We start from the raw sequence: 57,671 nt of genomic DNA on the forward strand, positions 1-57,671 counted from the left end.
CACCGCACTCACCAACAGCCACGCACCCCACGCCCCGCCCCCCGGACATTGTTTCCGGCCCCCCGAGCAGCCGGGGCCCTCGACGCAGGAGCGCACCACCGCTCTGCCGCCTGGCCCGCCGGCATCTTTGGCGCAGCCGTCCCCGGCAGCGGATTCCACGTCTTCGCAGTCCGCGACCCTCATCGGATCCGTCCAGCGCGCGATGCGCCTGCTGGAGTGCGTCGCGCGGCACGCGTACGGAGCTCCCGCGAAGCAGCTGGCCCGCGAGACCGGCCTGGCGCTTCCCACCGCGTACCACCTGCTGCGCACCCTGGTCCACGAGGGCTATCTGAGCCGGGACAAGGGCCTGTTCTTCCTCGGCGACGCGGCCGAGCGGCTGAGCAGCAACGGAGCCCAGCAGAAACGTCGCAGCACGATCGTCGACGCGCTCGCGCGCTGGCGCGACGCCATCGGTGTGCCTGTGTACTACGCGGTCTACCGGGAGGGCGAGATCGAGGTCATGTGCGTCTCCGACACCCCGGGCAACCCGGCGGTCGAGGAGTGGGCCGACTTCCGCGAGACGGCGCACGCGCATGCGATCGGCCAGTGCCTGCTCGCACAGCTGGACGACGACGCCCGCCGTGACCATCTCGACCGCTATCCCGTGCAGTCCATCACCCCGTACACCGTCCGTGACAGTCAGACCCTGCTCAGACGGCTGGAGCGGACACGGCGGATGGAGCCGGTGACGGAGCGGCAGGAGTACGCCCTGGGGACGGTCTGCGCAGCCCTCCCGCTCACGGTGGGCACGACGGCCGCGACGCTGGCCATCTCCCTGCCCGCGCATCAGGCCGACCGGCTGGTGTCCGCGGTCGATCAACTGCAGCGTGAGATCGGGCGGCTGATGGGGACGCTGGCGCTCTCTATCAGTATCTGAAAACTCACTCCTTGTGATCTGCCGTGTACTTTCAGCAAGATGCCATCAGTGTCAGGGGATCATTCCCAGCCGATCGGCTTCATATGACGGGGTAGGCGATGCGCGAGTCCGTGCAGGCAGAGGTCATGATGAGCTTTCTCGTCTCAGAGGAGCTCTCGTTCCGCATCCCGGTGGAACTGCGCTACGAGACCTGCGATCCGTATGCCGTACGACTGACCTTCCACCTGCCCGGTGATGCGCCGGTGACCTGGGCGTTCGGCCGTGAATTGCTGGTCGACGGAGTGGGCGGGCCGTGCGGGGAGGGCGATGTGCGTGTCTCTCCGGCCGAACCGGACTCGCTGACCGAGGTGCTGATCCGGCTTCAGGTCGGCCGCGACCAGGCGCTGTTCCGCTCGTCCACCGCGCCCCTCATCGCCTTTCTCGACCGCACCGACAAGCTGGTGCCACTCGGCCAGGAGGGCGCCCTCGACGACTTCGACGCCCACCTCGACGAGGCACTGGACCGCATCCTCGCGGAGGAACAGAGCGCGGGCTGAGCGGGGATCCGATCAGATAGTGGGCGTAACGCTTCTGCCCGGGGCCGGGGGTGCTGTGACGCTTCTGCCCGGGGCCGGGGGTGCTGTGACGCCATTTCCTGTACGGGCAGCGAGAGGGCGCCCGTCTCCGGAGGCGCCGTGTGCCGCGGCGCCCGCCCGGCTCAGCGCTTGCGGCGTCGGCCCCGGCCCGGGCGCGCCGGAGCAGGTACGGCACCTGCGGTCCCTGCCGCCGCCACCGTGCCCGCTGTCGCCGTGTGCGGACCCGGACGGTCGGCGGCGACCACCAGCGCCGCGAGCAGCGTCGTGACCGGTACCGAAGCGACCAGGCCGATCGAGCCCACCAGCGTGCGCACGATCTCCTCCGCCACCAGCTCGCTGTTGGCGACCGTCCCCACGCCGCTCTGCGCGATGGAGAACAGCAGCAGCAACGGCAGCGCGGCGCCCGCGTAGGCGAGGACGAGGGTGTTGACGACGGACGCGATGTGGTCGCGGCCGATGCGGATGCCCGCCCGGTACAGCTGCCGCCAGCCCATCGAGGGATTGGCCTCGTGCAGCTCCCAGACGGCCGAGGTCTGGGTGACCGTCACGTCGTCGAGGACACCGAGCGAGCCGATGATGACGCCCGCGAGCAGCAGACCGCTCATGTCGATCGACGGATACAGACCGTGGATGAGGCCGGTGTTGTCGTCCGTGTTGCCGGTCAGCGCGGCCCAGCCGATGAACCCGGAGCCGAGCAGGCCGATCAGTACGAGCGAGAGCAGAGTGCCGAGGACCGCCACGGAGGTACGGGCCGACAGGCCGTGGCACAGGTAGAGGGCGATCAGCATGATGGCGCTCGACCCGACCACCGCCACCAGCAGCGGGTTCGAACCCTGCAGGATCGCCGGCAGGATGAAGAAGGTCAGCACCAGGAAGCTGACGGCCAGCGCGACCAGCGCCATGATGCCGCGCAGCCGGCCCACCACCACGACGGCGAGCGCGAAGATGCCGGCGAGCAGGGCCATGGGGAACCTGCGGTTCACGTCGGTGACCGAGTACTGCAGGTCCTTGGGCGCGGAGGGCTCGTAGGCGGCCACGACCTTCTCGCCCTCGTGCAGCTGCCGCGACTGGTCGGGCTGGACGATCTCGGTGAAGGTACGGCCCTTGTCGCTGCCCGTGTCGACGCGGATCGTCGCCTTCTTGCAGGTGCCCTTCGCCTGCTGCTGGGCCGAGGAGCCCTCGGCGGTGGAGGTGTCACCGGTCGGGGTCCCGCCCGAGGCGTTGACGGACTTGCAGCTCACGCTCACGACTTCGGTGACCGTCGCCTGTTGGGTCTGCCGGTCGAAGCCCACACCGGTGCGCTCGTGCGGCGGGGCACCGCCGGGCCACAGCACCACGAGCCCGACGACCACGGCGGCGGTGAACGGGATGAGGATCGCGGCGATGACCTTGCGCAGATGCCGGGAGACAGGGGCGGCCGGGCCGTGGCTGTGCGTATGGCCGTGCCCGGAACCGTGGCCGTGCCCCGGGTCGGGACCGTGGCCGTGACCGCCCTCAGGGCCGTGGCCATGACCGTTCTCGGAGCCGTGTCCGCGCGGCGGCTCCGGCGGCGGGTACGGGTACTGCTCTGTCGTGGTCACCGCCAGATCATCGCAAGAACACCAAGGCCCCCTGTTCAGCTCGCCCGAATTGACGCTAGCGTGGAGGCACCTTTGCACACGCGGGAGCTCGGAGCACCGGGCTGAGAGGGCGCTGACCTCCGTCAGAGCGATGTTTCACGTGGAACATCACCGAACTCGGGTGATGTTCCCCACGAGACGTCGACAGACGGATACCGCTGCGTCGACCGCCGAACCTGTTACCGGGTAATGCCGGCGTAGGGAGTAGGTCTCATGACCAACAAGGACGCACGCACGCCTGCCTCCAGCCAGGGTGAACAGCGCCAGGAGGCCGGGAAGTCCATCGGCTGGCACAAGGCATACATCGCGGGCTCACGCCCCGATCTGCAGGTGCCGGTCCGTCAGGTGCACCTCACCAACGGGCAGTCGGTCACGCTGTACGACACCTCCGGCCCGTACACCGATCCGCTCACCGACACCGATGTCCGACGGGGGCTCGCCCCGCTCCGCGAGAACTGGATCATCGCCCGCGGTGACACCGAGGAGTACGCGGGGCGCCCCGTCCGTCCGGAGGACGACGGCATCAAGCACACCTCGCCGCGTGGAGGGCTGCGCAATCTCGACGCGGTCTTCCCCGGGCGTCCGCGTCAGCCACGTCGCGGACGTGCCGGTCAGGCCGTCACACAACTCGCGTATGCGCGCCGGGGTGAGGTCACGCCCGAGATGGAGTTCGTGGCCCTGCGGGAGAACGTCTCGCCCGAGGTGGTCCGCGAGGAGATCGCGGCGGGCCGCGCGGTGCTGCCCGCGAACGTCAACCACCCCGAGATCGAGCCGATGATCATCGGTAAGCGGTTCCTGGTGAAGGTCAACGCCAACATCGGGAACTCCGCGGTGACGTCCTCCATCGAGGAGGAGGTCGAGAAGATGACCTGGGCGACCCGCTGGGGCGCCGACACGGTCATGGACCTGTCCACCGGCCGCAATATCCACACGACCCGTGAATGGGTGCTGCGCAACTCCCCCGTGCCCATCGGCACGGTGCCGCTCTATCAGGCGCTGGAGAAGGTCGACGGCCGCGCCGAGGAGCTGACCTGGGAGATCTACAAGGACACGGTCATCGAACAGGCCGAGCAGGGCGTGGACTACATGACGGTGCACGCGGGCGTGCGCCTGCCGTTCGTCCCGCTGACCGCGAACCGCAAGACCGGGATCGTCTCGCGCGGCGGCTCGATCATGGCCGCCTGGTGCCTCGCGCACCACAAGGAGTCGTTCCTCTACGAGAACTTCGAGGAGCTCTGCGAGATCCTCGCGGCGTACGACGTCACGTACTCGCTGGGCGACGGCCTGCGGCCCGGTTCGATCGCGGACGCCAACGACGAGGCGCAGTTCGCCGAACTGCGGACTCTCGGGGAACTCAACCAGATCGCCAAGCGTTTGAACGTACAGACCATGATCGAGGGCCCGGGACACGTCCCGATGCACAAGATCAAGGAGAACATCGACCTTCAGCAGGAGATCTGCGATGAAGCTCCGTTCTATACGCTCGGCCCGCTGACGACGGACGTCGCGCCGGCGTACGACCACATCACCTCCGGCATCGGTGCCGCGATGATCGCCTGGTGGGGCACGGCCATGCTCTGCTATGTCACGCCCAAGGAACACCTGGGCCTGCCCAACCGTGACGACGTCAAGACCGGCGTCATCACCTACAAGATCGCCGCCCACGCAGCCGACCTCGCCAAGGGGCACCCCGGTGCGCAGGAATGGGACGACGCGCTGTCCGACGCCCGCTTCGAGTTCCGGTGGGAGGACCAGTTCAACCTCGCCCTGGACCCCGACACGGCACGGGAGTTCCACGACGAGACCCTCCCGGCGGAGCCGGCCAAGACGGCTCACTTCTGCTCGATGTGCGGGCCGAAGTTCTGCTCCATGAAAATCTCCCAGGACATCCGCCGCGAACACGGCGGCAGCCGGGTCGAGATCGAGGAGGGCATGGCCCAGAAGTCGAAGGAGTTCGCGGCGAGCGGGAACAGGGTGTACCTGCCGCTGGCTGAGTGATCCGTCCCTCTACGGAACGGCCCGCGACTCATGGAGCATTCGCGGGCCGTCCTGTTCCATTCCAGTTAGTCGTCGGCCTTGAAGTAGAGCCTTGCCAGCCGGGGCAACCGCCGATGCATCTCAGCCGCGTCGTCGAAGTCGAAGTCCTCGCCCATGTCTGCTTCGCCGTCCTGTTCGTCAGCTGACCGGTACTCGGCCCAAGCCTTGTAGAAGGCATCGGGATCTCCTGTAAGGCGTTCAAAAGCGCCACTGGCCGCGTAGTTCACGTCCTCGTAGAACAGTGCCTCGTCGCGGTGGGCGCCTGCTGCTTCGATGACCGCGGGGCGTTCGGCGAGGCTGTCCGGATCCAGAACTGTTCGGTCGTACCAGTCCCGCCCCAGTGCGATCACTCCCGCTCGGAAGTCCATGAAGCTGTCGTCGGAGCAGCCGCCGCCTATGAGGTATGCCGCCGCCCAGACATCCCACCGGTACAGAGCGTCGTGTACCTCATCGAACCGCTCGGCGTATTCAAGGATCTCCTGCGGGGGACGACCAGCGAGAAGGTCCAGCAGTGCCTCGTCGAAGAGCACTCCGGAGTCGGCGGCCGAAGAGCTCGCGCGTTCGATGATGTTCCAGAACCGATCAATGTCCACGGTGCTGCACTGTGCCATCCCGCTGTGACAGTCGACCGGGCTCGGCACGGATCCATCACTGAAGCGGACCGACGCGGACCGAAGGCGACGTGACTGCATGGCTTGCGCTCCCCCGGTCGGTCCCCTAGGGCCGCTGCGGAGGGCGCAAGCCGGGGGTTACTCCGGCTGGTGTTCCGGGCCTCCGAAGTCCGGGCTGGTGTAGTCCGGGCTGCTGAAGCTCGGCCGTGGGCCGGAGGCCTGGCCGTCGTCGGGGCTGCTGAATCCCGGGCGGCCGTATCCGAGGTGCGGCATACGGCTGGTGGACGTCCGCGGTGTGTTGCTGTGCAGGGCCGCCGCGGTGCCGGGGTCGGCGAGCGCCTCCTTGAGGAAGGGCATGATGCCGTTCTCGAGGAGAGCTTCGCGCCAGGCTTCCCTGGCGCGGGCCACTTCCGCGCTCAGTTCGCCGTACGGTCCGGACTCCAGGGACGGCCTGTTGCGCAGGGCGGTGAGCAGCAGGCCGATGCCGGCGACCAGGATCGCGGCCGCGGTCAGGGCACCGAACACCCATCCCGCGGTCAGCATGGTCTGGGCGAACGCCGGTTCGGGGTCGAGCATCTTGAGGATGTAGCCGACGAGCAGGAAGAGGATCGCTGCCGTTCCGGCGAGGACAGGGGCGAGGACCGCGGCGACGGCGACGGCGCCCGCACCGGCTGTCTCGCTGAGGGTGGTGGCGAGCCCCATCGTGGCCGCGCCCGGCTCCGCGGAGCCGGCTTCACGGGTGGACGAGGGGGTCGACGGCGCCGGTTGGCGCAGTTCCTCGCGAACCTTCACGTAGTGCTGGTACTCGGTCGCGGCGGCCGCCGTGATGAGAGCGGAGGCGTTGAGCGCCATGGTGCGCAGCTGTTCGGCGTTGAGCCGCTGTCCGACAGCGGTCAGTTCCGGGCGGTTTGGGGCGGAGCGCAGCGCCTCGTCGAGGACCCGCTCGTACTCCTGGCGGTCCTCACTCAGCAGGTGCTGCGGAACGCTGTTCATGTGCATCCCCCGATGCTCCGTAGGGCTTGGGGCTCGCATGCCAACGAGCCGTCGGGCAGAAACGGAGGGGAGCCTGCTACGGATAAGCCGATGGTAGAGCGGTCACGGCACGTGGTGACAGGGGGTTTCCAGAAATTGGGCCCTGGCCTGCGCCGTTGAACGCCGTTCGTGCGTGGGGGCGCCTGCCCGGTGAACGTTCAGATATCCAGTGGAAGTTGCTGGACCAGTAGCTTTCCGGCCATGGTCACTCCGCCGTCCATCGCGATGGCCAGGCCGTCCGCGTAGACGTGCGGTCCCTCGACCACGGGCCCCGCGCTGTCGTCGCCCTCCTCGGACCCGACCTCGCCGAGCAGATACGGAATGGGGCTGTGACCGTGAACGATCCGTGTGCCGCCGTACGTATCCAGCAGGGAGCGTACGGCGTCTGCACCGCCCTCGTCGCGGAAGGAGAACCGCTTGGTGAACTTGCGGAACAGGTCCCAGCACTCGTCGGCGTCGTTGCGCGTGAGCGTTTCGCGGACGGTGTCGTTGACCGCCTCGATCGAGTCGCCGTAGTCGAGATAGGCGGTGGTGTCGGAGTGGACGAGCAGATAGCCGTCGACCTCCTCGACGGCGTCGAGGCGGGCCATCCACTGCAGATGGTGGTCCTGGAGGCGGTCCATGTCGGTCTTCTGGCCGCCGTTGAGCAGCCAGGCCGCCTGGAAGGTGGCGGTGCCCGCGCCGGAGTTGACGGGGGTGTCGCCGAACCGCTTGGCGCCGAGCAGCAGCAGTTCGTGGTTGCCCATGAGCGCCTTGCAGTAGCCGCCGGCCGCGGCCGCCTCCGCCGACAGCCGCATCACGAGGTCGATGACGCCGATGCCGTCGGGGCCGCGGTCGGTGAAGTCGCCGAGGAACCACAGCCGGGAGGTGCCCGCGCACCACTGTCCGGCGGCGTCGACGAGGCCCTGTGCCTGGAGGGCCGACACCAGTTCGTCGAGGTAACCGTGCACGTCGCCGACGACGTAGAGCGCGCCGGTGCCGTCCGTCTCGCGCGGGGCGGCGAGGGACTCGGGGGCGACGGGCACCTGGACCGTGTCGCCGCGGTTGATGACGGGCAGGTCGCGCTTGGTCGGTGTGTACCCGTCCGGATGGGTGGCCTCGTCGGGCGGGACGACGTCACCGGGGTGTGTGCTGTGGCCGTACGGGCCGGTCTCGTGCACATACGCCGGTACCCGGAAGTCGCGCAACGTCGCCGTCCGCTCCGTCTCGGGTCCTTGACCGGCCCCCTGAGTCATCAGACCCCTCCACCATCGCGCCGCATCTGCACCGCTTCGGACTGCCTGGTCGCAGCGGCCCGCGGTGTCGTGGGCCCATCATAGGAATGCCGATCGCGCCATGTGATGACCCAGGGGTGGTGAATCGGAGTAAGAGTCCAGTTCACCGCGGCTTTCGCCCCGATTGGGCAGGGCTTCGACCGCTCGCTGACGGCCTCTGTTCTACTCCTCCTCGGGCGATCGCGGCGCACTGACCGTCGTGCGCGGCGGGCGCCGCTGCGAGGAGGTGCGCACGATCAGCTCCGTCGGTATCACCTGCTCGACCGGTTGGTCCGATTCGACCCCCTCGATCGCGTCGATGAGGAGCTGCACGACCGCCGTGCCGATGCGCCGCGGTTTCAGCGAGAGCGTGGTGATCGGCGGCTCGGTGTTGGCGTAGACGGTGGATTCGCTGCAGCAGACCAGAAGCAGGTCGTCCGGTACGCGCAGGCCGTAGCGGCGCGCCGCGGCGAGCAGGTCGGTGCCGTTGGGGTCGAACAGGCCGTAGACGGCGTCGGGCCGGTCGGGGCGGGCGAGCAGCCGGTCGGCGGCGACGGCGCCCGCGCACGGGTCGTGGGCCGGGTAGGCCTCGTACACCGGGTCCTGGCCGACGCGTTCGCACCAGCGCAGATAGGCCGTCGTCGACAGATGGGTGTACGTGTCCGTCGACGTCCCCGTCAGCAGGCCGATGCGGCGGGCGCCGGCGTCGGCCAGATGGTCGAGGATGCCCATCACGGCGGCCTCGTGGTCGTTGTCGACCCACGCGGTGACCGGCAGCGAGCCGGCCGGGCGGCCGTCGGAGACGACGGGTAAACCCTGCCGGACCAGCTCGCTGACCACCGGGTCCTGGTCGGAGGGGTCGATGACGACCGTCCCGTCCAGGGCGACGTTCGACCACACGTCGTGGCGCGAGGTCGCGGGCAGGATCACCAGCGCGTAGCCGCGGGCCAGTGCGGCCGAGGTGGCGGCCCGCGCCATCTCGGCGAAGTAGGCGAACTCGGTGAAGGTGAAAGGTTCATCCCCGTAGGTCGTCACGGTCAGGCCGATGAGGCCCGACTTGCCGGTACGGAGGGTTCTGGCGGCTGCCGACGGGCGGTAGCCCAGTCGGTCGGCGACCTCGCGGACATGGCGGCGGGTGGCGTCCGGGAGCCGCCCCTTGCCGTTGAGGGCGTCGGAGACGGTCGTGATGGAGACTCCGGCGGCGGCGGCCACGTCCCTGATGCCTGCCCGCCCCGGCCGGCTTCCTCGGCGTGAGGTTTCCGCGCGGCTCACCTGGTGCTTCCCTGCTGCTGTCATGGCGAGCCGATAGTAGGGCTCATGGACTGGGGTAGGGCGGACGCATATGCACGCGTTGACAGGCACGTTTCTGCAAGGTCATCTTGCGTCAACTACCTTTGAAACAAAGTCAGTTGAACGATCCAATGTCACTACGTGACTTGTCGGCACGTATGGGCCTGCCAAGCCCCCGATGTTTCGAAGAGGTCTCAACTCACCTTCACGGGGGATGCGCGCCACGGAGTGAGCCACCGGCGCATAGATATATGTGGGCGCGCCCCTCGATTCGTCTCGCTAAGGGTGGTGTTGCCCCTGATGCGGCTGTGACGGAGGTGGTCCGTCCTGACCGGTACGCAGCGCCGCCGAATCCTCATAAGGTAAGCAGTATTCAGAGCCGGTGGTGGTCATGAGGAGGACTGCGGTGAGCGAGACGAGCCCCAAGCTGCGCGCCGAGCTGGAGGGTATCCCCACCTACAAGCCGGGCAAGCCCGCCGCGGCCGGTGGCCCGGCGGCCTACAAGCTGTCCTCCAACGAGAACCCCTATCCGCCGCTGCCCGGTGTGATGGAGACGGTGACGGCCGCGGTCGCGTCCTTCAACCGCTACCCGGACATGGCCTGCACGGGGCTGATGAGCGAGCTGTCCGACCGCTTCGGTGTGCCGCTCGGCCATCTGGCCACCGGCACCGGTTCGGTGGGCGTGGCCCAGCAGCTGATCCAGGCCACCGCCGGCCCCGGTGACGAGGTCATCTACGCCTGGCGGTCCTTCGAGGCGTACCCGATCATCACGCAGATCAGCGGCGCCACCTCGGTGCAGGTGCCGCTGACCCCGGGCGAGGTGCACGACCTGGACGCGATGGCGGACGCGATCACCGACCGCACCCGCCTGATCTTCGTGTGCAACCCCAACAACCCGACCGGAACGGTCGTGCGCCGGGCGGAGCTGGAACGGTTCCTCGACCGGGTGCCCGGCGATGTGCTGGTGGTGCTGGACGAGGCCTACCGCGAGTTCATCCGCGACCCCGAGGTGCCCGACGGTGTGGAGCTGTACCGCGAGCGGCCGAACGTCTGTGTGCTGCGCACGTTCTCCAAGGCGTACGGCCTCGCGGGTCTGCGTGTCGGCTTCGCGATCGCCCATGAGCCGGTCGCGGCGGCGCTGCGCAAGACGGCGGTGCCGTTCGGTGTGAGCCAGCTCGCGCAGGAGGCGGCCATCGCCTCGCTGAGGGCCGAGGACGAGCTGCTCGGCCGGGTCGGCTCCCTGGTCTGCGAGCGCAACCGGGTGGTGGACACGCTGCGCTCCCAGGGCTGGACGGTGCCCGAGACCCAGGCCAACTTCGTGTGGCTGCGGCTGGGGGAGCGCACGGTGCCCTTCGCGCAGGCTTGTGAGGAGCACGGTGTGGTGGTCCGGCCGTTCGCGGGCGAGGGCGTGCGGGTGACGGTCGGCGAGAACGAGGCGAACGACATCTTCCTGAAGGTGACGGAAGCGTTCCGCAAGGAGCTGTGAGCTCCGGCAACGGGTCGACGTGACGGAGGAGACAGCACCCTGGTGCTGTTCCGCCCGACCCGTGCGCCATAATTGCTTGTGAATGTGAACGCTTTCACAAGCGGTTAGGAGCGGCGACGTGGACCTGGCTTTGGCGCCGGAGACTCTGGCGCGATGGCAGTTCGGTATCACCACCGTCTACCACTTCCTTTTCGTCCCCCTGACGATCTCGCTGGCCGCCCTCACGGCCGGCCTGCAGACGGCCTGGGTGCGCACGGAGAAGGAGAAGTACCTCAGGGCGACCAAGTTCTGGGGCAAGCTTTTCCTGATCAACATCGCGATGGGTGTCGTCACCGGCATCGTGCAGGAGTTCCAGTTCGGCATGAACTGGTCCGACTACTCCCGCTTCGTCGGTGATGTCTTCGGTGCTCCGCTGGCCTTCGAGGCCCTGATCGCGTTCTTCTTCGAGTCGACCTTCATCGGTCTGTGGATCTTCGGCTGGGACAAGCTGCCCAAGCGGATCCATCTGGCCTGCATCTGGATGGTCTCGATCGGCACGATCCTGTCGGCGTACTTCATCCTCGCGGCCAACTCCTGGATGCAGCACCCCGTCGGCTACCGGATCAACAAGGCCAGGGGACGTGCCGAACTCACCGACTTCTGGCAGGTGCTCACCCAGAACACCGCGCTCGCCCAGGCCTTCCACACGCTCTCGGCCTCCTTCCTGACCGGTGGCGCGTTCATGGTCGGCATCGCCGCCTTCCATCTGTTCCGCAAGAAGCACGTGCGCGTCATGAAGACCTCGCTGCGGCTGGGTCTGATCACCGTCGTCATCGCCGGCATGCTCACCGCGATCAGCGGTGACACCCTCGGCAAGGTCATGTTCAAGCAGCAGCCGATGAAGATGGCGGCTGCCGAGGCCCTGTGGGACGGCCAGGACTCCGCGCCGTTCTCGGTCTTCGCCTACGGCGACGTGAGCAAGGGCCACAACAGCGTCGAACTGTCGATCCCCGGTGTGCTGTCGTTCCTCGCCGACGACGACTTCAACTCCTACGTCCCCGGCATCAACGACACCAACAAGGCAGAGCAGGAGAAGTACGGCCCCGGCGACTACCGCCCGATCATCCCCGTCACCTTCTGGGCGTTCCGCTGGATGATCGGCTTCGGCATGGCGTCCTTCGCCATCGGCCTGGCCGGGCTCTGGCTGACCCGCAAGAAGTTCATGCTGCCGCAGCACCTGAGGGTCGGCGACGACGAGGTGCCGCATCTGGTCCTGTTCCGGAACAAGGCCCTGAGCCCCAAGCTGGGCAGGCTCTACTGGCTGGTGGCCATCTGGACCATGGGCTTCCCGCTGATCGCCAACTCCTGGGGCTGGATCTTCACCGAGATGGGCCGTCAGCCCTGGGTCGTCTACGGCGTCCTGCAGACCCGTCACGCGGTCTCCCCCGGTGTCTCCCAGGCCGAGGTCCTCACCTCGATGAGCATCTTCACCGCGCTGTACGCCGTCCTTGCCGTCGTCGAGGTCAAGCTGCTGGTGAAGTACGTCAAGGCCGGCCCGCCCGAGCTCACCGAGGCCGACCTCAACCCGCCCACGAAGATCGGCGGCGACACCCGTGACGCCGACAAGCCGATGGCCTTCTCGTACTAGGCCGAGGGAGAGCGAGTCATGGAACTGCACGACGTCTGGTTCGTCCTGATCGCCGTCCTGTGGACCGGTTACTTCTTCCTGGAGGGCTTCGACTTCGGGGTCGGCATCCTCACCAAGCTGCTGGCCCGCGACCGGCCCGAGAAGAGGGTGCTGATCAACACCATCGGCCCGGTCTGGGACGGCAACGAGGTGTGGCTGCTCTCGGCGGGCGGCGCGACCTTCGCCGCCTTCCCCGAGTGGTACGCCACGCTCTTCTCGGGCTTCTATCTGCCGCTGCTGGTCATCCTGCTCAGCCTGATCGTGCGGGGCGTCGCATTCGAGTACCGGGCCAAGCGTCCCGAGGAGCACTGGCAGCGCAACTGGGAGACCGCGATCTTCTGGACCTCGCTGATCCCGGCGTTCCTGTGGGGGGTCGCCTTCGGCAACATCGTGCGCGGCGTGAAGATCGACAAGAACTTCGAGTACGTCGGCAGTGTCTGGGACCTGCTCAACCCGTACGCCGTGCTCGGCGGGCTGGTGACGCTGACGCTGTTCACCTTCCACGGGGCGGTGTTCACGGCGCTCAAGACGGTCGGCGAGATCCGGGAGCGGGCGCGGAGGCTGGCCACGGTGGTCGGTCTGACCGCCGCCGTGGTGGCGCTGGTCTTCCTGCTGTGGACACAGGTCGACAGCGGGGACGGCAAGAGCCTGGTGGCGCTCGTCGTGGCCGTGGCCGCCCTGGTCGCCGCGCTGGTGGCCAATCAGGCCGGGCGCGAGGGATGGTCGTTCGCACTGTCCGGGGTCACCATCGTGGCCGCCGTGGCGATGCTGTTCCTGTCGCTCTTCCCCGATGTCATGCCGTCGTCGCTCGACGAGGACTGGAGCCTGACCGTCACCAACGCCTCGTCGAGCCCCTACACCCTGAAAATCATGACCTGGTGTGCCGGTATCGCCACGCCGATCGTCCTGCTCTACCAGGGGTGGACCTACTGGGTGTTCCGCAAGCGCATCGGGACGCAGCACATCGCTGAGACCGTGCACTGAGGTGTGTTTCACGTGAAACCAATCGATCCACGTCTGTTGCGGTACGCCCGCGCCACCCGCCTGTTCATGGTGGCGGTCGTCGGACTGGGTGCTGTCGGGGCGGGCCTGGTCATCGCGCAGGCGATGCTCATCGCCGAGGTCGTGGTCGGTGCCTTCCAGCACCGGATGACGGTCTCCGCACTCGGCACGCCCCTGCTGCTCCTGGCGGCCGTCGCGGCCGGACGGGCGTTGGTCTCCTGGCTCACCGAACTCGCCGCCCACCGGGCGAGCGCGGCGGTGAAGTCGGAGCTGCGGGGGCGGCTGCTGGAGCGTGCCGTCGCCCTGGGGCCGGGGTGGCTGGGCGGGCAGCGGACGGGCTCGCTGGTCGCCCTGGCGACACGGGGAGTCGACGCCCTCGACGACTACTTCTCGCGCTATTTGCCGCAGTTGGGGCTTGCGGTGGTCGTGCCGGTCGCGGTGCTGGCCCGGATCGTCACCGAGGACTGGGTGTCGGCGGCGATCATCGTGGGCACCCTGCCGCTCATCCCGGTCTTCATGATGCTGATCGGCTGGGCCACGCAGTCCCGGATGGACCGTCAGTGGCGGCTGCTGTCCCGCCTGTCCGGGCACTTCCTGGACGTCGTCGCGGGACTGCCGACCCTGAAGGTGTTCGGGCGGGCCAAGGCGCAGGCCGAGTCGATCCGCCGGATCACCGGCGAGTACCGGCAGGCGACGATGCGTACGCTGCGGATCGCCTTCATCTCGTCGTTCGCGCTGGAGCTGCTCTCCACGCTGTCCGTGGCCCTGGTCGCCGTGACGATCGGCATGCGGCTGGTGCACGGCGAGATGGACCTCTACGTCGGCCTGGTCATCCTCGTCCTGGCGCCCGAGGCGTATCTGCCGCTGCGCCAGGTCGGTGCGCAGTACCACGCGGCGGCCGAGGGGCTCGCCGCGGCCGAGGAGATCTTCGCCGTCCTGGAGACGCCCGTGCCGGCGTCGGGCACGGCGGACGTGCCCGAGGGCGCCATCGCTTTCGAGGGCGTGACGGTCCGCTACCCCGGGCGCTCCGAGGACGCGGTGTCGCAGGCGTCCTTCACCGTCGAGCCCGGGGAGACGGTCGCCCTCGTCGGGCCGAGCGGCATCGGCAAGTCGACGCTGCTGAACGTCCTGCTGGGCTTTGTGCGGCCGACTGAGGGGCGGGTGCGGATCGGGGGAGTCGATCTGCGCGAGGCCGACCTGGAGCAGTGGCGGTCGCGGATCGCCTGGGTGCCGCAGTGCCCGCACCTGTTCGCCGGGACCGTCGCGGAGAACGTACGGCTCGCGCGTCCCGGCGCCGACGACGACGCCGTACGGCGGGCGTTGGCGGACGCCGGTGCGCTGGAGTTCGTGGAGGCGCTCCCCGTGGGGACGGACACGCTGCTCGGCGAGGACGGTGCCGGGCTCTCCGCCGGGCAGCGGCAACGGCTCGCACTCGCCCGGGCGTTCCTTGCGGACCGGCCGGTGCTGCTCCTCGACGAGCCGACAGCCGCGCTGGACGGCGCCACCGAGGCGGAGGTCGTTCAGGCGGTACGGCGACTGGCGGCGGGGCGGACCGTCCTGCTGGTGGTGCACCGGCCGGCCCTGCTCGCACCGGCGGACCGGATCGTCAGGCTGGACGCGCCGACGCTGCCCACGGCGGTGGAACACCGGGCACCCGAGGCACGGGCGGCGACCCGGGAGGCGTACGAGAGTCCGGCCGTGCACGAGCCCGGGAACGACGCGGCCGCCGCGGTGAGCGGTGGCGGCGGTGTCCTCGCGCGGGTGCGGGCCATGTCCGGCCCCCGGCGCGGCCGGCTGGCGCTCGCCCTGCTGCTCGGCAGCCTCGCGCTCGGCAGTGCCGTCGGGCTCATGGCCACCTCCGGGTGGCTCATCTCGCGGGCCTCGCAGCAGCCGCCCGTGCTGTATCTGATGGTGGCGGTGACGGCGACGCGCGCCTTCGGCATCGGGCGGGCGGTCTTCCGGTACGGCGAGCGGCTGGTGTCGCACGACGCGGTGCTGCGGATGCTGGCCGACACCAGGGTCGCCGTCTACCGGCGCCTTGAGCGGCTGGCCCCCGCCGGGCTGCGCCGCACCCGTCGCGGCGACCTGCTCTCGCGGCTGGTCAGCGACGTGGACGCCCTCCAGGACTACTGGCTGCGCTGGCTGCTGCCCGCGGGAACCGCGGTGGTCGTGTCCGCCGCATCCGTGGGCTTCACGGCGTGGCTGCTGCCCGAGGCCGGTCTCGCGCTCGCCGTCGGGCTGGTGGCGGCCGGGGTCGGCGTGCCGCTGCTCACCGGTGCGGTGGCCCGCCGTGCCGACCGCAGGCTGGCGCCCGCGCGAGGGCAGCTCGCGACGCGGGTGACCGATCTGCTCACCGGAACCGCGGAGTTGACCGTCGCCGGCGCCCTGGACGCCCGCAGTGCCGAGGCACGGCGCGCCGACGGCGTGCTCACCCGGATCGCCTCGCGCGCCGCGACCGCCACCGCGCTCGGCGACGGCCTGACCGCGCTGCTCTCGGGACTGACGGTCGCCGCCACCGCGCTCGCGGGCGTGCAGGCGGTCGCCGACGGGCGGCTGGACGGGGTCTCGACGGCCGTGGTCGTCCTCACCCCGCTGGCCGCCTTCGAGGCCGTCCTGGGGTTGCCGCTCGCCGTGCAGTACCGGCAGCGGGTGCGCAGAAGCGCGCAGCGCGTGTACGAGGTCCTGGACGCGCCCGAGCCGGTGCGGGAGCCGGAGCGGCCCCGGCAGGCGCCCGCCTCCCCCTTCCCGGTGGCCCTCAAGGGCGTGACCGCACGGTACGAGGGGCAGCGGCGCCCCGCGCTCGACGGCCTCGACCTGACGCTCGGACGGGGGCAGCGGATCGCCGTGGTCGGGCCGTCCGGCTCAGGCAAGACGACACTGGCCCAGACGCTGCTGCGGTTCCTGGACGCGGAGGCCGGCTCGTACACCCTGGCAGGCGTGGACGCCCGCGCCCTCGCCGGCGACGACGTACGACGCCTGGTCGGGCTGTGCGCGCAGGACGCGCATCTCTTCGACAGCTCGGTGCGCGAGAACCTGCTCCTCGCGCGCAAGGACGCCACCGAGGACCAGCTGCGCGACGTGCTGCGGCGCGCCCGGCTGCTGGAGTGGGCGGACAGGCTGCCCGACGGCCTGGACACGCTGGTCGGTGAGCACGGGGCCCGGCTGTCGGGCGGGCAGCGGCAGCGGCTGGCACTGGCCCGGGCGCTCCTCGCCGACTTCCCCGTCCTGGTGCTCGACGAGCCCGCCGAACATCTCGACCTGCCGACGGCCGACGCCCTGACCGCCGACCTGCTGGCCGCCACACAGGGCCGTACGACCCTGCTGATCACGCACCGGCTGGCCGGTCTGGAAGCGGTGGACGAGGTCGTCGTCCTGGACGAGGGGCGAGTGGTGCAGCGAGGCGCCTACGCCGAACTGGTCGCCGTACCGGGGCCGTTGCGGGCGATGGTGGAGCGGGAGGAGCAGGGGGAGTCGCTGGTGGCGGCGGGGTAGGCGTGCCGCGCGCCACCGGTCCCGACTTTCTGCAACAAAAGGGACTTATTACGCTCGGGACATGCCCGCCGACCCGTCCGCCGGAGCCCCACCACCCGCCGGAGCCCCACAGCCCTGCGGAACTCCACCACCCTCCAGAACCCCACCACCCACCGGTACCGCACCCGAAACCCAAGTCCCACGGTTGCTGGAGGCCATGCGGTCCGTCGGCAGCGGGCTCGAACTGCACGCCACGCTGAAGCGGATCTGTGAGACGGCGGTCGCGCTGACCGGGGCCCGGTGCGCGGCGATCGGCGTCATGGCCGAGGACGGGGACGCGCTCGTCGACTTCGTCCACCGTGGCGACGACGAGGACCCGTGCCCATGCGGCTTCCCCGCGCACCGTCCCCCGATGCGCAGCGTCCTCGGCCTGCCCCTCCGCGTCCAGGGCGAGATCTTCGGCACCCTGTATCTGACCAAGAAACGCGGCGGCGAGCCGTTCCGCGACGACGACCTCGACATGGTCCGGGTGCTGGCCACGGAGGCGGGCATCGCCGTCGGCAACGCCCGGCTGTACCAGGCGGCCAGGCAGCGGGAGCACTGGATCGACGGATCGGTCGCCGTGACCACCGCCCTGCTGTCCGGCGGCGACGCCGACGAAGCCCTCCAGGTCGTCGCCGACCGCGCCCGCCGGCTGTCCGGGTCCGCGGCCGGCGTCGTGCTGCTGCCCGCGCGCGAGGGCGGCCTCGAGATCGTCGCCGTGGCCGCCGACGGGCCGTCGGGCCTGCTGGGCACCGTCGTGCCGCCCCAGAGCCCGCTGGTCGCCGAACTCCTCGGCGGACGGGCCGTGTTCGTCGAGGACGCGGCCGCCGACCGGCGCATGGTCACGGGGCACGCCCGAAAGTACGGGCCGGTCATGTTGCTGCCGCTGCAGAGCGACGGCCGGGTGCTCGGGGCCCTCGTCATGCCCCGGGCGCGCGGGGAGCGTCCGTTCACGGAGACGGAGCGCATGCTCGCGGTGCAGTTCGCCTCGCAGGCCGCGCTCGCGCTGGTCATGGCCGAGACGCAGCGCGACCGGGAGCGGCTCGCGGTGTACGAGGACCGCGACCGCACCGCCCGTGACCTGCACGATCTGGTCATCCAGCGGCTGTTCGCGACCGGGATGCTGCTGGACAGCGCCCGGCGCCGGACCCGTGCGCCGGAGGTGCGGGACGGCGTCGCCAGGGCCGTCGACGAACTCGACGTCACCATCCAGGAGATCCGCACCGCGATCTTCGCGCTCCAGCAGGGGCCCGCCGAGGAGTCCTCCGGGCTGAGCACGAGCGTTCTGCGCGAGATCACCATGGCCGCCGTACCGCTCGGCTTCAGGCCCTCGCACCGCTTCGTCGGCCCGGTCGACACCCTGGTCGGTGACCTGACCGGCAAGAATCTCGTCGCCGCCCTGCGCGAGGCTCTCTCCAACGCCTTCCGGCACGCGGGCGCCTCACGGATCGACGTCGTCGTCGACGCGACCGTGACGCTGCCCGACGGCCGGCCCGGTGTCCGTCTGAGCGTCGCCGACGACGGCGTCGGCATCCCCGAGGGCGGCCGCCGCAGCGGTCTGCGGAACCTGCGGCGGCGCGCCGAGTCGCTGGGCGGCGACAGCGGGCACGGTCCCGGCATCGGCGCGGACGGCGGCGGTACGACCGTGGTGTGGCAGGTGCCGTACTGACGGCGTGACGGCGTGACGGCGTGACCGGGTGACGGAGTGGGACGTGACGGCGTGACGGGGTGCCGCACCGATGGCGTGGCGACGGGCCGCGACCGGTCGGTGCGCCGCAGGTCCTACGGCCGTTCTGCCAGCATCCGCTCGATCACGACCGCCACCCCGTCGTCGTTGTTGGCGACTGTGCGGCCGGAGGCCGCGGCGATGACGTCCGGGTGGGCGTTGCCCATCGCGTACGAACGGCCCGCCCAGGTCAGCATCTCGACGTCGTTCGGCATGTCCCCGAAGGCGACGACCTCCTCGTGGGAGATGCCGCGTTCGGCGCAGCACAGGGCGAGCGTGCTGGCCTTGGAGACTCCGGGGCCGCTGATCTCCAGCAGGGCGCTGGGGCTGGAGCGGGTGACGTTGGCCCGCGCGCCGATGGCGAGCCGGGCGGTGGCGAGGAAGCCGTCCGGGTCGAGCGAGGGGTGGTAGGCGAGGATCTTGAGCACGGGCTGATCCGTGTCCGGGCCGTCGGGTGCGAGGAGCTCCTCGGCGGGCCGGAGGTTGTCCGGGATCTCCATGTGCAGCTTCGGGTAGTCCGGCTCCTGGTGGAAGCCGTACGTCTGCTCCACCGCGTACACCGTGCCGGGCGCCGCCTCGCGCAGCAGCCGTACGGCATCCAGCGCGTTGTCCCGGGCCAGTTCCCGCACCTTCACGAAGCGGTGGCTGCCGGGGCCGCCGTGCAGGTCGACCACGGCCGCGCCGTTGCCGCAGATCGCCAGGCCGTGGCCGTGGACGTGGTCGCTGACGACGTTCATCCAGCGGGCCGGGCGGCCGGTGACGAAGAAGACCTCGATGCCCGCCTTCTCGGCGGCGGCGAGGGCGGCGACGGTCCGGGGGGAGACCGACTTGTCGTCCCGCAGGAGGGTGCCGTCGAGATCGGTGGCGATGAGCCGGGGCTGGACGGCGGGGGCCGGGGTCTCGGGCTGTCGGGTCGCTGAGGTCACCGGGTCATTCTCCCGCATATGCCTGCACGCCCGTGCGGGAGTCCGCACATCTGAGTGGTTACCGTCCTCATCAGCACCATCACGCCCCGTCCGTCCGCCGCTCCGTCCGTCCGCCGCCCCGTTCGCTCAGCCGAGCTGTGCCGGGGCGTCCATGGCGATCTGCTCGAAGACCTTCTCCTCGGCGGCGAAGACCGTCTCCGGGACGGGCCAGTGGATCACGATCTCGGTGAAGCCCAGCTCACGGTGGCGGCCCGCGAAGTCCACGAACGCGTCCAGCGAGTCGAGCGGGCGGGCGCGGTCCGGGGTGAAGCCGGTGAGCAGGATCTTGTCCATCTGGGCCGCGTCCCGGCCGATTTCGGCACAGGCGTCGGCGAGTTTCTCGGCCTGGCCGCGAATGGCTCGAATCGATTGTTCAGAAGTGCCGTTCTCGTACAGCTTGGGGTCGCCGGTGGTCACCCAGGCCTGTCCGTGGCGCGCGGCGAGAGCGAGCCCGCGCGGGCCGGTGGCGGCGACGGCGAAGGGCAGACGGGGGCGCTGCACACATCCGGGGATGTTGCGCGCTTCGTGCGCCGCGTAGAAATCGCCCTCGTACGAGACCGATTCCTGGGTGAGCAGGCGGTCAAGCAGCGGGACGAACTCCGCGAAGCGGTTGGCGCGCTCGCGCGGGGTCCATGGCTCCTGGCCGAGCGCGGTGGCGTCGAAGCCGGTGCCGCCCGCTCCTATGCCGAGGGTGATGCGACCGCCGGAGATGTCGTCGAGGGAGATCAGCTCCTTGGCGAGGGTCACCGGGTGCCGGAAGTTCGGCGAGGTCACCAGGGTGCCCAGGCGCAGCCGCTCGGTGACGGCCGCGGCGGCGGTCAGGGTCGGCACGGCACCGAACCAGGGGCCGTCGCGGAAGGGGACGCGCCAGGACAGATGGTCGTAGGTGTACGCGGTGTGGAAGCCGAGCTGCTCCGCCCGCTCCCATGCCGCACGGCCGCCCTCGTGCCAGCGGCGGTACGGGAGGATCACGGTGCTCAGACGCAGACTCATGCGTCCGAGCCTACGGGCCGGTGCGGACAACGGACGAAACGGTCACCGTACGCGGCTGCTCAGCCACGGGCCGAGGCCGACCATGGGCAGGTACACCCTGTGGGTGCGGTCCTGGGGCAGCGGCACGATCAGGAAGTAGCCCGGCGGGAAGCGGCGGCCCTTCACGAAGGCGCGGTCGTCGAAGAGGGAGCGGACGAACGCGGGCACGTCGTCACGGTCGACGTCCGGGCACTCGACGCCCTCGACGGTGATCAGCGCATCGTCGTCGGGGTAGAGACGGACGCTCACCCGGGGCACCCCGCCGAACTCGACGAACGCCTCGTGCGGGAGGGAGCCGTCCGGATCGGCGGCGACGCCGACCCCCGCGGCGCTGCGGCGCGAGGTCCGGTCGGCGCCGATGTCATGCCCGACCTCGATCTCACGCCCGTACTCGACGGCAACGGCACGCAGGACGGCGACGGCGGCTTCGGTGGTGGGCAGGTGCTTCATGCTTTCGATCATGCCGGAACGGCCGGAGCGGCCGGACGAAGATCGGTGCCGGAGTCGGTTCGGCCCGGTGCGACTCAGTGCGCCTCGGGAAAGCGCAGGTAGCGCGGAGGCACGCGCTGCGTCAGCCATACGCCGTTCGCGCTGATGTGGAAGACGTGGCCGTCTCGGTGCATCGTGCCGGCGTCCACCGAGAGGATCACCGGGCGGCCGCGGCGGGCGCCGACGCGGGTGGCGGTCTCGCGGTCGGGTGAGAGGTGGACGTCGTGGCGGTTCATGGGGCGCAGGCCTTCGGCGCGGATCGCGTCGAGGTGGCGTGCCACGGTTCCGTGGTAGAGGTGCGCCGGCGGGGTCGCCGGGGGCAGTCCGAGGTCGACCTCGACGCTGTGGCCCTGGCTGGCGCGGATGCGGCTGCCGTCGACCGCGAAGCGCTGCTTGTCGTTGGCGGCGACCACATGGTCCAGTTCCTCGCGGGTGAAGCGGAAGCCGTGGGCGGCGGCCGCGGCGATGAGCGCGTCGATCTCGACCCAGCCGGCCTCGTCGAGCGTCAGCCCGATCCGCTCGGGCTGGTGGCGCAGATGCTTCGACAGGTACTTCGACACCTTCACGGTGCGTCTTTCGTCCGTGCGTCTTTCGTCCATCCGCTCAGCATGACCGGAGAGACGCGGATCACGCAGATTATTTTGGTCCCCAGGTTTGATCCACAACCAACTGTAGTTATCCACAGGCCAGTTGGCCCTCCTGTGGACAACTCCCCGACATGTCACCTCTGTTCGTCAAGATCGCCAGGGGGCCCACCCCTTGACGTGAGCGCGTCCAACCTCCTTGCCCGCACCTCCCGTTCAGCCGCCAGCGCCACGAACTCCGCCGCCCGCTCCGCCCCAACCAGCCCCTCCACGGCCCGCATCGTCTCCTCGGGCAGCGCCACGGAGCGTGACATTTTCTCCTCCGGCGCAGACCGCTCGCCGCCCAGCTGCCGCCGCAGCTGCCGTACCGCCAACAGCCGCATCGCCCGCGCCAGTTCCGCGTCCACCGTCTGCTGCGCGAGCGGCCGCAGACGCCGTACGAGAGAGGCCGCTTCCGCCGCGTCCGTGTCGGTCGGCGGGTGGGCCGCGTCGAGGTAGCGGGCGAAGACGTGCTCGGTGGTGAACTGAAGGAAACGGGCGGCGATGTGCTCGACCTGGACCCTCAACTCCCGCAGATGCCCGGAGATCGCGGACAGCGGGACGCCCGCCGCGTGCAACTCCACTGCCACGGCGAGCTCTTGAGGGCTCGGCACAAGGAAGGAGCCCTCGTTTCCGGGGTCCGGCTCCAGCACCCCGAGCTCGACGGCCTCGGCGACGGCCGCGTCGTCGGGCGGTCCACCGAACCGCTCGTCCAGTTCGGCGCGCGAGATGCGGACCGGCTGCTCGTCGGTCCACGGCCGGTCGACCTCGGCGACCAGCCCGAGCACCCCGCCCAGACCGCGGCCCGCGTCCCACGCCTCCAGGAGCTCCTTGATGGAGGCCAGGGTGTAGCCGCGGTCCAGCAGTTCGGCGATCTGGCGCAGCCGGGCGAGATGCGCGTCGGAGTAGAGGTTGGCGCGGCCGCGGCGCTCGGGCCGGGGGAGCAGACCGCGGTCCTGGTAGGCGCGGATGGTGCGGACCGTGGCGCCGCTGGCGTGCGCCAGATCCTCTATGCGGTACGGCGTCTGCCGCATGCTCGGTGCCTCCTTGCCGGACTCGTCCCAGCGGTTGCCGCCCGTCCGCGGTCGGCCCCGGCCCCGCGGGCGCACGTCACGGCGCCCACGTCACAGCGGTGGCTTCAGTCGTGCGATCGCCCGCAGCGCGCGCGGGGCGAAGCGGGACATGAGGTGGGTGCCGCGGGCCTCCGGGGTGACCGGCACGACGGCTTCGTTGCGCACGACCGCGCGCAGGATCGCGGCGGCGACCTTCTCCGGCGGGTAGTTCCTGAGGCCGTAGAGGCGGGCGGTCCGCTTCTGGCGGCGCCTCTCCTCCTCGGCGTCCACGCCCGCGAAGCGCGCGGTGGAGGTGATGTTGGTGTTGACGAAGCCGGGGCAGATCGCGCTGACGCCTATCCCCTGCCCGGCCAGCTCCGCGCGCAGGCACTCGCTGAGCATCAGCACGGCCGCCTTGGAGGTGCTGTAGGCGGGCAGCGCCCGGGAGGGCTGATAGGCCGCGGCGGAGGCGGTGTTGACGATGTGGCCGCCCTGTCCGCGCTCGGCCATCTGCTTCCCGAACAGCCGGCAGCCGTGGATGACGCCCCACAGATTGACGTCGAGGACGTTCTTCCAGTCCTCCGTGGTGGTGTCGAAGAAGGAGCCGCCCAGGCCGATCCCGGCGTTGTTCACCAGGACGTCCACCACGCCGTACTCGGCGGCGACCTTGGCGGCGAGCTTCTCCATGGCCTGCTCGTCGGAGACGTCGGCCGTCTCCGCCCAGGCCTCGGGGGCGCCGAGAAGACGGCACTGCTCCGCGGTGCGGGCGGCGGCCTCGGCGTCGCGGTCGACGGCCACCACGCGTGCGCCCGCCTCGGCGAAGGCGGACGCCGTGGCCCGTCCGATGCCGCTGCCCGCGCCGGTGACCAGCACGAGCTGCCCGCCGAAGCGGTCGGCGTACCTGCCCGTGGGCCGCACCGCCGTCGGCCTGCCGCCCTCGACGGAGGTCACGAACTCGGTGATCCAGGAAGCCAGTTGGTCGGGGCGCGTGCGCGGGATCCAGTGCTTGGCCGGCAGGGTGCGGCGGGTCAGCCGCGGAACCCACTGCTCCAGGTCGTCGTAGAGCTTCTCCGACAGGAACGCGTCCCCGAGGGGGGTGATGAGCTGCACGGGCGCGTGCGCGTACGCGTCGGCGCGGGGCCTGCGCAGCCGGTAGCGGACGTTGTCGCGGTACAGCCAGGCGCCCTGTGCGGCGTCCGAGGGCAGCGAGGGGGTCGGGTAGCCGTCGGCGGGGACCTTCTCCACGCGCCGCAGGATGCCCGGCCAGCTCTTGCCGAGGGGGCCGCGCCAGGCCAGTTCGGGCAGCACGGGAGTGTGCAGCAGATACACGTACCAGGACTTGGCGCCCTGGCCGAGGAGTTGGCCGATGCGGCGCGGGGTGGGCTTCTTCAGGCGTCGGTCGATCCAGTGGCCGAAGTGGTCGAGGGACGGCCCGGACATGGAGGTGAAGGAGGCGATGCGTCCCTCGGTGCGCCGGACGGTGGCGAACTCCCAGGCCTGCACCGAGCCCCAGTCGTGCCCCACGACGTGCACCGGGCGGCCGGGGCTGACGGAGTCGATCACGGCCAGGAAGTCATCGGTCAGCTTCTCCAGGGTGAAGCCCCCGCGCAGCGGCTGCGGCGCCGTCGAGCGGCCGTGGCCCCGGACGTCGTAGAGCACGACGTGGAAGCGCTCGGCCAGGCGGGCGGCGACCTCGGACCAGACCTCCTTGCTGTCCGGATAGCCGTGGACGAGGACCAGCGTCGGCTGCGCTGCGTCTCCCAGCTCGGCCACGCACAGCTCGACGCCGCCGGTGTGCACCCGGCGCTCCCGCGCATCCTTCAGCAACGTCACGTCGAGTCCTTCGCCCAGAGCCGTAGGTGACATCGATGAATGTGACAGTGACCGGAGGCTGCGTCAAGAGAGGGCCTCGGGCTGTGGACAGAGCCGGCGTCCGGGCTGTGGACAACGCTCCGTAACTCTCAAGTAGGGGGCACCCCTAAGGACCCGTACATCTGGAGTCTGAGGCCGATCCAGCTCTGCGGTCTGACGACCGGCGTGGCGCAGCTCACTATCGTCGAGGACGTGACTGTGATCGCGACCGAAAGCCTGAGCAAGCGGTTCCCCCGGGTGACCGCGCTTGACCGGCTCTCCGTCGACGTCGGGCCCGGTGTGACCGGGCTCGTCGGAGCGAACGGAGCCGGCAAGTCCACGTTGATCAAGATCCTCCTGGGTCTGTCCCCCGCCTCCGAGGGCCGCGCCGAAGTGCTCGGCCTCGATGTCGCGACCAAGGGCGCCGCCATCCGCGAGCGGGTGGGCTACATGCCGGAGCACGACTGCCTGCCGCCCGACGTCTCGGCCACCGAGTTCGTCGTCCACATGGCGCGCATGTCGGGCCTGCCGCCCACGGCCGCGCGCGAGCGCACCGCGGACACGCTGCGCCACGTCGGTCTGTACGAGGAGCGCTACCGCCCCATCGGCGGCTACTCGACCGGTATGAAGCAGCGCGTCAAGCTCGCGCAGGCGCTCGTGCACGACCCGCAGCTGGTCTTCCTGGACGAGCCGACCAACGGCCTCGACCCGGTCGGCCGCGACGAGATGCTCGGCCTCATCCGCCGTATCCACACCGACTTCGGCATCTCGGTCCTGGTCACCTCGCACCTGCTGGGCGAACTGGAGCGCACCTGCGACCACGTGGTGGTCATCGACGGCGGCAAGCTCCTGCGCTCCAGCTCCACCACGGACTTCACGCAGACCACCACCACCCTCGCGATCGAGGTCACCGACACCGACGCGCACCCGGACGGCACGCGCGCGGTACGCGAGGCGCTCCACGCGCGTGGGGTGGAGGTTCTGGACGGCACGAACGGCCTGCCGGGTGCCGGGCACATCCTGCTGCTCACCGCACAGGGCGACGAGACGTACGACCTGGTGCGCGACATCGTCGCCGACCTGGGCCTGGGCCTCGTGCGCATGGAGCAGCGCAGGCACCACATCTCGGAGGTCTTCCACTCGGACGCCGAGGCGCAGGACATGACGAAGGAGGCGGCCGTCCATGGCAGTTGAGCAGCCCATGCCGACGACGCCGGGTGACCAGACCCGCATCCACAACATCGGCTACCGCAACTACGACGGCCCCCGCCTCGGCCGCTCCTACGCCACCCGCTCGCTGTACTCGCAGTCCCTGCGCGGCGCCTACGGCCTCGGCCGCTCGGTGAAGTCCAAGGTGCTGCCGATGCTGCTGTTCGTGGTGATGTGCGTGCCGGCGGCCATCATGGTGGCCGTCGCGGTCGCCACGAAGGCGAAGGACCTGCCGGTCGACTACACGCGCTACGCGATCATAATGCAGGCCGTCATCAGCCTCTACGTCGCCTCCCAGGCGCCCCAGTCCGTCTCGCGCGACCTGCGCTTCAAGACGGTGCCGCTGTACTTCTCGCGGCCCATCGAGACCGCCGACTACGTGCGCGCGAAGTTCGCGGCGCTGGCCTCCGCGATGTTCATCCTGACCGCCGCACCGCTGATCGTGCTCTACGTCGGCGCGCTGCTGGCCAAGCTCGACTTCGCCGACCAGACCAAGGGGTTCGGGCAGGGGCTCGTCTCCGTGGCGCTGCTCTCCCTGCTCTTCGCCGGCATCGGCCTGGTCATCGCCTCGGTGACCCCGCGCCGCGGCTTCGGCATCGCGGCCGTCATCGCGGTCATGACCATCTCCTACGGCGCGGTCTCCACGCTCCAGGCGATCGCGGACTCCCAGGGCAGCACGAGCGCCATCCCCTGGATCGGCCTGTTCTCCCCGGTCACGCTCATCGACGGCGTGCAGTCCGCGTTCCTCGGCGCGAGTTCGGCCTTCCCGGGGGAGGTCGGCCCCAGCAACGGCGAGGGTGTCGTCTACGTCCTCGTCGTCCTCGGCCTGATCGCCGCCTGCTACGGCCTCCTGATGCGCCGCTACCGAAAGGTCGGACTGTGACCACGCTCAGCATCGACCACGTCTCCCGCTGGTTCGGCAACGTGGTCGCCGTCAACGACATCACCATGACCATCGGCCCCGGCGTCACGGGCCTGCTCGGCCCCAACGGCGCAGGAAAGTCCAGCCTCATCAACATGATGGGCGGCTTCCTCGCCCCCTCCACCGGCACCGTCACCCTCGACGGACAGCAGGTGTGGCGCAATGAGGACATCTACCGGCACATCGGCATCGTCCCCGAGCGCGAGGCGATGTACGACTTCCTCACGGGCCGCGAATTCGTCGTCGCCAACGCCGAGTTGCACGGCCTCGGCGCCAAGGCCGCCCAGAAGGCGCTGGCCACGGTCGAGATGGAGTACGCGCAGGACCGCAAGATCTCCACGTACTCCAAGGGCATGCGCCAGCGCGTGAAGATGGCGTCCGCCCTGGTCCACGACCCCTCGCTGCTCCTGCTGGACGAGCCGTTCAACGGCATGGACCCGCGCCAGCGCATGCAGTTGATGGACCTGCTGCGGCGCATGGGCGACGAGGGCCGCACGGTGCTGTTCTCGTCCCACATCCTCGAAGAGGTCGAGCAGCTCGCCTGGCACATCGAGGTCGTCGTCGCGGGCCGGCACGCGGCCAGCGGTGACTTCCGCAAGATCCGCCGTCTGATGACCGACCGGCCGCACCGCTATCTGGTGCGTTCCAGCGACGACCGCGCGCTCGCGGCCGCGCTGATCGCCGATCCGTCGACGTCCGGCATCGAAGTCGACCTGGCGGAGGGCGCGCTGCGCGTCCAGGCCGTCGACTTCGGCCGCTTCACGGCCCTGTTGCCGAAGGTGGCCAGGGACAACGGCATCCGGTTGCTGACGGTCTCGCCGTCCGACGAGTCCCTCGAGTCCGTGTTCTCGTATCTGGTCGCGGCGTAGGAGGCCGAAGATGTACGACCCCACAGTCGCCCGGCTCACCTACCGGGCCCTGCTCGGCCGTCGCCGGGCCCTCATCCTCGGGGCGCTGCCCCTGCTGCTGATCGCGATCTCCGTCGTCGTACGGGGCCTCGCCGGCGCCGACGACCAGACGGCCTCGGACCTGCTCGGCGGGCTCGCGCTCGCCACGATGGTGCCGATCATCGGCGTCATCGCCGGTACGGGCGCTATCGGTCCGGAGATCGACGACGGCTCGGTGGTGTATCTGCTGTCCAAGCCGCTGAAGCGGCCGACGATCATCTTCACCAAGTTGATCGTGGCGATCGCGGTGACCATGGTGTTCTCGGCGCTGCCGACCCTGATCGCCGGGTTCATCCTGAACGGCAACGGCCAGCAGATCGCCGTCGCCTACACGGTCGCGGCCCTCGTCTCGTCGATCGCCTACGCCGCGCTGTTCCTGCTGCTGGGCACGGTGTCCCGGCACGCGGTGGTCTTCGGTCTCGTCTACGCCCTGGTCTGGGAGGCCCTGTTCGGCTCCCTGGTGCCCGGTGCGCGCACGCTGAGCGTCCAGCAGTGGTCGCTGGCCGTCGCCCACAAGGTCGCCGGCGGGGACCTGGTGACGTCGGACGTCGGCCTGACCACGGCGACGGTGCTGCTGATCGCGGTGACCGTGCTGGCCACCTGGTACGCCGGACAGAAGCTGCGGACGCTGACGCTCGCCGGCGAGGAGTGAGCCTTTCCTCCCGTGAGGGCGGCCCCTGCCGTACGGCTGTTTTATTCGGTGGCGCCCAACTCGGTGCAAAGGCACCATTGTTGTGTGAAGGACGCCGGTGAGCACCGGCGCCGTGAACGGGGAGAGGAGCCGGGCGATGTCCATGCACGACAGTCCGTCCGGCTCCCGTCAGGGCGGTTCGCGGGGGACTCCGGTGTAGTTACCCCACTGTCGAGTCCCGCCGCAGGCACCTGCCCGGGGCGGCCGCTTCGAGCACGCGATGTCGCTCTCGCGTGGGCCGCCCACCCACGTCGCCGTAGCCCGCGCCGACCCCTGCCGCCTCTGCGGTACGGGGCGGCGCGGCTACGGCAGCAGTCTTTCCAGCACCAGCGCGATCCCGTCCTCCTCGTTGGAGGACGTCACCTCGTCGGCCACTGCCCTCAGCTCCGCGTGGGCGTTGGCCATGGCCACGCCGTGCGCGGCCCAGGCGAACATGGGGATGTCGTTGGGCATGTCGCCGAAGGCGATCGTGTCCGCGGCCTTCAGACCGAGCCGCCTCGCCGCGAGCGAGAGTCCCGTCGCCTTCGACAGGCCCAGCGGCAGCAGTTCGACGATTCCCTCGCCCGCCATCGCGACCGTGACGAATCCGCCCGCGGCCCGCCGGGAGGCCTCCGCGAGCTCGTCGTCGGTCAGCTGTGGGTGCTGTATGTAGATCTTGTTCAGCGGGGCCGCCCAGAGGTCGGACGCGTCCGTGAAGGGCGTGGCCGGGAGTGTGCCGGTGACCGCGTAGCCCGGGCCGACGATCACCTCGCCGTCCAGCCCGTCCCGGCTGGCCGCCAGATGCAGCGGGCCGACCTCCGCCTCGATCTTGGCCAGCGCCACCCCCGCCAGCTGCCGGTCCAGCGTCACGGACGTCAGCAGGCGGTGCGCCCCGGCGTCGTAGACCTGCGCGCCCTGGCCGCAGACCGCGAGGCCGTCGTAGCCGAGGTCGTCGAGGATGTGCCGGGTCCAGGGGACGGCGCGGCCGGTGACGACGATGTGTGCGGCACCGGCCCGGGTGGCCGCGGCGAGCGCGTCGCGGGTGCGCCGCGAGACCGACTCGTCGGAGCGCAGGAGCGTTCCGTCGAGGTCGGTCGCGATCAGCTGGTACGGGAAGCCCCCGGACCCGGACGTGCCGCTCACTTGGCGACCGGTTCCAGGACCTCTCGGCCGCCCAGGTAGGGGCGCAGCACCTCGGGGACGCGGACGGAGCCGTCGGCCAGCTGGTGGTTCTCCAGGATGGCCACGATGGTGCGCGGTACGGCGCACAGCGTGCCGTTGAGCGTCGCGAGCGGCTGCACCTTCTTGCCGTCACGCAGCCGCACCGACAGCCGGCGGGCCTGGAAGCTGTCGCAGTTGGAGGCCGAGGTCAGCTCGCGGTACTTGCCCTGGGTCGGGATCCACGCCTCGCAGTCGTACTTGCGCGACGCCGACGCGCCGAGGTCGCCCGAGGCCACGTCGATGACCTGGAACGGCAGTTCCAGACCGGTCAGCCACTGCTTCTCCCACTCCAGGAGCCGCCTGTGCTCGTTCTCCGCGTCCTCGGGGGCGACGTAGGAGAACATCTCGACCTTGTCGAACTGGTGCACACGGAAGATGCCGCGGGTGTCCTTGCCGTAGGTGCCGGCCTCGCGGCGGAAGCACGGCGAGAAGCCGGCGTAGCGCAGCGGCAGCTGGTCGGCGTCGAGGATCTCGTCCATGTGGTACGCGGCGAGCGGGACCTCGGAGGTGCCGACCAGGTAGTAGTCGTCCTTCTCCAGGTGGTAGACGTTCTCCGCGGCCTGGCCGAGGAAGCCGGTGCCCTCCATGGCGCGGGGGCGGACCAGCGCCGGGGTCAGCATCGGGGTGAAGCCGGCCTCGGTGGCCTGGGCGATCGCCGCGTTGACCAGGGCCAGCTCCAGCAGGGCGCCGACGCCGGTGAGGTAGTAGAAGCGGGAGCCGGACACCTTGGCGCCGCGCTCGACGTCGATGGCGCCGAGCGCCTCGCCGAGCTCCAGGTGGTCCTTGGGCTCGAAGCCCTCGGCGCCGAAGTCGCGGATCGTGCCGTGCGTCTCCAGGACGACGAAGTCCTCCTCGCCGCCGACGGGCACGTCGGGGTGGACGAGGTTGCCGAGCTGGAGGGCGAGGCGCTTGGTCTCCTCGTCGGCCTCGTGCTGCTCGGCGTCGGCCGCCTTGACGTCGGCGGCCAGCTGGCTCGCCCTCTTCAGCAGCTCGGCCTTCTCGTCCGCGGAGGCCTTGGGGATGAGCTTGCCGAGGTTCTTCTGCTCGGAACGCAGCTCGTCGAAGCGGACGCCGGACGACCTGCGCCGCTCGTCGGCAGACAGGAGAGCGTCGACGAGCGCGACGTCCTCTCCACGGGCGCGCTGGGACGCGCGCACACGGTCGGGGTCCTCACGGAGCAGGCGAAGGTCAATCACGCGCTCAAGGCTACCGGTGCGGGAACGGGGCCCACGACTCACCATTCCCTACAGTGATCAATTGCGGCTTACGTTCCGTTATGAGGGAATTGCGCGCAGTGTCAACAAAAGGTGTCCCGCTCCCTGGAACGAGTAGGCCCCGGGGCGCCGTGTTGACCGGATTCCCTTGTGGGAAACGGGACTTGGGCGGTCGGTTGTCCACAGCGATCCACACCTTTCGAAGAGTTATCCACAGGGTGTGCGGTGGATCTGTGGATTTCGGAATTGATCACTCCGAAACCGGGGCGTCACCGTCCGGATTCACTGCTCAAACCATCTCTTACCCCTACTTTCGAGTGGAAAAGGGTCGCCCCAAAGGATTGCCTAAAGGAAACGGGTGGACGAACGGTGACATGCGCGCCGGTGGACGCCGAAGGAGGCCTCAGACCGATTTGTCGACTGAGTGGCACCGCGGTGTCGACTTGTCCCCAGGTCGAGAACCTTGCCTGTGGATAACTCTGTGGACAACGAAAATCTGCAGGTAGGACTGGCCGGGCGGACCAGTGGGCAGAATCGCTAGAAGCGCCCGTCCTGGCAGCGGGCCACCCAGTCCGCCGCCGCCACGAACTCCTGGTCGGACGTCCCCCGCCGCGGCGCGCTCACGTCCTCGACACCGATGTCCGCGCGCGGGTACGAACCGAGGTACCGCACCTCCAGGCAGATCCGCTTGAGCCCCATCAGGGCCTCTGCCACCCGGCGGTCGGAGATATGACCCTCCGCGTCGATGCAGAAGCAGTAGTTGCCGATGCCCGCGCCGGTGGGCCGGGACTGCAGCAGCATCAGGTTGATGCCACGAGTGGCGAACTCACCCAGCAGATCGCGCAGACCACCGGGGTGGTCGTCGCGCTGCCACAGCACGACGGAGGTCTTGTCCGCGCCGGTCGGCGCCGCGGGCCGGGCGGGCCGGCCGACCAGCACGAAGCGGGTCTGCGCGTTCTCGGCGTCGTGGATGCCGGTCTCCAGCGCCTCCAGGCCGTACAGCGCGGCGGCGAACTCGCCCGCGAACGCGGCGTCGTACTGGCCCTCCTGGACCAGCCGGGCGGCGTCCGCGTTCGAGGCCGCCGACTCCCAGTGGGCGTCCGAAAGATGCTTCCTGAGCCAGTTGCGCACCTGCGGCTGGGCGGCCGGGTGGGCGGAGACCGTCTTGATGTCGGAGAGCTTCGTGCCCGGCCGGACCAGCAGCGCGAAGGTGATCGACAGCAGCACCTCGCGGTAGATCATCAGCGGTGTGCCCGCGACCAGTTCGTCGAGGGTGGTCGTGATGCCGCCCTCGACGGAGTTCTCGATCGGCACGAACGCGGCCTCGGCCTCACCGGCGCGTACCGCGTCCAGGGCGGACTGCACGGAGACGTAGGGGATCAGTTCCCGGGTGGCCGCCTCGGGAAGAGTGCGCAGGGCGGCTTCGGTGAAGGTGCCCTCAGGACCGAGATACGCGTAGCTCGCTGGCATGCCTTCACCCTAATGGGCTTACGGGGACGCGGCTCACGTGTCTCACCCGTGCCCCACGGGTGGGTGAACCGGCGCGCGGCTCACCCCTCCAGCAGCCGTTGCCCCACGTACTCCCCCTCGGCCGCACCGCCCGGCACCGCGAACAGTCCGCTCGCCTCGTGGCGGATGTACTTCGACAGGGCGTCGCCGCGGTCGAGCTTGCGCTGCAGGGGGACGAAGCCGCGCAGCGGATCGGCCTGCCAGCAGATGAACAGCAGTCCCGCGTCGGGCACCCCGTCGGCGTCGATGCCGTCGTGGAAGGAGAAGGGGCGCCGCAGGATCGCCGCACCGCCGTTCTGGTCGGGGCGCGTGATGCGGGCATGGGCGTTGACCGGGACGACGTACTCGCCCTTGGCGTCGGTCTTGTCCAGGTCCATCGGGGTCTTCTCGGTGCCGCCCGACAGCGCCGCCCCGTCGGACTTCCTGCGCCCGATGACGTTCTCCTGCGCGTGCAGGGTCAGCTTCTCCCAGTCGTCGAGGAGCATGCGGATACGGCGTACGACGGCGTAGGAGCCGTTCCTCATCCACGCCGGGTCGTTCGAGCCGGACGCCGGCACGAAGATCCGCCGGTCGAAGTCGGCGTCGGACGGCTTGGGGTTGCGGGTGCCGTCGATCTGGCCCATGAGGTTGCGGGTCGTCATGGGGTGGGCCGTGGCGCCCGGCGTGCGGTTGAAGCCGTTCATCTGCCAGCGGACCCGCGCGGCGCTGCCCGCGTCCTTCTGGATCGCGCGCAGCGCGTGGAAGGCCACCAGGGCGTCGTCGGCTCCGATCTGCACCCACAGGTCGCCGTTGCTGCGGGACGGGTCGAGCCGGTCGGAGGAGAAGTCGGGCAGCGGGTCCAGCGAGACGGGGCGCTGCTTCTCCAGGCCGGTGCGGGTAAAGAAGCTGTGCCCGAAGCCGAAGGTGATCGTCAGCGACGACGGCCCGGCGTCGCGCGCCACGTCGGTGTCGTCGTGCGCCGAGGGTTCGCCCGCCATCAGCCGCTCGGCCGTTGCCGACCAGCGGCGCAGCAGGGCGGCCGTCTCCTTGCGGCCCGCGCCCGCCGCCAGGTCGAAGGCGACGAGATGGCCCTTGGCCTGGAGGCCCTCGGTGATGCCGGGCTGATGTTTCCCGTGAAACATCGCCCTGTCGGAGCCGACGGAGGTCAGCGGGGTGGCCCCGGAGGGCGCCGCCGCGTACCCCACGGCTCCGCCGGCCGCGCCGAGCACGAGCCCGGTGGCGCCGGCGGTGCCGAGCAGGGTGCGCCGCGAGACGCCCCGCGAGGCGCCCTGGGCGGAAGGGGCCCGGCTCGCGGCGTCCGCGTCCTTGCCCGCGCCGGCGGCGGTGCGGGCCTCGGGAATGGATCGTTCAGCCATGGTGCGGTTCAGCCGATCTGCGCGTTCTTGGAGACGGTCACCTGGTCGATGTCGGAGGTCCGCACGGTCACGGCGACCTTCCAGTCGCCGGCCATGGGGATCTGCACATCGCCGGCCGACCAGTGTCCGGTGGTGATGCGGTCGGGCGTGACCGGCAGCGGCCCGATCTTCTTGGCCTCCAGGGTGAAGGCCAGCTTCACCTCGGGGACGTCGAAGGCGCGTCCGTTGGGCCGGGTGACGTAGACGTGCATCTCGTTGCCGCCCACGCGCGCGGGGTCGAGGTCCACCGACACCACGCCCTTGCCGTCGGTGCCGCCCGTGTCGAACGGCATCGTCAGCGTCAGCGCTCCGGACGACGCGTCGGACGAGGAGTCCGCCGAGGAGGACGCGTCCGAGGACGAGGCTGCGGCCTTGGCCTCCTGCACCGTACGGCCCGGCTCGGTCTGCGTCAGCACCGTGGTGACGGCGAGCAGCGCGACGGCGACGCCCGCCTCGGCGAGCACGGAGCGCCGCAGTCCGAAACGGTGGGGGTCGGCGTCCCGCTGCCGCTTCTGCCGCGCCGTGTCCACGGCGGCCCGCTGGCGGGCGAGTTGGGCGGCGCGCTCGGGGTCGCCGGACGCCTTGGAACCGCTGCCGGACGCCTTGGAACCACTGCCGGAGGTCGACTTCCCTTTCCCGGTGCCGGAGGCCGTCTTCCCGGAGCCGGTCGTCGTCTTCCCGGCACCTGCCTCGGTGTCGGCCGTCGTGGCGCCCGCGCCGACGCGTGCCTTCTCCCGCGGACGAGGCTCCGCGGGCACCGTGTCCGCCAGCCGCGCCGTCCACCGCCGGGAGATGTAGGCGATGCCGACCAGCAGCGCCACCAGCCCGATCTTGACCAGCAGCAGCTGCCCGTACGAGGTGTCGGTGAAGGCCGACCAGGAGCCGAGCTGACGCCACGACTGGTAGATGCCGGTCGCCACCAGCGCGAGGACGCTGCAGAAGGCGACCTGGGAGAAGCGGCGTACCGCGGCCGTCTCGACCGGGGTGTCCGCGCGGTACAGCGCGACCAGGAGCGCGCACAGCCCGCCCAGCCAGGCCGCGACCGCCAGCAGATGGACGACGTCGACCGGCATCGCGATCCCGGGCTGCAGCCCGGTCGAGGCGTGCTCGGCCATCGCCCAGCTCGCCGCGAGACCGGCGGAGACGACGAACCCGCCGATCGCGAGCCCGAAGGTCAGGTCCCGCTTCTCCTCGTCCTCACGCTTGTCGTAGGCGCCGAAGAGCACGGCGATGAACAGTGCCGCGGCGGCGAGCAGCAGCAGCCGGGACACCAGCGCCGCACCGGTCTTGGTCTGCAGCACCTGCCCCAGCAGCCCCAGGTCGAAGATGTCGCCGACCTTTCCGGTGCTGGTGTAGGAGCCGCGCAGGAGCAGCAGCAGAAGGGTCGCGGCGGTCAGCGAGAGCCAGCCGGAGACCACGAGCCGCTGCAGCGGACGTACTCCCGAACCACGCTGCCAGCAGGCCAGGACGAAGGCGGCGCCGCCCACCATCACGATGAAGCCGGCGTACGACATATAGCGTCCGAAGCCGTACAGCCAGCCCACCACGCCGCCGCCGACCTCCTGGCCGACCGCCTTGACCGAGGTCGAGGACGGGGCGCCGATGGAGAAGGTGAAGGCGCCCGCGACGGGATGGCTGTCCGCGGAGACGACCTGCCAGGACACCGTGTACGTGCCGTCGGACAGGCCGCTCTTCAGCTTCACGGCGTACGAGGTGCCGCTGACGTTGGCCGGGTTGCCGGCGTCGACGCGCTTGCCCTTGGGGTCGAGCACGCGCAGCGAGTCGTCGGACGTGGCGACCTTCTCGGAGAAGGTGAGCGTGACCTGGCTGGGCGCCGTGTCGACCACCACTCCCTGCTCGGGGTCGCTGCCGGTCAGCGCGGCGTGCGCGGAGGCCGGCCCGGCACCGGCGAGGAGCACGCCGATGACGGTCAGGCACAGCAGCACCAGGAGCCGCATGCGGCGGGGGGTGGTGGTCTGCGTCACGGTGTTCCCTCCCTCAGTGTCCGTTCGCGGGGTTGTACGTGGCGGACTTCACCGGCATCTCAACCCTGATCGGGCCGGACTCGGCGAAGTGGAGCTCCACGCTCACCTTCTGGCCCTGCTTCGGCTTCTGCTTCAGGTTCTCGAACATCAGGTGGTTGCCGCCGCTCTGGAACACGAGCCGCCCGTGGGCGGGGATGTCCAGCGACTTGACCTCCTCCATGGACTGCCCGACGGTCCGGTGGACCGTCACGCTGCCCGCGGCGTCACTGGTGACGGAGGTCAACTCGTCCTTGGCGCCGCCGTCGTTGGTGATGGTGACGAAGCCCGCGGCCATGTCGGAGACCGGCTGGGGCATGTAGGAGGAGCTGACGGACAGTTCGGGCTTCGCGTCGCCGGAGTCGCCGGAGCCGCCGCAGGCCGTCAGGGCGAGCGCACCGGCTATCAGGGCCGCCGGCGCGACGAGGTGCCTCACGGGTTCTCCCCCTTGATGAGCTTGGGGAGGTCCTTGGTGTAGTCGTCGACGGTGGCGTCCTCGCCGTACAGGACGTAGCCGCCGTTCGTCTTCGGCGAGAACGCGATGACCTGGGTGCCGTGCACCGAGACGGTCTTGCCCGTCTTCTTGTCCTTGTGGGTCGGCTCGATGGAGATGCCGAGGGTGCGGGCGCCGGCCTGGATGGTGGCGAAGTCGCCGGTCAGGCCGACGAACTGGGGATCGATGCCCTTGAGCCACTTGCCCAGCTCGGCGGGGGTGTCGCGGCCCGGATCGGTGGTGACGAACACGACCCGCAGCTTGTCCTGCTGGGCCTTGGGCAGCTGCTTCTTGGCGACGGCGAGGTTGTTCATCGTCAGCGGGCAGATGTCGGGGCAGTGGGTGTAGCCGAAGTAGATCAACGTCGGCCGGCCCGCCGTCTCCTTGCGGAAGTCGTACTTCTTGCCCTGGGTGTCGGTCAGCACCAGGTCGGGCTTCTCGAAGGGCTTGTCGAGGATGGTCGCGGCCTTCTGCGAGGTGTCCTCGGAGACCACGGCGACGGGCGACTTGCCGTCGTCACCGCTGCCGCAGGCGGACAGGGTCAGACAGGCGGCGCCGAGCAGCGCGGCCGCGAGAGACGTCTTCTTGCGCATACTGCATTCTCCCGGGGGACGACCCCGCCCCCCGGCCGCAGAACGGGCGGGCCGGGGAACACGGGGCGTCCCGGAAAGTGGGGTGGGGTGGACGGGCTGGGTCAGGCGTCGCTGCGGCGACGGCCGGCGAGCACGCCGTACGCCACGCCCAGCGCTCCGACGACGATGCCGACGATGCCCAGCACGCGCGCGGTGGTGTCGCTGCTGTCGCTGTCGGCGGAGGTGTCGGCGGCCGCGTTCTCGGTGTCCTTGGCGTTGTCGGAGGCGTCCTCGGCGGTGGAGCCGTGCGCGTGGTCGTCCTCGGCGGCGGACAGGGCCAGCACCGGGGCCGGGTTCTCGGGCTCCTCCTGGCCCTTCTGCTGGACCTCGATCCAGCGGACGACCTCCTTGTCGGAGTACGTCTGCAGCGCCTTGAAGGTGAGTTCGTCGGCGTCCTCGGGCAGGGTGCCGACGGAGACCGGGAACTTCTGGAAGAAGCCGGGCTTGACGCCGCCGTCCTTCGCCGTCCACGTGATCTTGGAGACGGCCTCGTTGATCTTCTCGCCGTGCATCTCGATCGGCTTGGCCAGCTTGGACTTGGTGACCTTGATGTCCCAGCCGTCGATCGGCTCCGGCATGGCGGAGGCCAGCGGGTGGTCGGTCGGGAAGCTGACCTCGAGCTTGGTGGTCGAGGCGTTGTCGCGCTCGTTGGGGACCTTGAAGTCGATGACGGCGTAACCGCCCTTGGCGGCGGTGCCCTCGGGCTGCACGGTGACGTGCGCGAAGGCGGGCGAGGACAGGACGACGACGGCCGAGGCGGCAAGGGCGCCGGTGGCGGCGAGACGGGAAGCCTTCATGAACGGGTGCGCTCCACTTCGGGTGAGGTTCGGTGACGAGGGGCGCGTGACGCGAAAGGTGCGGGCACGCGCGTGTGCCGCGCGACGGCGGCCCCTCTCCCGGTCCCGGCAGAGTGGCGGTCGCGTCGCGTCAGGCGGCCAGAGCGAGCACGGCGGCCGGCGGGCCGCGTCTGATCACCGAGTGCTGGAGTGCGGTGGTACGGGGCTTGCGGGGCGCGAGCAGCGCGGTGCGCGGCGGAGCCGGATCCGTCTCGGGCAGGCCCGGAAGCCCGGCGCGCAGCGCGCGCACCAGTGCGAGCGCCCCGCGCAGGGACCGTACGAAGGCCCCTTCGGCGACCATGTGCGCCGACAGCGTGGACAGTTCGGCGAGCCGCAGCAGAGCCAAATCGCCGCGGCGCAGCAGCCAGCCCGCGGCGATCGCCGCGAGGACGTGGCCGAGCAGCATCGGCAGGGACGGCAGCAGCGAGGTGAAGGAACCGGTGGTGGACAGGGCGTCCGCCGGATGGTGCGCGGAGCTCATGTCCATCGCCGTCTCGGGGGACAGCCCGGCGTCGGCGAGGATTCTGCGGGCCTGGGCGGGGCTGATCGCCGCGGCCGTGGTCCCGCACACCAGGCGCGCCGCCCGCTCCACCAGCGTGGCGTCGGACATCGAGTGCATCGCGTGCACCGACGACATGGATGTCATGGATGTCATGGACGGCATCGACGTCATCGGTGACACGGACGCCATCGAGCCCATGGAGGAGCCGGTGTGCTGGGCCAGTCCGAACAGCGTGTGCAGCGCGGTCTGTCCGGCCGCGAGCAGTGCCGCGATGCCCGGCAGCGACCGCGCGCGTCCGGCGAGCGGTGCCGCGACCAGAAGTGCCCCGGCGAACCCCGCGCCCAGCGTCCACAGCGGCACCGTGGCGCAGGAGGCGAGAGTGTGACCTGCAGCGGCCAGCACGACGCAGACCGCGGCGAACACCGCGGCCCTGAAGATCCGGAGATCGTTCCCGGAGCGCGTCGGGCGCTGGTGGGGGGCAGACATGGCGGGCTCATCATCGCACTGGCCCCAGGGGCGCCGTACGGCAGGTCCACAAGGTGCGGTACGAACCGGAACGTCGGCCTCTGCCACGGGCCGCCCGCACATACACCGATTCCGTTCCGGACGCATCGCCCATATGGGCTGCATCACGTCAACTCTGTGCTTACAACGGGGCACGCGCGGCAATACGTAACGGTATGTCGAGCCGCTGGCTGGAGGCTGGAGCATGAGCATCTGGTGGTCACTCCACTTGCGGCGGGAAGCCGCGAGCGTTCCGCTCGCCAGACGGCTGCTGCTCGGCACGATGGAGACGGCGGGCGTCGACCCCGACATCTCCTACGACCTCTCGGTGGCCCTCAGCGAGGCCTGTGCGAACGCCGTCGAGCACGGCGGGGGCACCGTCCAGGGCGCGACCTCGGAGGCGTACCGGGTCACCGCGTATCTCGACGGCGAGAAGTGCCGTATCGAAGTCACCGACTCCGGGCCGGGGTTCGGCCCCGCCCCGGCGCCCCGCCCCGTCCGCGCGGACGCCGAGCACGGGCGGGGCCTGTTCCTGATCCGTGAACTCGCCGACCACGTCCACATCGGCCACAAGCCGGGCCGTGAGGGCACGGTGGTGAGCTTCGACAAGATCCTCAAGTGGCGCGAGGACGCGCCGCTGATGGCCGTGTGAGCGGCCGTCGCGGCTGCGCGGCCGGCCGGCCCGAGTGACGAAACAGCTCCCTCAGCCGCTCTCCAGCACCTTCCCCAGCACCTCCAGCGCCTGCGGATACGCCCGCTCCCGAGGCGTTCCGTAGCCGACGACGAGCCCCTGCGGGCGTCCCGGCGCGGGCGTGTGCCAGTGGTCGCCCAGGTGTCCCACGGCCAGCCCCTCGGCCTCGGCCCGCTTCAGCACCTCCTCCTCGTCGGCGACCTCCACGAGCGCGTGCAGCCCGGCGGCGATCCCGCGCACCTCGGTCCGGCCGCCGAGCCGGCCGAGCAGCTGGTCCCGGCGTCTGCGGTAGCGCAGCCGGCACGCGCGCACATGGCGGTCGTAGGCGTGGCTGTCGATGAGTTCGGCGAGCGCCAACTGGCCGATGGACTCGGTGTGGTGATCGCTGTGCAGCTTGGCGTCGGCGACCGCGTCGACCAGGTGCGGCGGCAGCACCATCCAGCCCAGCCGCAGCGCGGGTCCCAGCGTCTTCGAGGCGGTGCCCAGATAGACGACCCGCCCCGGCGCCATCCCCTGGAGCGCGCCGACGGGCTGGCGGTCGTAGCGGAACTCCCCGTCGTAGTCGTCCTCGACGATCAGCCCGTCACGCGCGCGTGCCCAGTCCGTGATCGCGCGCCGCCGCTCGGGGTGCAGCGTCACCCCGGTCGGGTACTGGTGCGCCGGCGTCACCACCACCGCCCGGCAGTCCCCCAGTTCGTGCGCGCACGCGCCCCGCTCGTCGACGCGCACGGGCACGACCGTACCGCCGTTGTGCCGCACCACCTCCCGGTGGAAGGGCAGCCCCGGGTCCTCCATGGCGATCGTCTCGCCGTCCAGCACCCGCGTGAGCAGCGCGAGCCCCTGCACATACCCCGAGGTGATCACGATCCGCTCGGGCGGCGCGATGACGCCCCGGGCACGCCCCAGATACCCCGACAGCGCGGTGCGCAGTTCGATCCGGCCGCGCGGGTCCCCGTAGTCGTACGCCAGCAGCGGCGCCGTCGCGATGGCCCGTCGCAGCGCCCGCAGCCAGGCCGCCGCCGGGAACGCCCCGACGTCCGGGCTGCCGGGCCGCAGATCGAAACGCGGGGTACGCGCGCGTGCCGCCGCCTCCGGGGCCTCGGCGTCGAGCGAGGGCAGCGAGGCGACCCGGGTGCCCGAACCCTGCCGGGCGGTCAGATACCCCTCGGCGACCAGCTGGTCGTAGGCCGCCTTGGCGGTGCCCCGGGAGATGCCGAGCTCCTCGGCCAGCCGCCGGGTCGCCGGCAACCGCGTCCCGGGCGCCAGCCGCCCGTCCCGCACGGCGTCCCGCAGCGCCCGCTCCAGCCCGATGCGCCGCCCGTCGGCGGCGTCCGGCTCCAGATGCAGATCGACCCCGACACCGGACCAGAAGTCGTCGTTCACCAATCCCCTCCCCCTGGGCATACCAATGGCCGGGCACCTGACAGGTGCCCGGCCGCAGCTGTTTCATCAGCCCTTCAGTGACGCCATCCAGGACTCGACCTCGGCGGAGCGCCGCGGCAGGCCCGCCGACAGGTTGCGGTTGCCGTCCTCGGTCACCAGGATGTCGTCCTCGATCCGCACCCCGATGCCGCGGTACTCCTCGGGCACGGTGAGGTCGTCGGCCTGGAAGTACAGGCCCGGCTCGACGGTGAGGCACATCCCCGGCTCCAGCGTGCCGTCGACGTACGTCTCCACGCGCGCGGCGGCGCAGTCGTGCACGTCCATGCCGAGCATGTGACCCGTGCCGTGCAGCGTCCACCGGCGCTGCAGCCCGAGCTCCAGCACCCGCTCCACCGGCCCCTCGACCAGACCCCACTCGACGAGCCGCTCGGCGAGCACCCGCTGCGCGGCGTCGTGGAAGTCGCGGTACTTGGCACCCGGCCTGACGGCCGCGATGCCGGCCTCCTGGGCGTCGTACACGGCGTCGTAGATCTTCTTCTGGATCTCGCTGAAGCGGCCGCCGATCGGCAGCGTGCGCGTGACGTCCGCGGTGTAGTACGTGTGCGTCTCGACGCCGGCGTCCAGGAGCAGCAGGTCGCCGGAGCGCACCGGTCCGTCGTTGCGCACCCAGTGCAGGGTGCAGGCGTGCGGTCCGGCGGCGGCGATGGTGCCGTAGCCGACGTCGTTGCCCTCCACGCGCGCGCGGAGGAAGAACGTGCCCTCGATGTAGCGCTCGGAGGTCGCCTCGGCCCGGTCGAGGACCTTCACGACGTCCTCGAAGCCGCGCACGGTCGAGTCGACCGCCTTCTGCAGCTCACCGATCTCGAAGGCGTCCTTGACCAGCCGCGCCTCGGAGAGGAAGACCCGCAGCTCCTCGTCGCGCTCGGCGGTGACCTTGTCGGTCAGGGCCGCCTCGATCCCGGCGTCGTAGCCGCGCACGACGCGCACCGGGCCGGTGGCCTCGCGCAGCGCGTCGGGCAGTTCGCGGACGTCGGAGGCGGGGATGCCGTACAGCTTTTCGGCCTCGGTGAGCGAGTGCCGGCGGCCGACCCACAGCTCGCCCTGTCCGGAGAGCCAGAACTCGCCGTTCTCCCGGTCGGAGCGGGGCAGGAGGTAGATCGTCGCGTCGTGGCCCGTCGCCGTGGGCTCCAGCACGAGGACGCCGTCCTCGGTCTGGTTGCCGGTGAGGTAGGCGTACTCGACCGATGCCCTGAAGGCGTACTCCGTGTCGTTCGAGCGCGTCTTGAGGTTTCCCGCGGGGATCACCAGACGGTCGCCGGGGAAGCGCGCGGAGAGCGCGGCGCGGCGGGCGGCCGTCTCGGCGGCCTGGGCGATCGGCTCCAGGTCGTGCAGCTCCGTGTCGGCCCAGCCGGACTTCATGTTCTCGGCCAGCTCGTCGGAGACGCCCGGGTACAGGCCGTTCTTGCGCTGCTTGATCGGCTCTTCGCTCTCTTCCGGGGTCTCCGGCGTGAGCTCGTCTGCCACGGTCATCCTCCTCGATACGGCACTGGACCCCCTCCATCGTACGGTCGTGCGGAAGGGGTCCACGGGGCGAAGGACCTGTTACCGGTGGCAGCGGCGCGCGGCACGCGAGCACGCGCCCCGGGCTCACTCGAAGCGCGCCGCCAGCAGGACGACGTCCTCCTCGCCGTCGGCCTCGTCCCGCCCGTCCGGCAGCACCGTCCGCAGCACATGGTCGGCGATCGCGTCCGGGTCGCCGCGCAGCGCCCTCGGCACACCGGCCGCCGCCGCATGCAGCCGGGCGAAGGCGCGGTCGGTGGGATCGCCGGTGCGGTGCAGCAGCCCGTCGGTGTAGAGCAGCACCGTCTCGCCGCGCTCCGCCTGCATCTCCACGCTCGGCGCCTCCCAGCAGGCGAGCATGCCGAGCGGCGCGGACACGGACGTCTCCACGAACTCCGTGCGCCGCTCGCCGACCAGCAGCGGCGGGCAGTGCCCGGCACCGGCCAGCGTGATCTTGCGCAACGCCGGTTCGCAGTAGGCGAACAGAGCGGTGGCGGAGCGGGCGGGCTCGGTCAGCCGCAGCAGCAGTTCGAGATCCGACAGGACGGCGACCGGGTCCTCGCCCTCCATCACGGCGTACGCGCGCAGGGACGCCCTCAGCCGTCCCATCGCGGCGACCGCGCTCGGCCCCGAGCCCGTCACCGAGCCCACCGCGAGACCCAGGGCCGCGTCGGGCAGCGGCAGCGCGTCGAACCAGTCACCGCCGCCGCGCGGACCGGTGCGGTGCCGGGCGGCGAGCTGGACACCGGGCACCCGGGGGAGCCGGGACGGCAGCAGCTCCTCGGACATCGTCGCCATGGACGCGCGCGTGCGCTCCAGCTCCACCAGCCGGGCCAGGTGCTCGCCGGCGTAGCGCGCGTAGAGCCCGACCAGATGGCGCTGGCGCTCCAGGGGTTCGGCCGGCTCGTCGTACAGCCACACGGCCGCGCCCAGCCGGCCCGCGCCCTTGGCGACCAGGGGCAGCGCGTAGCAGGCGGCGTAGCCGAGGCGGGCGGCCACCTCGCGGTGGCGGGGGTCGAGGCCGTCCTCGGCGAACAGGTCCGGCTCGGCGATCTCGCCGTCCGCGCCCGGCAGTCCGTCGAGGATGCGGCCGTAGGACATGGCGCTGCGCGGCACGGTCTCGATGTGGCCGAGGTCGGCGCGGGCGAGGCCGAGGCCGATCGTCGTCTCCGGTCCCAGTCCGTCGCGCGGCTCCAGGACGACGAGACCGCGCCGGGCGCCCACCAGGGCGGCCCCCGCGCGCAGCACTTCGGTCAGCGCCTCCGCGAGCACGTCCGTGCCGGTCAGGCGTTCGGTGAGTTCATGGAGCGTCGTGAGGTCCGAGACCCAGCCGGCGAGACGGTCGGTGAGCAGGGCCCCTGGTGGGTGCGGTGGGGGGACCGGGGCGGTACCCGAGCTGGCGGACGCGGGCGCGACAGTGTGTGCGGGCGAGGGAACCGTTGAATCGATTCCAGCCACTTTCGAAGGGTGAGGGGCGTTCATGGCGTCCGGCTTTCCGACCGGTGCGTACTGCTCAAAAGCATCGCAAACCCCCATGTCATTCTGCGTCGCTAGCAGTGTCTCCACATGTACACGCACTCGTTAGGGGATGTCCAGCATTGTCCTGCCGGGATTCCTGGTGTCCGTGGGCAACCAGTGACCTCCTTTGACCTCCTTGCGTAAAAGCAAATTTGGCTTAAAACTGACTCGGGTTACGGGCTATTGCGGTCGACTGGGTTTGCTCCACAGAGCGTCACAGCGGTCGCGATGGGTACGTACTCGGTGAGGGCCAGGGGTGGTTGACAGCCACCCGGAACCTGGCGCCCGACCCGGGCGTCCTATCCACCGACGACCGTGCCCCATCCTCCCGTGGCAGAGGCGAAGAGAAATACACGGGACGGCAAAACGCCAGACTTCGCCACCCCCGCGCCACGCCCATGCTTTTGATGGAAGCAGTATGGGCGGAGCAGTCGAGGATGCCGCGGATGCAGTCAATGTTCGGCCCATAGGGGTTCCCCTTGCCCAGGGCAGGGGTGTGATGCGCCAACAGGTACGCACAGTGAAGTGATCGACACATGGTGTGATGTGGCCCACGGTGTTGCCAGCGGTGCAACGGAAAGGAACGAGCGCTCATGCGCGAGATCCTCGGAAGGCGACGCAGGCTCCTGTCCAAGCGCAGTGACGGAAGGCCTGAGTTGATCAGCGCGGCCCTGACCTTCGCGACGGAATATCAGTGGCCCGTGCTCCCGGGTGTGGCGGCGGACCCGCAGGCGCGTTCCCGCTGCGGCTGCCCCGACGCCGAGTGCACGGTGCCCGGCGCACACCCCTTCGACCCCGGCCTGCTCGCGGCCACCACCGACGCCCGCATGGTGCGCTGGTGGTGGGGCAACCGCCCGGCCGCGCCGATCATCCTGGCCACCGGCGGCCGGGCGCCCTGCGCCGTGAGCCTGCCGGCCCTCGCCGCCGCGCACGCCCTGACCGCACTGGACCGCGTGGGCATGCGCCTCGGCCCGGTCGTCGCCTCGCCGAACCGCTGGGCGATCCTCGTGAAGCCGTACGGCATGGAGCAGTTGGGCGAGCTGCTCTACGCCAAGGACTTCGTCCCCGGCTCCCTCCGCTTCCACGGCGAGGGCGGCTATCTCGCGCTGCCCCCCTCCGAGACCGGCGAGGGTGAGATCCGCTGGGAGCGCGCCCCGCTGCCCGGCTCGGCCTCCCCCTGGGTCCCCGACGTCGAGGCCGTGGTGGACGTCGCGGTCGAGGTCCTCACTCGTACGGGTGTGAGCGCACCCGAGTTGTAGGGGTGTCGGGCGCGCACGGCGCTGCGCGCCCCCCTGCGGTGGCTATGTTCCGCGGTATGAACCTCCGTCTGCTCGCCCTCGCGGGCGTCGTGGCGTGCGCGGTCGCGCTGCCGCTGGCCGTGGCATCCGCGGGACCGCCGGACGACGAGGACCGCACCGTCGTCCGTGCCCCCGCGCGCGAATCGGTACGGTCCTCCCCGCGCGACGAGGACGCCAAGGCCCCCTCCGCCGCCCCCGCCGCCTCCCCCCGGCTGCTCGGCCTGGGCCTGGCCACCGCCGTGCGCTGCGGCCCCGAACTCACCTCCCCCGACGGCGTCGAGGCGCAGACCTGTGTGGTCACACAGGGCGAGGACACCTGGGCGCGCACCTACTACCGCAATGTGACGGGCGGGGCGCTGGACTCCGTACTGAGCCTGATGGGGCCGGGCGGGCGCACGGTGCAGATGAAGTGCGCCGTCGGCGCCGACGACGAGCCGGGAATGTGCGAGACGCCGCGGGAGCACAGCCGGAGCGGTCCGGACGCCTACACGGCGGTCGCGGAGTTCGCCTCGGGGCCGGGGAGCGGGCCGCTGCTGCTGCGTTCCGGTAGCAACTCCGGTGCGTCTACCGGCAGTTGACGGACGGTTGCATTCCGTAAAGCGCGCCCGGGAAGAAAAAGGTCCGGTTGCTGGCGACGGGGGATGCACCAGCAACCGGACTACTGGAACGGTAACAAGAGATCGGCGGTTCGCAAATTCGATCCGGTCTTTCCAGTCACGTATGTGCTTGTGCCGAACGGGATTTGTGAGCGGAGTCACCGATTCCAGGTGAGGGGATTCGGCTGACCGGTCGGTCAGCCGGATCCGATCCCGTCGCCTTCGTCAACTGAGCGTGACCTGGCGGTTGGTGAGGCCCCCACGGGCGCGGCGCTCGTCGGCGCTCAGCGGCGCGTCCGAGGCGAGGGCGGTCGCGAGGCGCTCGGCGAACTCGGCGGCCGGCTTCTCGATGTCCTCGGCGCCGAGCCCGCTCGGCAGGTCCCAGACCGGCACGGTGAGCCCGTGAGCGCGGAAGGAGCCCACGAGACGGGTGCCCTCACCGAGGCCGGAGCGGCCCGCCGCATGCAGCCGCGCGAGGGCGTCCAGAAGCTGCTCCTCCGGGTGCGGCATGACCCAGCGCAGGTGGTTCTTGTCGGGGGTCTCGCACCAGTAGGCGGCGTCGACGCCGGTGAGCTTGGCGGTCGGGATGGCCGCCGCGTTGGCCCGCTCCAGGGAGGCGGTCACCTCCGGGGTGGCGTTCTCGGCGTCCGGGACCCAGAACTCGAAGCCGCTGTGCACAACTGGCTCGAACGCGCCTTCGGGGTCGAGCAGATCCTGCAGCCGCGGTCCGCCGGCCGGCGCGCGGCGGCCCTCGACCGGCGTGCCCGGCTCGGCGGTCAGCGCGCGCTGGAGGTTGTCGGCGAGGTCACGGCTGACGTCGCCGGACGCCGTGTCGTTCTGCAGACCCAGCAGCACCGAGCCGTCGTCGCGGCGCAGTGCCGGCCAGGCCATCGGCAGCACCGTCGCCAGCGTGACGGACGGGACGCCCTCGGGCAGACCGCCCTTGAGGTTCAGCTCGACCGTGGCGGCCGGGACCAGCTCGCGCAGCGCCACCCAGTCGCACTCGCCCGCGAGCGCCTCGAAGGGGCGGTGCACCAGCTCGGTCGCGGCGTGCGCGGCGGCCCGTCCGTGACAGGCCTTGTAGCGGCGGCCACTGCCACAGGGGCAGGGCTCGCGCGCGCCGACGACCGGGACCTCCCCGTCGACGCCCACGGCGCGGGCCCCGTCCGTGCGCTGCGGCTTGGCCTTCGTCTGAGGTCGCTTCTTGGCCATCGTGGGTGTCTCCCGATTACGGCTCGTCTGGTACGCCCGGAGCCTAGCCGCTCCCACGACGCCCTACGGAAACCCCGGACACGGGACGGGGCGGTTCACCCCCGACTGCAGGGTCGGTGCGGCTTGCTCCCGGTGGCCGCACCGGCGCCCCCCTTAGTCCAGGTCGCCGGACGCAGCCGCTTGATCCGGCCGGCCGCGCGGCGATCCCCCCAGTCCAGGTCGCCGCAAGCAACCCCCTCGATCCAGCCCGCCGCGCAGCGCCCCCCGTCAGTCCAGGTCGTCGAAGGCGTCTGCGAAGTCCAGGTCCGGTAGTGGGGGGATTCTCGGGGTCGACGGGGTGGTGACGCGCGTAGGAGAAGCGTCAGGGCTGAGCCGGGGGTCGCGTCCTTGGACGCCGTTCTGCACCACGACCCATACGGTGACCTCGCCGCGGGCCTCGTCGCGGACGCCCCAGTCGTCGGCGAGTGCGGTGATGATGTTCAGCCCGCGGCCGCCGTGTGCGGTGACCGAGGGCGTGGACGGAGCCGGGCGGGTGGGCCCGCCGCCGTCCGTGACCGACACCGTGAGCCGGCCGCCGCGGTCCACGCGCCAGGCCGCAAGCACGTCTCCGTCACCGGACAGAGCGTCGCCCAGGGGCCGGCCGTGCTTGCACGCGTTGCTCAAGAGCTCGGACAGAATCAGCACGGCGTCGTCGATGACCGCATCCGACACACCGCCCGTGCGCAGTTGCTCGCGCATACGGTGTCTCGCCTGCCCCACGCCCGCCGGGCCATGGGGTACGGCCATGCTCGACGACGCGGGCACCTCCTGTGCCACCACCAACGCCACCCCCGAGACCTCCTTTGCCCCACGCCACGGTGTGGATGCCCCACTGGCCTGTACCGGAAACCGGCCAATGCACGTTCAGTGACGCATTCACAACGGCTGGACACGGAGCGAACGCGCCGGAGCACTCCCTGTAGCCATATGGCCGGATTTCGACTGTGACCGACTCTGGAGGATGGTGCCGAAGGGGTGTATGGGTCAAGGCTTCTCCACAGGTCTTTACCAGTGAAGTGACTTCATAGCGTGAAGAAAGGGGATCAGCCGTACAGCTGGCGCAGGACCGCACGTGGCCGGTTGGTGATGATGGCGTCGACGCCCAGCTCGACGCAGAGATCCACGTCCTCGGGCTCGTTCACCGTCCACACATGCACCTGGTGCCCGGCCCGTTTCAGCCGCTCGATGTACGCGGGGTGATTGCGCACGATCCGGATGGAAGGGCCCGCGATCCGGACACCCGCCGGCAGCCGCCCGTCACGCAGCCGGGGCGAGACGAACTGCAGCAGATAGACCGTGGGCAGCGTCGGCGAGGCGTCCCGCACCCGGTGCAGCGACCGTGCTGAGAAACTCATCACGCGGACGGGGGACTCCTCGGCGGCGGCCGGGGCGTCCAGACCGAACCGCTTCAGCAGCACCAGCAGCCGCTCCTCAACCTGTCCGGCCCATCGGGTGGGGTGCTTGGTCTCGATCGCCAGCTGCACCGGCCGCCCCGCGTCCGCGACCAGCTCCAGCAGCCGCTCCAGCGTCAGTACGGAGGTGTCCTGGCGGTCCTCGGGCCGGAACTCCCAGTCGGGCTCCTCGTCGCGGGTGCGCCACAGCTCCCGCGTCCTGCGCGAGCTGAAGTCCAGCGCGGCGAGCTCCGCCAGCTCCAGGGCGGACACCGCGCCGCGGCCGTTGGACGTACGGTTGACCCGACGGTCGTGGACGCAGACGAGATGACCGTCCGCCGTCAGGCGTACATCGCACTCGAGGGCGTCGGCGCCGTCCTCGATCGCCTTCTTGTACGCGGCCAGGGTGTGCTCGGGGGCCTCTTCGGAGGCTCCGCGGTGGGCGACGACTTGGATCCGGTGCTGCCGTGCGTGGGTCACCGCGTCATGGTGCCACCGCGACTGGGTAGTCGTGCGATCGGAGGAGCATGGATTGCGCCCCTTTTGCGCGTCATGGCCTATATAAGGAGTGGCCCCGGACCCACAGGCACCGCTTATGGCGCCCTGACGGCTCATGGGAAAGGCTGACGGCATACAAAAGAACATGCACAGCTGCATCGCGCCGGACCGTCGAACAACGTGAACGAGCGTGACCGAGTGCGACCGAGAACAACAGCCGTGGACCGAGGAGAAAAGCTGTGAGCACCGAGAACGAGGGCACCGCGGTACCCCCGGCCCCGTCCGCACCTCCCGTGCCGGTGGACGCTCCCGCTCCCTCGGCACCTGACGCCTCCCGGGGGAGCGCCCCTACGGCGCCGCTCCCGCCGGTGCCCCCGAGCGCCCCCGGCGCGCAGGAGCAGGAGCTGGTGCACGCGGGCCAGGCCCCTGCCTACGCGTCGGCCGGTGGGCAGGACCCCCAGGCGGGCTCCCAGGGCTCGGCCCCGGACGCCGCCTGGCCGCCCCCGCCGCCCGCCACGCCCTCCTACGCCGACGACGGTTCCGGCGGCTCGGGCTCCGGCTGGGGCAGCACCTACCAGCAGCCCGCGCCGAAGTCCGGACGCGGCGGGCTCGTCGCCGCGATCCTGGTGGCCGCGCTGGTCGCCGGCGGCCTGGGCGGCGGCCTCGGCTACACGCTGGCGAAGAACAACGACAACTCCACCGGCTCCACGACGGTCTCCGCCTCCGACAGCGGCGGCAGCCTCAAGCGCGACCCCGGCACGGTCGCGAACGTCGCCGCGAAGTCGCTGCCCAGCACCGTCACCATCCAGGCGGAGTCCACCAGCGGCGAGGGCGGCACCGGCACCGGATTCGTCTTCGACACCCAGGGCCACATCGTCACCAACAACCACGTCGTCGCGGACGCGCTCGACGGCGGCAAGCTGTCGGCGACCTTCCCGAACGGCAAGAAGTACGACGCCGAGGTGGTCGGACATGCCCAGGGCTACGACGTCGCGGTCATCAAGCTCAAGAACCCGCCGTCCGACCTCAAGCCCCTCACCCTCGGCAACTCCGACAAGGTCGCGGTGGGCGACTCCACGATCGCCATCGGCGCCCCCTTCGGCCTGTCCAACACGGTGACGACGGGCATCATCAGCGCGAAGGACCGCCCGGTCGCCTCCAGCGACGGCACCGGCAGCAACGCCTCGTACATGAGCGCCCTGCAGACCGACGCCTCGATAAACCCCGGCAACTCCGGCGGCCCGCTCCTCGACGCGTCGGGCAACGTCATCGGCATCAACTCCGCGATCCAGTCCAACAGCAGCGGCGGGCTCGGCGGGACCAGCCAGGCCGGCTCGATCGGCCTCGGCTTCGCCATCCCGATCAACCAGGCCAAGTACGTCGCCCAGCAGCTGATCAAGACCGGCAAGCCGGTGTACGCGAAGATCGGCGCGTCCGTCTCCCTGGAGGACTCCACCTCCGGCGCGAAGATCACCGAGCAGGGCGCCAGCGGCTCGGACGCGGTCGAGGCGGGCGGTCCCGCCGCCAAGGCCGGCCTCAAGCCCGGCGACGTCATCACCAAGCTGGACGACCATGTGATCGACTCCGGGCCCACCCTGATCGGCGAGATCTGGACCCACAAGCCCGGCGACGAGGTCACGATCACCTACCAGCGGGACGGCAAGACCCACACCGTCCAGCTCACCCTGGGCTCCCGCTCGGGCGACAGCTGACCCACCGACCCACGCGCGCGTACCTCCCCGGGTCCGCACCATCCACCCTCCGCGCGCGCGTGCCAACCCGTTACTCTTGTCCCCGCGCTGCCGATCACAAGCAGCGCGGGGAGGCGTGCCCGAGCGGCCGAAGGGAACGGTCTTGAAAACCGTCGTGGCAGCGATGTCACCGTGGGTTCAAATCCCACCGCCTCCGCCGGATAAGCAGTGAGAGCGGCCCCTGACCTGGGTGTTCGGTCAGGGGTCCTTTCCTTGCCCGCAGCCACCGTGGTCGGCCCGACGTTCCCCGTGGGTTCCCGCCCTGGCGGGCATGGCTGGGGCACGGGCGACCGATGGCTGAACGGTCTTGGGAGCGTGCGTCTGAGTAGCTGTGCTCATGTGCGGTGCCTGCCAGGTCGGCATGCTGGGTGGCATGCGATCAGCGGTATGTCACCAGCGGACGGAATCGTGGTGCGCGTGAGGCCCGGGGGTGGTCCGTCGACCGGCGAGCAGGTCGGGGTCAGCGTGGCGCTTCTCGTCATCGACCTCATGGTTGTCGCCTATCTGCTGTTCTTCCGCTACGGGATGACCGGCTGGGCCGACGGCTATGACAGCGGCAATCCGCCCGAGGCGCCCGGGGAGGCGTTGCGGGGTATGTGGCTGCTGGCCGGGGGTGCGGTCGTCTCGGGTGGTGGTCTCCTTGTCCTGGGTTGGCGTATGCCGGGCGTCGTGCAACTGGTCGTCCTGGGAACGGGAGCAGGACTGCTCGCCTGCCCAGCCGCTCGCGGCTAGCGCCCAGCTGGTCAATACACCTGGCGCCCGCCGAACCGCCTCACAGCGTGCCCCGTTCGCAGATCATTCGGGCCACCTCGCGGAGTTTGACGTTGTGCTCCTGGGAGTAGCGGCGCAGTACGTCGAAGGCCTCGTTCTCGGTGAGGTTGTGGCTGCCCATGAGGATGCCCATGGCCTCGCCGATCATGTGGCGGGTGCCGAGGGCCTGTTCCATCTGGGCGTGGGTGCGGGCGCTGGAGAAGGAGACCGCGGCGTGGGAGGCCAGCAGCCAGCCGGCCAGTTCGCCGGCCTCGGTGAAGGCGCCGGGGCTGCGGGAGTAGATGTTCAGCGCGCCGAGTTCCTCGTCCTCGGTGTAGAGGAGGAAACCCATCATGCTGCCCACGCCGAGCCGCAGCGCCCGGGGCGCGTAGTCGGGCCAGCGCGGTTGTTCACGGGTGAAGTCCGGGATGCGGAAGACCCGCTCGCCCTCCTTGGTGCGGGCGGCGTCGAAGCACGGTCCCTCGCCCAGCTGCTCCTGCAGCCGGTCGCTGTCGACCACGAGCTGTTCGGTGGCGGCCAGCGTCTGCACCTTCTTGTCGTGCAGCATCAGGATCCCGGCGGCGTCGCAGCCCTCCACCAGCTCGACCGCCGAGCCGGTGATCCGTTCCAGGGTGGCGTCGACCGATGTCTGCGCCAGCAGGTCCCGCGCCAGCGTCGCCATCTCCTGCGCGAACCGTGCCCAGTCCATCCGTCTTCACCTCCCTGTCCGTAGGTCGTAGGTCCGTCCCGGTGAAGCCGTACACCCGTACCCACCATGTCATGCGTGCCTCGCGGCGCGAGGCGGGCCACAAGCCCGCCTCGCGTCGACGTCACTCACACCACCGACCCTCCATCAGCTCACGCTGATCTCCGGCCGGTACATGTCCATCCACTGTGCGAGGTCCAGTGCCCGTTCCAGGCCCCGGCGTTGGGCCTGGCTGCTGACCGGTTCGTCGTGGTGGGCGACGCGGGCCAGGCGGTCGGGGTCCACGAGGTCGAAGACCGGGTGGGACGGCTGGGCGAGGAGGTCCTTGGCCTGGTCCTGGAGGGCCACGGCGTACTTGGGGTCCTGGGTGGAGGGGTACGGGCTCTTGACCCTGTCGTAGACCGACTTCGGCAGGACGTCGGCGGTGGCCTCGCGCAGCAGGCTCTTCTCGCGGCCGTCGAAGGACTTCAGCGCCCAGGGGGTGTTGTAGACGTACTCGACGAGCCGGTGGTCGCAGAACGGGACCCGTACTTCGAGGCCCACGGCCATGCTCGCGCGGTCCTTGCGGTCGAGCAGGATACGGACGAAGCGGGTGAGGTGCAGATAGGACATCTGCCGCATCCGGAACTCGAAGTCGCTCTCGCCGTCCAGGCGTTGGATGCCGGTGACGGCGGTGCGGTAGCCGTCGGCGACGTAGCCCTGGAGGTCGAGCGAGTCGAGCAGGCCGGGGCGCAGCACCTCGGCGTCCTCGCCGAAGTGGCGGCTGAACTGCACCAGCCAGGGGAAGGTGCCGCCGCGCCGGGCCTCCTCGTCGAAGAACTGCAGATAGCCGCCGAAGACCTCGTCGGCGGACTCGCCGGACAGGGCGACGGTCGACTGGTCGCGGATGGCGCGGAAGAGGAGGTACAGCGAGGCGTCCATGTCGCCGAGCCCGGCGGGCAGGTCGCGCGCCCTGATGACCTTCGCGCGCACCTCCGGGTCGGCGAGTGCCTGCGCGTCGAGCACGATGTCCTGGTGATCGGTGCCGGCGGTGCGGGCCACGTCGTGGACGAACGGGGTGTCGGGTGTGCCGCGCAGCTCGTCCGCGACGAAGTTGTCGCTCTGGCCGACGAAGTCGACGGCGAAGCTGCGCACCTTCTCGCCGTGCTCGCCGAGCTGCCGGGCGGCGAGCGCGGTCATGGCGGAGGAGTCGAGGCCGCCGGAGAGCAGCGTGCAGCGGGGCACGTCGGCGACGAGCTGGCGGCGCACGATGTCGTCGAGCAGGGAGCGGACCGTGGCGATGCTGGTGTCGCGGTCGTCGGTGTGGGGCCGGGTCTCCAACTGCCAGTAGGTGCGGTGGTGCACGCCCGAGCGGTCGACGGTGACGACGGTGCCGGGTTCGACCTCCGCCATGCCCTCCCACACGGCGTGCCCCGGCGTCTTGATCATCGTGAACAGTTCGCGCAGGCCGCCGAGCCCGACGCGGGCGGGGGCCAGGGGGTTGGCCAGGATCGCCTTGGGCTCGGATCCGAACAGGACGCCGTCGGGGGTGGGGTAGTAGTAGAAGGGCTTGATGCCCATCCGGTCGCGGATCATCACCAGCTTGTCCTCGCGGCCGTCCCACACGGCGAACGCGTACATGCCGTTGAGCCGCTCGGCGACCTGCTCGCCCCATTCGAGATAGCCGTGCAGGACGACCTCGGTGTCGGAGTCGGTGGTGAAACGGTGGCCACGGGCGCCGAGTTCACGGCGCAGCTCGGTGAAGTTGTACGTCTCACCGGAGTACACGAGCGCGACACTGCCGTGCGGGGTGTCGGCCGCCATCGGCTGCCGGCCGCCGGGCAGGTCGATGATCGCGAGCCTGCGGTGCCCGAGGGCTGCCGGGCCCTGCACCCAGACGCCGCGGTCGTCGGGGCCGCGGCAGGCCATCGTCTCGGTCATTGCATCCAATACGGCCGACTCGGTCCCGAGATCGCGGTCGTAGGAGATCCAGCCGGTGATGCCGCACATGTGGTGCCTCCCGATACGGGTCTGCCGCCGGGCACCTTCTGACGTGCGGTTTCCCGTGCGCAACGGCGACCCGGCAGCAAACAAGATGTAATTGACATCTATATGCGAGGGTGCGTCCTGCTCGGGAGATGGTCAACACGGCCGTAACCTGCGCGGGCCTCAGGACCCGATGATTTCGGCCCCACTTTGCTTGCGCGAAACGCGTCGGGCCCTGCGGTGGCGGGCCCGTCCCACCGGAAATCGGCCAAAGGCAAAATCTTCGCAGCGGGATGTCACAGCTCGTGGTCCCGTGCCAGCCGCTCCCAGTCCACCCCGCGCAGCGAGGCCTCCGCGTCGCACTCCGAGGGGATCCGGGTGCTCTGCTGGAACCAGACGACCGTGAGGGCCGAGTGATAGAGGACCGGGTCGTGAGCGGGTTCGAGCGCGGCCGAGCGGAAGCGCCCGACGCAGGCGACGGGCGGCAGGACCTCGACCGGCCCGTACGCGCCCGCGTACTGGTCGGGGTACTCGCGCCGCGGCGGGACGAAGTGGATCGGCGTGGTGGGGTAGGTGCGCTCGGCGGAGCGCAGGAGCTCCTCGATCACCAGGTCGTTGACCGGCTTGCAGGGGTAGCCGTCCGGCATTCCTCCGTACGTCGACGCGAACCGCAGCTCGGCCAGGTCGACGCAGCGGCCGGAGGCGAGGACCACGCGGGTCAGCGACATGGTCCGCACGCCAGGGCGGTGGTGCATGGAGCTCCTCATGGTTCTTGCGCTGCCACGGCTCTCCCGTGGGCCTCACGGCCGGTGCCCCGTCATCCGGGCCGCCGACGCGATCGTCGCCCGCGCCTCCCGTTCGGTCAGCCCGGTGTTCAGGGCCGCCTCGACCAGGGGTGCGACGAGGGCCGGTCCGATGCCGTCCTCGTAGGCGCGGCAGGCCGCCCAGAACAGCCGGGTGTTGCGCTGGCCCTCGTGCGCGGCGAGCACGAACTGCACGAGCCCCTGGCCGTGGTCGCCGACCGAGGTCGGCGTGAGCCCGTACCGGCGCGGCGGCGGCAGCAGCAGCCGCAGCAGGGAGGGCGGACAGGCCGCGGGGGCGAGGTGGGCCGTGCCGGGCGCGGTGCCGTAGACGCCGTGCTCGGTGCGGGAGCCGGGGCCCACCAGGTAGCCGCCGGCCCCGCGGATGTCGATGCCGGGCGCGAGCCGGCCGGCCGAGTTGGGGACCACGACGTCCGGCGGGCCGCTCAGCCAGAGGTGACGGCCACCGCTGGGCGTGAGGACGACCACCGTGTCGGGGATCGTGAACAGATGGCGCAGCGCCAGTTCGCGCAGCGCCGCCGAGGAGTCCGTGCCCGATTTCGTGTCGAGGTCGACACCGATCAGATGGTGCGGCGGAAGGCCGCACGCGATGCCGTACCCGGTCGCCCAGGGGGCCGCGGCGAACAGTTGGCGGATGCGTGCCGGGTCGGTCGAGGCGTCGTACACCCCGTGCCCGAGGCGGCCGCACTCGCCGTGGCAGCGTCCGGGGTCGGGGTCGTCGTGGTGGGGGGAGCGCAGGGCAGGAAGCTTCGTCCGGGACAGGGGTATGACGGCCAGTCCGCGCTCGGCGGCTGACAGGGCGTGTGCGAGGGCCAGCGTCGTGGCCTGCCGGTCGGTGGTGGCCATGCCTCTATGTTCGTACGTACGTTCGAAAAAGGGAAGCGGGAATCGCACGCGACGCGCCCGGGGCAGGGAGGTTGGCCGGAAAACCGCCGGACCGGTTCTCCCCTTGCGGCACTTGCGGTCGAACCGCCCCGACTGTCTCGACTGTGGGGGAAAGGGTGTGGGAAGTCGCGATAGGGGTTTATCGACTTGTCGTAGCACTTGAGGGCGAATCACGGCTTACGGAGTGGTTCGCCGGGGATTCGGTGGGCAATCCTGATCATGCGACGTCGAGCACAACACCGAGGCGGTCGGCCAACTGCCTTGGTATCAGCCGTACTTCACGTGGTGTTCTGGAGGAACAACATGGCAAGCATCCGTACTGCCCGCGTCATCGCCGCCGTCTCCGCCCTTCCGCTGGCAGCCGCTCTGTTCACCGGCGTCGCGGCGGCGGACAACGGCGCCATCGCGGACAACGGATCGAACGCGGGTGTCGCGAGTGTCGTCGGCAGCGGTGTCGGTCACGACAACAGCGGCAACTCGTCCACCACGCAGCAGAACGCGGTCGGCAACGGCGCCTCGAACCAGAGCAACACCGCCCAGGTGAAGGGCTCCGCGTTCACGGCCGTCAACCAGGGGAACAGGAACGTGGCCATCAACTTCAGCGAGCTGTGGTGAGCCGACGCCCCTGATCCGAGGGGCCTGGGTGCGCTGTGGGGTGCAAGGCGTCTGTGCGGCGGTGCTTCGGTGCCGCCGCACAGGCGTGTTTGCGTACGTGGCAGCGGCCTCGGCTTGTGCACGGCACCGACCTTGACAGCCCATCGGATCTGACGGACAGTCAGAAACCATCGCCGGTCGAGGAGGTGTGGTCGTGGACGACGAGCTGGGGGCGCGGCTGAAGGTCTACGAGGGACGGGCCGCCACCCTCACCGGAACGGGCCGTGACCCCGTCAACCTGCCGATGATCCGGCACTGGTGCGAGGCGATGGGAGACACCAACCCCGCCTACACCGGCCCCGACGCCATCGCCCCGCCCACCATGCTCCAGGCCTGGACGATGGGCGGCCTGGCCGGTCACGAGGGGCGCGCGGCGGCCCACGACGAGATGTTCGCCCTGCTGGACGAGGCCGGCTGCACCTCGATCGTGGCCACCGACTGCGAGCAGCAGTACCTGCGGCCGCTGCGCCCCGGCGACGAGGTCACCTTCGACACGGTCATCGAGTCGGTCTCCGGACGCAAGACGACCAAGCTCGGCACCGGGTACTTCATCACGACCCGCACGGACATCCGCGTGGGCCCCGAACGCGTGGGCACGCACCGCTTCCGCGTCCTCAAGTACGCCCCGGCCACGACCCCTTCGAAGCGTCCGCAGCGTCCGTCCCGTCCCCGCCCCGTCGTCAACCGCGACAACGCCGGCTTCTGGGAAGGCGTCGCGCGCCACCGTCTGCTCATCCAGCGCTGCACCTCCTGCGCCGCCCTCCGCTTCCCCTGGCTGCCCGGCTGCAACAACTGCGGCGGCCCCGACTGGGACACCGTCGAGGCGAGCGGCGAGGGGACGGTGTACTCGTACGTCGTCATGCACCACCCGCCCTTCCCGGCCTTCGACCCGCCCTACGCCGTGGCCCTGGTCGAACTCGCCGAGGGAGTGCGGATGATCAGCGATGTGGTGGGGGTGCCGTACGACAAGGTGCGCATCGGCATGCCGGTACGGCTCGAATTCCGCTCGTACGACGAGGAGTTGGTGCTGCCCGTGTTCCGCGCCCGGGAGGAGGCCGCCGTATGAGGGCCGGTGAGGAGCTGCCCCCGCTGGAGATACCGATCACCCGCACCCTGATCGTCGCCGGGGCCATCGCCTCCC

The 57,671-nt window shown here is 70.6% G+C and carries 50 protein-coding genes and 1 tRNA gene (1 of these 51 cut by a window edge); 21 read left to right on the forward strand and 30 right to left on the reverse strand.

Annotated elements, in window-relative coordinates; genetic code table 11:
- Positions 1–181: 181 nt before the first annotated feature.
- Together MQN93_RS13935 and MQN93_RS13940 are read left to right on the forward strand one after the other, a co-directional pair.
- Entirely contained in the window at positions 182–916 is a 735-nt protein-coding gene (locus MQN93_RS13935; RefSeq protein ID WP_308404313.1) for an IclR family transcriptional regulator, read from the forward strand.
- A 98-nt stretch (positions 917–1,014) separates the two neighbouring features.
- Complete coding sequence (locus MQN93_RS13940; protein WP_016437001.1) at positions 1,015–1,452, forward strand: SsgA family sporulation/cell division regulator; 438 nt, start codon at positions 1,015–1,017, stop codon at positions 1,450–1,452.
- Positions 1,453–1,613: 161 nt separating this feature from the next.
- Here MQN93_RS13940 and MQN93_RS13945 read toward each other — a convergent pair whose 3' ends face one another.
- Positions 1,614–3,071, reverse strand: a complete 1,458-nt coding sequence (locus tag MQN93_RS13945) for a YibE/F family protein (RefSeq protein WP_242709711.1) — start codon at positions 3,069–3,071, stop codon at positions 1,614–1,616.
- A 252-nt stretch (positions 3,072–3,323) separates the two neighbouring features.
- Between MQN93_RS13945 and thiC the strand changes: the two genes are divergently transcribed.
- Positions 3,324–5,108, forward strand: a complete 1,785-nt coding sequence (gene thiC / locus MQN93_RS13950) for a phosphomethylpyrimidine synthase ThiC (protein ID WP_242709712.1) — start codon at positions 3,324–3,326, stop codon at positions 5,106–5,108.
- A gap of 65 nt (positions 5,109–5,173) precedes the next feature.
- Here the strand turns inward: thiC and MQN93_RS13955 are convergent, their stop codons facing one another.
- From MQN93_RS13955 to MQN93_RS13970, 4 genes are all read right to left on the reverse strand, one after another.
- On the reverse strand, positions 5,174–5,740 hold the full coding sequence (locus tag MQN93_RS13955; RefSeq protein WP_242709713.1) for a DUF4240 domain-containing protein: 567 nt from the start codon (positions 5,738–5,740) through the stop codon (positions 5,174–5,176).
- Between the two features lie 156 nt (positions 5,741–5,896).
- Positions 5,897–6,757, reverse strand: a complete 861-nt coding sequence (locus MQN93_RS13960; protein ID WP_242709714.1) for a hypothetical protein — start codon at positions 6,755–6,757, stop codon at positions 5,897–5,899.
- 191 nt (positions 6,758–6,948) lie between these two features.
- Positions 6,949–8,025: a metallophosphoesterase gene (locus MQN93_RS13965; protein ID WP_016436997.1), complete on the reverse strand. Its 1,077-nt coding sequence runs from the start codon at positions 8,023–8,025 to the stop codon at positions 6,949–6,951.
- A 201-nt stretch (positions 8,026–8,226) separates the two neighbouring features.
- A complete protein-coding gene (locus MQN93_RS13970) occupies positions 8,227–9,339 on the reverse strand; it encodes a LacI family DNA-binding transcriptional regulator (RefSeq protein ID WP_078516720.1) in 1,113 nt (370 codons plus the stop codon).
- A gap of 400 nt (positions 9,340–9,739) precedes the next feature.
- On the opposite strand from MQN93_RS13970, the gene hisC reads away from it, so the two are divergent.
- The 5 genes from hisC (at position 9,740) to MQN93_RS13995 (ending at position 18,669) form a co-directional block, all read left to right on the forward strand.
- Positions 9,740–10,819, forward strand: coding sequence for a histidinol-phosphate transaminase (gene hisC / locus MQN93_RS13975; RefSeq protein WP_242709715.1), 1,080 nt, complete (start codon positions 9,740–9,742; stop codon positions 10,817–10,819).
- Between the two features lie 118 nt (positions 10,820–10,937).
- Positions 10,938–12,446 carry a cytochrome ubiquinol oxidase subunit I gene (locus MQN93_RS13980; protein ID WP_016436994.1) on the forward strand — a complete coding sequence of 503 codons (1,509 nt, stop codon included), beginning with the start codon at positions 10,938–10,940 and terminating at the stop codon, positions 12,444–12,446.
- Positions 12,447–12,464: 18 nt separating this feature from the next.
- Positions 12,465–13,469, forward strand: coding sequence for a cytochrome d ubiquinol oxidase subunit II (gene cydB, locus MQN93_RS13985; RefSeq protein ID WP_242709716.1), 1,005 nt, complete (start codon positions 12,465–12,467; stop codon positions 13,467–13,469).
- 12 nt (positions 13,470–13,481) lie between these two features.
- Positions 13,482–16,979 (forward strand): thiol reductant ABC exporter subunit CydD, encoded by a 3,498-nt coding sequence (cydD, locus tag MQN93_RS13990; RefSeq protein ID WP_242709717.1) that lies wholly within the window; start codon positions 13,482–13,484, stop codon positions 16,977–16,979.
- Between the two features lie 61 nt (positions 16,980–17,040).
- The gene (locus MQN93_RS13995; RefSeq protein ID WP_372504351.1) at positions 17,041–18,669 is read left to right on the forward strand and encodes a sensor histidine kinase; all 1,629 of its coding nucleotides are present in this window, start codon (positions 17,041–17,043) and stop codon (positions 18,667–18,669) included.
- A 113-nt stretch (positions 18,670–18,782) separates the two neighbouring features.
- Here MQN93_RS13995 and MQN93_RS14000 read toward each other — a convergent pair whose 3' ends face one another.
- The 6 genes from MQN93_RS14000 to MQN93_RS14025 all read right to left on the reverse strand — a co-directional run bounded on the left by MQN93_RS14000 (position 18,783) and on the right by MQN93_RS14025 (position 24,720).
- The gene (locus MQN93_RS14000) at positions 18,783–19,670 is read right to left on the reverse strand and encodes a Cof-type HAD-IIB family hydrolase (RefSeq protein ID WP_016436990.1); all 888 of its coding nucleotides are present in this window, start codon (positions 19,668–19,670) and stop codon (positions 18,783–18,785) included.
- Positions 19,671–19,778: 108 nt separating this feature from the next.
- Positions 19,779–20,684 carry an LLM class flavin-dependent oxidoreductase gene (locus tag MQN93_RS14005; protein ID WP_242709719.1) on the reverse strand — a complete coding sequence of 302 codons (906 nt, stop codon included), beginning with the start codon at positions 20,682–20,684 and terminating at the stop codon, positions 19,779–19,781.
- 42 nt (positions 20,685–20,726) lie between these two features.
- On the reverse strand, positions 20,727–21,185 hold the full coding sequence (locus tag MQN93_RS14010; protein ID WP_242709720.1) for a hypothetical protein: 459 nt from the start codon (positions 21,183–21,185) through the stop codon (positions 20,727–20,729).
- Positions 21,186–21,247: 62 nt separating this feature from the next.
- Positions 21,248–21,811 carry an RNA 2'-phosphotransferase gene (locus tag MQN93_RS14015; RefSeq protein ID WP_242709721.1) on the reverse strand — a complete coding sequence of 188 codons (564 nt, stop codon included), beginning with the start codon at positions 21,809–21,811 and terminating at the stop codon, positions 21,248–21,250.
- A 122-nt stretch (positions 21,812–21,933) separates the two neighbouring features.
- Positions 21,934–22,869 (reverse strand): MerR family transcriptional regulator, encoded by a 936-nt coding sequence (locus MQN93_RS14020; RefSeq protein ID WP_242709722.1) that lies wholly within the window; start codon positions 22,867–22,869, stop codon positions 21,934–21,936.
- 90 nt (positions 22,870–22,959) lie between these two features.
- The gene (locus tag MQN93_RS14025; RefSeq protein ID WP_016436985.1) at positions 22,960–24,720 is read right to left on the reverse strand and encodes an SDR family oxidoreductase; all 1,761 of its coding nucleotides are present in this window, start codon (positions 24,718–24,720) and stop codon (positions 22,960–22,962) included.
- A gap of 237 nt (positions 24,721–24,957) precedes the next feature.
- On the opposite strand from MQN93_RS14025, the gene MQN93_RS14030 reads away from it, so the two are divergent.
- Genes MQN93_RS14030 through MQN93_RS14045 form a run of 4 tightly spaced genes read left to right on the forward strand, consistent with a single transcriptional unit; the run spans position 24,958 to position 28,468 of the window.
- Positions 24,958–25,932 (forward strand): ABC transporter ATP-binding protein, encoded by a 975-nt coding sequence (locus MQN93_RS14030; protein WP_242709807.1) that lies wholly within the window; start codon positions 24,958–24,960, stop codon positions 25,930–25,932.
- On the forward strand, positions 25,922–26,830 hold the full coding sequence (locus tag MQN93_RS14035; protein WP_016436983.1) for an ABC transporter permease subunit: 909 nt from the start codon (positions 25,922–25,924) through the stop codon (positions 26,828–26,830). The genes MQN93_RS14030 and MQN93_RS14035 overlap by 11 nt, the downstream gene beginning before the upstream one ends.
- Entirely contained in the window at positions 26,827–27,738 is a 912-nt protein-coding gene (locus MQN93_RS14040; RefSeq protein ID WP_242709723.1) for an ABC transporter ATP-binding protein, read from the forward strand. Before MQN93_RS14035 ends, MQN93_RS14040 begins: the two co-directional genes overlap by 4 nt.
- A gap of 10 nt (positions 27,739–27,748) precedes the next feature.
- On the forward strand, positions 27,749–28,468 hold the full coding sequence (locus MQN93_RS14045) for an ABC transporter permease subunit (RefSeq protein ID WP_016436981.1): 720 nt from the start codon (positions 27,749–27,751) through the stop codon (positions 28,466–28,468).
- Positions 28,469–28,810: 342 nt separating this feature from the next.
- On the opposite strand, the gene MQN93_RS14050 is transcribed toward MQN93_RS14045, so the two are convergent.
- The 9 genes from MQN93_RS14050 to MQN93_RS14090 form a co-directional block, all read right to left on the reverse strand.
- Positions 28,811–29,629: an HAD family hydrolase gene (locus MQN93_RS14050; RefSeq protein WP_242709724.1), complete on the reverse strand. Its 819-nt coding sequence runs from the start codon at positions 29,627–29,629 to the stop codon at positions 28,811–28,813.
- On the reverse strand, positions 29,626–30,903 hold the full coding sequence (gene serS, locus MQN93_RS14055; RefSeq protein WP_242709725.1) for a serine--tRNA ligase: 1,278 nt from the start codon (positions 30,901–30,903) through the stop codon (positions 29,626–29,628). The genes MQN93_RS14050 and serS overlap by 4 nt, the downstream gene beginning before the upstream one ends.
- 555 nt (positions 30,904–31,458) lie before the next feature.
- The gene (gene pheA, locus MQN93_RS14060) at positions 31,459–32,391 is read right to left on the reverse strand and encodes a prephenate dehydratase (protein WP_242709726.1); all 933 of its coding nucleotides are present in this window, start codon (positions 32,389–32,391) and stop codon (positions 31,459–31,461) included.
- 80 nt (positions 32,392–32,471) lie between these two features.
- Entirely contained in the window at positions 32,472–33,785 is a 1,314-nt protein-coding gene (gene efeB, locus MQN93_RS14065) for an iron uptake transporter deferrochelatase/peroxidase subunit (RefSeq protein ID WP_242709727.1), read from the reverse strand.
- Between the two features lie 8 nt (positions 33,786–33,793).
- Positions 33,794–35,809 carry a copper resistance CopC/CopD family protein gene (locus tag MQN93_RS14070; RefSeq protein WP_242709728.1) on the reverse strand — a complete coding sequence of 672 codons (2,016 nt, stop codon included), beginning with the start codon at positions 35,807–35,809 and terminating at the stop codon, positions 33,794–33,796.
- Positions 35,810–35,822: 13 nt separating this feature from the next.
- Positions 35,823–36,281 (reverse strand): copper chaperone PCu(A)C, encoded by a 459-nt coding sequence (locus MQN93_RS14075; RefSeq protein ID WP_242709729.1) that lies wholly within the window; start codon positions 36,279–36,281, stop codon positions 35,823–35,825.
- Entirely contained in the window at positions 36,278–36,931 is a 654-nt protein-coding gene (locus MQN93_RS14080; protein WP_016436974.1) for an SCO family protein, read from the reverse strand. Before MQN93_RS14080 ends, MQN93_RS14075 begins: the two co-directional genes overlap by 4 nt.
- A 101-nt stretch (positions 36,932–37,032) precedes the next feature.
- A complete protein-coding gene (locus MQN93_RS14085) occupies positions 37,033–37,767 on the reverse strand; it encodes a YcnI family copper-binding membrane protein (RefSeq protein ID WP_242709730.1) in 735 nt (244 codons plus the stop codon).
- A gap of 130 nt (positions 37,768–37,897) precedes the next feature.
- A complete protein-coding gene (locus MQN93_RS14090; protein ID WP_242709731.1) occupies positions 37,898–38,794 on the reverse strand; it encodes a hypothetical protein in 897 nt (298 codons plus the stop codon).
- A gap of 223 nt (positions 38,795–39,017) precedes the next feature.
- On the opposite strand from MQN93_RS14090, the gene MQN93_RS14095 reads away from it, so the two are divergent.
- Complete coding sequence (locus tag MQN93_RS14095; protein ID WP_016436971.1) at positions 39,018–39,464, forward strand: ATP-binding protein; 447 nt, start codon at positions 39,018–39,020, stop codon at positions 39,462–39,464.
- A gap of 51 nt (positions 39,465–39,515) precedes the next feature.
- Here the strand turns inward: MQN93_RS14095 and pdxR are convergent, their stop codons facing one another.
- From pdxR to MQN93_RS14110, 3 genes are all read right to left on the reverse strand, one after another.
- Positions 39,516–40,886, reverse strand: a complete 1,371-nt coding sequence (gene pdxR / locus MQN93_RS14100; protein WP_372504353.1) for a MocR-like pyridoxine biosynthesis transcription factor PdxR — start codon at positions 40,884–40,886, stop codon at positions 39,516–39,518.
- Between the two features lie 66 nt (positions 40,887–40,952).
- On the reverse strand, positions 40,953–42,410 hold the full coding sequence (locus MQN93_RS14105; RefSeq protein ID WP_242709733.1) for an aminopeptidase P family protein: 1,458 nt from the start codon (positions 42,408–42,410) through the stop codon (positions 40,953–40,955).
- 123 nt (positions 42,411–42,533) lie between these two features.
- Positions 42,534–43,982 carry a PP2C family protein-serine/threonine phosphatase gene (locus MQN93_RS14110; RefSeq protein ID WP_078516718.1) on the reverse strand — a complete coding sequence of 483 codons (1,449 nt, stop codon included), beginning with the start codon at positions 43,980–43,982 and terminating at the stop codon, positions 42,534–42,536.
- A 575-nt stretch (positions 43,983–44,557) separates the two neighbouring features.
- On the opposite strand from MQN93_RS14110, the gene MQN93_RS14115 reads away from it, so the two are divergent.
- Entirely contained in the window at positions 44,558–45,223 is a 666-nt protein-coding gene (locus MQN93_RS14115) for a bifunctional DNA primase/polymerase (RefSeq protein ID WP_016436967.1), read from the forward strand.
- A gap of 56 nt (positions 45,224–45,279) precedes the next feature.
- The gene (locus MQN93_RS14120; protein WP_242709734.1) at positions 45,280–45,840 is read left to right on the forward strand and encodes a hypothetical protein; all 561 of its coding nucleotides are present in this window, start codon (positions 45,280–45,282) and stop codon (positions 45,838–45,840) included.
- 243 nt (positions 45,841–46,083) lie between these two features.
- On the opposite strand, the gene MQN93_RS14125 is transcribed toward MQN93_RS14120, so the two are convergent.
- From MQN93_RS14125 to MQN93_RS14135, 3 genes are all read right to left on the reverse strand, one after another.
- Positions 46,084–47,070, reverse strand: coding sequence for a DUF5926 family protein (locus tag MQN93_RS14125; protein ID WP_242709735.1), 987 nt, complete (start codon positions 47,068–47,070; stop codon positions 46,084–46,086).
- A gap of 267 nt (positions 47,071–47,337) precedes the next feature.
- Positions 47,338–47,898, reverse strand: coding sequence for an ATP-binding protein (locus MQN93_RS14130; RefSeq protein WP_372504354.1), 561 nt, complete (start codon positions 47,896–47,898; stop codon positions 47,338–47,340).
- Positions 47,899–48,152: 254 nt separating this feature from the next.
- A complete protein-coding gene (locus MQN93_RS14135; RefSeq protein ID WP_242709736.1) occupies positions 48,153–48,980 on the reverse strand; it encodes a glycerophosphodiester phosphodiesterase in 828 nt (275 codons plus the stop codon).
- Positions 48,981–49,237: 257 nt separating this feature from the next.
- On the opposite strand from MQN93_RS14135, the gene MQN93_RS14140 reads away from it, so the two are divergent.
- From MQN93_RS14140 to MQN93_RS14150, 3 genes are all read left to right on the forward strand, one after another.
- On the forward strand, positions 49,238–50,710 hold the full coding sequence (locus MQN93_RS14140) for a S1C family serine protease (RefSeq protein WP_242709737.1): 1,473 nt from the start codon (positions 49,238–49,240) through the stop codon (positions 50,708–50,710).
- Between the two features lie 109 nt (positions 50,711–50,819).
- Positions 50,820–50,906 (forward strand) — tRNA-Ser (locus MQN93_RS14145).
- Between the two features lie 230 nt (positions 50,907–51,136).
- Complete coding sequence (locus MQN93_RS14150) at positions 51,137–51,481, forward strand: DUF6234 family protein (protein ID WP_242709738.1); 345 nt, start codon at positions 51,137–51,139, stop codon at positions 51,479–51,481.
- A gap of 40 nt (positions 51,482–51,521) precedes the next feature.
- Here MQN93_RS14150 and MQN93_RS14155 read toward each other — a convergent pair whose 3' ends face one another.
- The 4 genes from MQN93_RS14155 to MQN93_RS14170 all read right to left on the reverse strand — a co-directional run bounded on the left by MQN93_RS14155 (position 51,522) and on the right by MQN93_RS14170 (position 55,837).
- Positions 51,522–52,208, reverse strand: a complete 687-nt coding sequence (locus tag MQN93_RS14155; protein WP_242709739.1) for a GAF and ANTAR domain-containing protein — start codon at positions 52,206–52,208, stop codon at positions 51,522–51,524.
- 144 nt (positions 52,209–52,352) lie between these two features.
- The gene (gene asnB, locus MQN93_RS14160) at positions 52,353–54,194 is read right to left on the reverse strand and encodes an asparagine synthase (glutamine-hydrolyzing) (protein ID WP_016436959.1); all 1,842 of its coding nucleotides are present in this window, start codon (positions 54,192–54,194) and stop codon (positions 52,353–52,355) included.
- Positions 54,195–54,466: 272 nt separating this feature from the next.
- Positions 54,467–54,925: a hypothetical protein gene (locus MQN93_RS14165; RefSeq protein ID WP_242709740.1), complete on the reverse strand. Its 459-nt coding sequence runs from the start codon at positions 54,923–54,925 to the stop codon at positions 54,467–54,469.
- A 45-nt stretch (positions 54,926–54,970) separates the two neighbouring features.
- Positions 54,971–55,837: a bifunctional DNA primase/polymerase gene (locus MQN93_RS14170; RefSeq protein ID WP_242709741.1), complete on the reverse strand. Its 867-nt coding sequence runs from the start codon at positions 55,835–55,837 to the stop codon at positions 54,971–54,973.
- A 342-nt stretch (positions 55,838–56,179) separates the two neighbouring features.
- On the opposite strand from MQN93_RS14170, the gene MQN93_RS14175 reads away from it, so the two are divergent.
- The 3 genes from MQN93_RS14175 to MQN93_RS14185 form a co-directional block, all read left to right on the forward strand.
- On the forward strand, positions 56,180–56,491 hold the full coding sequence (locus MQN93_RS14175; protein WP_016436956.1) for a hypothetical protein: 312 nt from the start codon (positions 56,180–56,182) through the stop codon (positions 56,489–56,491).
- Between the two features lie 193 nt (positions 56,492–56,684).
- Complete coding sequence (locus tag MQN93_RS14180) at positions 56,685–57,596, forward strand: bifunctional MaoC family dehydratase N-terminal/OB-fold nucleic acid binding domain-containing protein (RefSeq protein WP_372504355.1); 912 nt, start codon at positions 56,685–56,687, stop codon at positions 57,594–57,596.
- Positions 57,593–57,671 carry the start of a MaoC family dehydratase gene (locus tag MQN93_RS14185; RefSeq protein WP_016436954.1) on the forward strand. Its footprint extends 314 nt past the window's final position, so the window shows 79 of its 393 coding nt (coding positions 1–79); the start codon lies at positions 57,593–57,595; its stop codon lies beyond the right edge, outside the window. Before MQN93_RS14180 ends, MQN93_RS14185 begins: the two co-directional genes overlap by 4 nt.

The organism is Streptomyces spinosisporus (genome assembly GCF_022698145.1).
Lineage (GTDB): Bacteria > Actinomycetota > Actinomycetes > Streptomycetales > Streptomycetaceae > Streptomyces > Streptomyces spinosisporus.

Bases quoted from the DNA above. Each gene is read 5' to 3' on its own strand.
- MQN93_RS13970 (WP_078516720.1), bottom strand. From the start codon at position 9,339: ATGACAGCAGCAGGGAAGCACCAGGTGAGCCGCGCGGAAACCTCACGC.
- MQN93_RS14080 (WP_016436974.1), bottom strand. From the start codon at position 36,931: ATGCGCAAGAAGACGTCTCTCGCGGCCGCGCTGCTCGGCGCCGCCTGT.
- MQN93_RS14150 (WP_242709738.1), top strand. From the start codon at position 51,137: ATGTCACCAGCGGACGGAATCGTGGTGCGCGTGAGGCCCGGGGGTGGT.
- MQN93_RS14095 (WP_016436971.1), top strand. From the start codon at position 39,018: ATGAGCATCTGGTGGTCACTCCACTTGCGGCGGGAAGCCGCGAGCGTT.
- MQN93_RS13995 (WP_372504351.1), top strand. From the start codon at position 17,041: ATGCCCGCCGACCCGTCCGCCGGAGCCCCACCACCCGCCGGAGCCCCA.
- MQN93_RS14115 (WP_016436967.1), top strand. From the start codon at position 44,558: ATGCGCGAGATCCTCGGAAGGCGACGCAGGCTCCTGTCCAAGCGCAGT.
- MQN93_RS14120 (WP_242709734.1), top strand. From the start codon at position 45,280: ATGAACCTCCGTCTGCTCGCCCTCGCGGGCGTCGTGGCGTGCGCGGTC.
- MQN93_RS14085 (WP_242709730.1), bottom strand. From the start codon at position 37,767: ATGAAGGCTTCCCGTCTCGCCGCCACCGGCGCCCTTGCCGCCTCGGCC.
- MQN93_RS14020 (WP_242709722.1), bottom strand. From the start codon at position 22,869: ATGCGGCAGACGCCGTACCGCATAGAGGATCTGGCGCACGCCAGCGGC.
- MQN93_RS14090 (WP_242709731.1), bottom strand. From the start codon at position 38,794: ATGTCTGCCCCCCACCAGCGCCCGACGCGCTCCGGGAACGATCTCCGG.
- MQN93_RS14005 (WP_242709719.1), bottom strand. From the start codon at position 20,684: ATGAGTCTGCGTCTGAGCACCGTGATCCTCCCGTACCGCCGCTGGCAC.
- MQN93_RS14010 (WP_242709720.1), bottom strand. From the start codon at position 21,185: ATGATCGAAAGCATGAAGCACCTGCCCACCACCGAAGCCGCCGTCGCC.
- thiC (WP_242709712.1), top strand. From the start codon at position 3,324: ATGACCAACAAGGACGCACGCACGCCTGCCTCCAGCCAGGGTGAACAG.
- MQN93_RS13965 (WP_016436997.1), bottom strand. From the start codon at position 8,025: ATGACTCAGGGGGCCGGTCAAGGACCCGAGACGGAGCGGACGGCGACG.
- MQN93_RS14125 (WP_242709735.1), bottom strand. From the start codon at position 47,070: ATGGCCAAGAAGCGACCTCAGACGAAGGCCAAGCCGCAGCGCACGGAC.
- MQN93_RS14170 (WP_242709741.1), bottom strand. From the start codon at position 55,837: ATGGCCACCACCGACCGGCAGGCCACGACGCTGGCCCTCGCACACGCC.
- MQN93_RS14155 (WP_242709739.1), bottom strand. From the start codon at position 52,208: ATGGACTGGGCACGGTTCGCGCAGGAGATGGCGACGCTGGCGCGGGAC.
- MQN93_RS14045 (WP_016436981.1), top strand. From the start codon at position 27,749: ATGTACGACCCCACAGTCGCCCGGCTCACCTACCGGGCCCTGCTCGGC.
- MQN93_RS14165 (WP_242709740.1), bottom strand. From the start codon at position 54,925: ATGCACCACCGCCCTGGCGTGCGGACCATGTCGCTGACCCGCGTGGTC.
- asnB (WP_016436959.1), bottom strand. From the start codon at position 54,194: ATGTGCGGCATCACCGGCTGGATCTCCTACGACCGCGATCTCGGGACC.
- MQN93_RS14015 (WP_242709721.1), bottom strand. From the start codon at position 21,811: ATGGACGAAAGACGCACGGACGAAAGACGCACCGTGAAGGTGTCGAAG.
- MQN93_RS14000 (WP_016436990.1), bottom strand. From the start codon at position 19,670: ATGCGGGAGAATGACCCGGTGACCTCAGCGACCCGACAGCCCGAGACC.
- MQN93_RS14175 (WP_016436956.1), top strand. From the start codon at position 56,180: ATGGCAAGCATCCGTACTGCCCGCGTCATCGCCGCCGTCTCCGCCCTT.
- MQN93_RS14035 (WP_016436983.1), top strand. From the start codon at position 25,922: ATGGCAGTTGAGCAGCCCATGCCGACGACGCCGGGTGACCAGACCCGC.
- efeB (WP_242709727.1), bottom strand. From the start codon at position 33,785: ATGGCTGAACGATCCATTCCCGAGGCCCGCACCGCCGCCGGCGCGGGC.
- pheA (WP_242709726.1), bottom strand. From the start codon at position 32,391: ATGCCAGCGAGCTACGCGTATCTCGGTCCTGAGGGCACCTTCACCGAA.
- MQN93_RS13940 (WP_016437001.1), top strand. From the start codon at position 1,015: ATGCGCGAGTCCGTGCAGGCAGAGGTCATGATGAGCTTTCTCGTCTCA.
- MQN93_RS13960 (WP_242709714.1), bottom strand. From the start codon at position 6,757: ATGCACATGAACAGCGTTCCGCAGCACCTGCTGAGTGAGGACCGCCAG.
- cydB (WP_242709716.1), top strand. From the start codon at position 12,465: ATGGAACTGCACGACGTCTGGTTCGTCCTGATCGCCGTCCTGTGGACC.
- MQN93_RS14110 (WP_078516718.1), bottom strand. From the start codon at position 43,982: ATGGGGGTTTGCGATGCTTTTGAGCAGTACGCACCGGTCGGAAAGCCG.